The sequence below is a fragment of the Nostoc flagelliforme FACHB-838 genome (assembly GCF_014698065.1).
Classification (GTDB): Bacteria; Cyanobacteriota; Cyanobacteriia; order Cyanobacteriales; family Nostocaceae; genus Nostoc; species Nostoc flagelliforme_B.
Genome location: NZ_JACJSI010000005.1, coordinates 1 through 57,671, shown reverse-complemented (window position 1 = coordinate 57,671; position 57,671 = coordinate 1). Strand labels below are relative to the sequence as shown.

The window sequence follows — 57,671 nt, the reverse complement described above, 5'->3', positions numbered from 1 at the left end:
CGGCGCTCAAATTCTTACAGCTTTAAGTCCTCTGGCACGCATTAACTATCTCGATCCCAATCTGTTTTCTCATAACGATGAGGAAAATTCTGCTTAAAGTTCAATACCCCATGCCCAATTTACATTTTGTCAACCAAAGCGCGATCGTTTAACAGCAAGCACTATTATCAACTTATAGAAAGTGATGCGATTTATCACCTCTCTATAGCCATGATTTCTGCCAAGATAAATTTAGAACCTAAATAGAATTTTAATTGCTGATTATGGGTGAAGCAAAGCGTCGTAAAACCACACTAGGGGAAACATACGGTCAAGAGACTCGCATCTTGTCTTGGCTTCCCATCACAAAAACTCAAGCCGAACAATTTGTCACTTTGACTACTCGTGGTGCTTGGATAGGCATTGGTCTTATGGTTGTAGGATGGGCAATAATCCGTTTTATCGGCCCAGCTTTCGGTTGGTGGCAAGTAGTCTCATAATTTGTAATTCGTAATTCGTAATTCGTAATGACGCTTGATGACTCGCTAACGTAATTAAATTAGTTGGGGTTTAATCCCAACTAATTGTAGAGAACGTTATTACGAATTATAAATTTATTAATTGAGTGATTAATACAGGACTTACGCCCAGTCTACGAATTCTTGGCGCTCTGTCTTTAACGAGACGCTACCGATGGCATCTTCTCTGCGAAACCCCGCGCGTTGGCGGAAGCTTCTTGTAGAGATGGCGGTTCGATAAATTAAGCTTTTTAGCAATTTTTGCGTAAGTCTTGTAATAAAAAATAGTTACTAACTTTGAATAAATAATAAAAATATATTATATCTGTATTAAAGTTGGCAAAACCAAACTATGATATTAGTCTTTCCAAATTATCGTGCTTTGTTTGGTATAACTTTTTCAGTAAATCTCAAAATTGCTGGCAATATTGCCTAAATGGCAACATTGCTCTTTTGAGTTAAGTTATTCTCTGTATTAGGTTGTTAAATTATCAAGTCTACACTCTAGACTTGTATAGTAATTACGTAAAGTTTGTATAAAGTACTAAAATCAGGTTGATTATAGTACCAAATCTTAAATTTGCACTGTCATCTGCTCAATTTTATATATAGGAGGAACGAATTTGGTATAATTAATCATTTTTCTATACCAAAATCTGCTTAGAAAGAGAGCAGATTAAACATCTAGGCAAGAGAGAGTATAACGACGCAAAACTACGTTATAGCTTCTACTAACAGTGTATTTCACTGCAAGTAGCCAATAAAAAGCAAATATGTAGCTTTCCCGTAGTTGACTAGTGCTAGATTTAAGTTACTCTTAAAGCGATCGCTTCTTGTAAGAATCTACCCTGACAGAAATGTATAAAGATATAGTTAAATTTAGCAATTCTGTTCGAGATTTTTAATTTGCAAACTGAATAGTTTGATACGGCGCTCAAAATCCTGATCCACTACCCTAAACAAGGTAGTCAATTAAAGACTCAATATCATCTGTCTAGTAATTGTAGTGAATAGTTTACAATACCAGTGGATGAGAAAATCTAAAGAAAATATAAAAGAAACTCAAATTACTGTGGTGTCTGGAGGACAAAAGTGTTTCTGAGACTAGCACATCAACATCGACAATTCGTCCAAGACTTGGTAATGAACCTGCAAGCCTTGGCGATCGTATTAGAGCGGCGTGGGTATCCTGCGTCCTGTTACACCTGTGGCGACCAAATGAATAGTGCATCGTTTATGGTTAGCTTGGGTGATAACCATCTAATTCGGTTTTTAGTGTCCGATTATGGGATTACTTGGACGGAAATGCGGGATGACCGCGAATTAATGAAGCTAGAGGGTGCAGAGGCAATTAGCCAGCTGGACGAACTTGCTGATCTTGTCAAGCAATCTATGCAAACTGATACAGGCTCTAAAACTCTTGCCAAGAAGTATTAAGGCTTCAAAGGTTGAGGGCAAGTTAAAAATTGATTATCGATAACTGGTAATCGGTAATGGTAGCTTAGTTAGCGATCGCTCTTACCTGTTTCTCCATTACCATTAAGTGATTGGCTCCTGGCTGGCCTGTCGCATATTTTTTGTACCTGCCAAAACTTCACGAGCCGGATTTTCAGTCTTGATCTTGAAGGTGTTAAAACACACCAAATTCAGAGATTAGGCACTCCTTTTTTCCCAAAATCTGATCAAAATGCAATAACTTCTCTATAGAGACGCTGCGTGTAGCTTTCTTCCCGTAGGGCTAAGTTAAGTTGTGCTAACGCAGTTTTTGTTAATTGCGTCTAGAATTTTTGTAGTTGCGATCGCCATAACTAGATTTTGCAATTGATACGCCACAAGCTTGAGAAAGGCATCAGGTGAGGAACGATCTACACCTAAAGTCCATTACCAATCAAAATAAACGGTGCCCAATAGTACGGATGGCTAAAGTCATTAACTGCTGCTCTGGGTGTATTATGACTTAGGGACTTCCAATTTCCAGTAATTAATGAAACTTGAGCTTGCTGTAAAGCTTCAGTTTTAGTCAGCTTATTGGTGGAAAGAATAGTATAAAAAGCACTCATGAGTGCTTGTGTACCACCATCATCTACAGACCATAACGAGGCGATCGCGGCTTTAGCACCGGTTTGTTGCATCTGATAGCCAAAGCCCAAAATTTCCTCACCGTTACCTAACTTGCCTCCCAAGCCGGTTTCACAGGCACTTAACACTACCAAATCTACATGGGGCAGTGACCAAGTGGCAACATTTCTAAAGTTAACGCGATCGCCATTCCCAAATAAAATAAACGAGTCTTCTGGTTTACCAACCACAAAGGCTGCATGAGTCGCTAAATGGACAATCGTATAATCATCCATTTGGGGTAGAGTGACTCTGGGGCTAAATTCATCGTCTAAAAGCTTCGTAGTTTCAGGAACCGCAGCAGCTAAACTGTCCACCTCCCGCGTTGCAAAGGGTAAGCCAGCGAAAGCAACCTGTCGATTTCCAACTTTAATTTGATAATTACCTTTAGTAAAAGCACCGGCTAAAACCCGCAAAGTAGATTGTTGCGGGGTATTTAAGTTAGTCAGGCTAGCAGATGTAATGTGATTCACATTAAAGCGCTGCACTAGCCATTGTTTGCCATCATATAAAGCAGTTAAAGGAATGTAGCGTAACTGGTCATCTGGAGCGTAAATCAGGGTTTGTGTACCTGATAGTTTTAGGTCTTTCTCTATCGGTTTAATTAACCAGTCATACAATTGGTGTGCAGGTGCTTTGATATTTCGACTGGGATTGATTAAAGCTTGGCGGAAAGCGGCAATTGTTTGATAAAGGTTTTCGCGTTTGACAGCAACCGTGCGATGAATTGGTGGGGATTCAGGAGTTACCAATACCAATTCCAAGCTATCTTTTAAAATCAGTGGGTAAAGTAGCGCCGATTTTTGAGGTAATCGCGCCAAATTATCTCGAAGTTCGTTGAGACTTTCCAAATCCAAATTTTGCCGCCTAGCTGTTCGGTTAATTTGCTCTATCTGTGCTTTTACTGAAGAACTATTGATAAATTCGTTAAATTTATCCAAAAGTTGTTGTTGATTTAAGACTAATTGCTCAATGCGTTGTTTTTGTTCGAGCGATCGCTGTTGGGGAGAAATTTTCCGTAGTGTTGTGAGTTCTTTACCCAGCACAACAGCATTATCTACAGTTTGATCCAACTTTTGTTTAATTGGTTTTTCTGTTGCCGCTATATTAATACCTTTGACAGTACGTTGATTACCCGGCACATTCTGAAAATATTCCTCTAGTTCTTCAACTTTGAGTAAATCCATTGTCCTTTGTGCCTCAACAACACGTTCCTGTTTGAGCAATCGTTCACCCAAAATACGATATGTCTGGCTAACACTTATGTTGTAAGCATCTGGTTGTGGCGCACTTAGTCCTGATGGATTCAAGCGAGCTTTCTCACGATTAATCAAGCAATGTTTGTAGAAAAAAATTGCTAACTCTGGCTCGCTTTGGATATCGAATAAGTAACCTATGTTACTGTATGTTTTGCCAAGTTGAACCAGATCCCCAAGTTCTTTGTTAATTAATAAGGCTTGCTGATAGGATCGAAGTGCTTCAGAATACTTTTTTTGACTTTGGTAGATTCTGCCGATGTTGTTGAATGTTACCGCTTCCCAAGAGCGCTCTCCAAGTTCTCTGCTGATGGCTAATGCTTTCTGTAATTTCTGCAACGCTTCTTTCGATTGACCTTGGCGAGATTCTTTGATAGCTTCTTCGTTCAGCGTTGCAATTTCTGAAAGTTGATTATTCTTAGGTAAAGCTTGAGCTTTTTCTCCAGATTCGTACCTCAACCTTGTATTTGTGTTTACCTGGTTGTTGTCTGGATACACCATCCCAAAACCTAGTAAGCTAAATAGAGATAAAGTAATAACACTCACATACCGGAGATTAGGCTGCATAACAAAACACTCCCTATGCTAGGAAGGTAAATATTAAATCAAGAAGTCCGGCAACGCAATTAATTTTTATGCTATTCAATAATTTGGAAAATTTATAGGTACTGAGAAAATTGAAGATGTCAGAAGAAAGACCCAGCCAACCAAAATTGCCACCAACCAGCGCCCTTGACAATCCATCAACTGACGAATTTGGGAATTGGTTTGAATATCCTGTAAGAGTGCAACCCTACCACACTGACTATGCAGGTGTTGTCTGGCACGGTTCCTACATAGCTTGGATGGAAGAAGCGCGGATTGAATGCTTGCGATCTATAGGAATTGAATTTGCTGATTTAGTCGCTATCGGTTGCGATTTACCAGTTGTAGAATTGTCGGTGCGCTATCACCGTTCAATTCAATTGGGTATGGCAGTAATGGTAAAAACGCGCATGGCTGAGGTGACAGGTGTCCGCATCAATTGGGATTATGCCATTGTCTCAACTGATGGACAACAATTATACGTGACGGCTAAGGTGACATTAGTGGCTTTAGATCGCGACAGAGGCAAGATTATGCGTCAGTTGCCGCCGAGTTTTAAGGATGCCTTAGCCAAGATTTCAGCATTGAATAACAATTGACCAAGAAAAGCTGTTACTTCATATTTTATACTTCACCTTTCATTAGCAAAAGTGAAGTATAGATTTTTACTTACCAGTTTGGATCTGCGACAGATTTTGAGCAAACTGCGTTACGTAATGCCAAATATCTTGTGGAGTAATGCCAAAACTAATATTTAATAAAACAAGGATTGCCGCAAGAGTTAATGCAGTTCTTACGGTTGCTTTTAGCAACTTCCATAAGATTATGAAGACTATCCAAGCTATAATCAACGTAATAATCATATATATTAATTCCTTAATAATTTCCCTTGTCTAAGAGTAGATTGATTCAGAAAGGGTAAGCTTTTGTTTTGGTGAAAATCGCTGGTATAAAAAATGATAAAACCAATTTTTAATATTCAATGAAATGGTTTTTTGTGATAATTATCCTGGGGATATTTTACCTAAAAATGAGATAATTATTTATAGGCTATCTTGATTATTTGCAAAGTTTTTATAATTTTTTTTAAGTTTTCTTTGAATATCAATTTATAGACATACATAAAATTTATGGCTGATCCGGAAGGCACCGACTATCTTCAATTAGTTTACTTTTTATAGTTCGGTGAGTATGTCTTTGCCATCAAGCGAAATGATTTGCATATTAATTGGATAAGAGGCTGGGGATTAGAGATTGGGACTAAGCATCAATTTCTAATCCTCAGTCCAATGTGAACTGAAGGTTTTTATCGCAGAGAAATTATCCGCGAGTGAGTTTCTAACTTTTCAGTCGCTGTTAAAACTTCTTGTCTTGCCCATTTATCTGCTGCCAAAATGTCATCTAAAGAGGAATTAGCACAGTTATCATTTTGATGGCGATCGCACACCCATTCGATACACCGAGGAATATCTAAAAACCGAATTTTTTCATCTAAAAATAAAGCCACAGCTTGCTCATTGGCGGCGTTTAACACCGCTGGCATCGAACCACCAGCTTTACCCACAGCGTAAGCCAACTGCATACAAGGATACTTCTGGTGATCTGGTTCACGGAAGGTTAAATTTCCAGCTTTGACTAAATCTAGTCGTTCCCAGTTGGTGTAAATGCGATCAGGCCAAGATAGAGCATACAGCAAAGGTAAGCGCATATCTGGCCAACCGAGTTGGGCTAAAACTGAAGTATCTTGCAGTTCAATCAGTGAGTGAATAATGCTTTGGGGATGAATGACAATTTCGATATTGTCATAATCCAACCCAAACAGGAAGTGAGCCTCAATTACTTCCAGTCCTTTATTCATCAAAGTAGCAGAGTCTACAGTGATTTTACGCCCCATCGACCAATTTGGATGCTTGAGAGCATCAGCAACGGTTACATCTGCTAACTTTTCTACATCCCAGTCTCGGAAAGCCCCACCAGATGCAGTGAGCAAAATTTTTCGCAAGCCATTCTTGGGAACACCTTGGAGGCATTGAAAGATTGCGGAATGTTCGGAATCGGCAGGGAGTAATTTTACACCATGTTTTTCAACCAGGGGTAGAACCACAGGAGCCCCAGCAATCAGGGTTTCTTTGTTCGCTAAAGCAATATCTTTGCCAGCTTCAATCGCTGCGATCGTCGGTAGCAAACCAGCACAACCAACAATACCGGTGACAACGGTTTGAGAATCGCCGTAGCGGGCGACTTCTATCACTCCGGCCTCACCTGTCAGTAGAATCGGTTGGGGATCGAGGTCAATGAGAGCTTCTTTGAGCGCTGGTAATTTATCTTCTGAGCAAATTGCTGCTATTTGCGGGCGAAATTGCCGAATTTGAGCAGCCAACATCTCTACATTATTCCCAGCTGCCAATCCCACAATCCGAAACTGATCTGGGTACTGAGTGACAATATCTAAAGTCTGAGTACCAATAGAACCAGTGGAACCAACAAGAGTAATCGCTTTCACAATTGTTTAAGGATTTACAGACAACTCCCACTATAAATTGCTGGGGACTCATTAATAACAGGAATCCCTATAATCGATACCTGACGACGGCGAGGAGAGAGGCAAAGAAGGAAAATTTACCTGTGTCCTCCTCACTGCCCTAGTACAGCGCGGCAGAAATAAACAACCCATTCCAAATCAACAAAACGCTTATGCTGTATTCGTTTTGAATTTTGGCTTTTGACTTTTGACTTCCGCCTTGCGGTACTAGCCCCAATCCGTTGATTTCAACTCAATAGACTGCTAGCCATAAAGTACTAAAGTTGCTCAATTTTCATCTAACTAGACAAAAATTGTATTTATAAATACTATATTTTAAAAGATAAATTCCGAGAAATTGGCAAAAGGAACCAAACAGGGAATACTTTTAAGTAATTTGTAATCTGTCCAGTTTGTTAATTATGTTGTGGAGGATTTAATATGCAAAATGTTACTCATAAATTGCGGTGTTGCAGCAGCTATATGTAAAAGGATGTGTAAAAGAGTTTGTTGAAGCACTTAACCTTATGGTCAAAGTTCAGATAGTTATAAAAAAAGTTTTATGGAAAAATGATTTCCTGTTTCCAGCAGCAATATGGCTTGCCAGCCGAATATTCATCTGGACTGCCATGTTGCTGCTTGCGCCCAAGTTACCGTTACCAGCAGAAGAATTTTTGCCGCATTTTGGCTGGGGGGTTATTGATGCATGGGATAGTATGCATTACCGAGCGATCGCTACTTCTGGTTATGAATTTGTCAATGACGGCAAGCAACATAATCTGGCTTTCTTTCCCCTGTTTCCCTTAAGCATCTGGCTTTTGATGAAGTTGGGCTTACCGTTTGAATTAGCTGGGACGTTAATCAACAACTTGGCATTTTTTGCCGCGCTTTACTGCTTATACTTTTGGGTCAAGGAGCATTATGGCATCAATGCAGCACAGTGGGTCACTGCTGTGGTTTCTTTGTATCCATCGTCGATGTTTACAGGGGTGATTTACACAGAGGGGCTGTATTTGTTTTTGAGTACATCAGCTTTGCGGGCATTTGATCAAAATCACTATGGCTGGACTGCCCTTTGGGGCGCGATGGCGACAGCAACACGTCCTACAGGTATGGCACTAATTCCAGCATTTGCGATCGCCGCGTGGAAAGAACGCCGACCACCTGTTGCCTATATAGCTGGATTGACTACTACTATTGGCATACTTCTATTCAGCTTGTATTGTGCGATTTATTTTGGCGGGCCTTTAGCTTTTATCGAAGCACAACGGGGATGGCGACCAACTCTGGGATTTGATTGGCAGGGTTGGTTAAACATGATCATGCAAATTGTAGTTGGCACAAAAAATTGGCAATATGGTTGGGTTGAAAACCCATCTGGCGGTATTCAAGACCCCTGGTATCTCTTGTTGTTAGTGGTGATTGTTGCGAGTGGCTATCTTTTATGGCGTTTTAGTTCGGGAAAATTATTCTATGGATTTTATGCTTTAGTCTTATTTTTATTGCTCCTAGCGAGTGAAGACTGGATCAATAGCTTGCTCAACTTGTTTATGGTGTTGGGTGGTGGCTATGTGTTGTGGCGCTTACACAGGCAACTGACCCCAGTTACAGTTATTTATGGCTTTTGTGGTATTGGTTTGCTGCTAGCTTCTGGAGGCACCATCTCCTTGAGCCGTCTCGCTTACGGGATTGTGCCTTTGAATATAGCCATTGGTGTGCTGCTATCTCGTCATCCTCGTCAGGGATATTTAATATTGGGAATTTTTGTGACACTACTAGCCAAAATAGCTGTAGGATTTGCCCAAGAGCGTTGGGTTGGTTAGAGGGTTTGAATATATAAGTTGAATTTAAATTTCCTCATGAGTGTATTTAATCAAACGAAGATAGTGATCGCTTCATTATTTCTAGGTGTAGGTGCCATATCTTTTGGCTCTATTTTTATAAAATTGAGCGAAATTGAACTCAGCCCCAGTGCCACTGTATTTAATCGCTTTTGGCTTGCTAGTGTGGTCTTCTTGCTTTGGCATGGATACAAGGCAATACGGCAGCGATTTTCCGTAGAAAAACCTGTAGAACAGCAGCGCTATACCATTCAGGATCTTTTGCTATTGCTAGGTGCTGGTATTCTTTGGGCTGCCACTTTAGTCTTGTTGGCTTGGTCGCTAACTCAAACTACCGTTGCGATTTCTAGTGTGCTGCATAATCTCGCCCCCATATTTACTAGCTTAGGGGTGTGGCTGTTATTCCGTAAGGCTTTTGAGCGTCAATTCCTGATTGGGATGATCATCGCCCTTGGGGGAGCGATCGCTATTGAATTTGAGGAACTGCAAATCGCCATAGACGAAGTTCAGGGAGGCTTGGCTGCCATCGTTTCTGCGGTTTTTTTGAGTGCATACCTGCTGATCGTAGAAAAATTACGAACCAAGTTTTCTCCGGGCACAATCCAGTTGTGGATCTGTGCGATCGCGGCTTTAGTCATCTTCCCCATACTTTTGTTGACTCAAGATCAGCTTTTTCCCTCTACAGTCAGTGGGTGGCTTTGGGTCATTTCCCTAGCTCTGATTTGCCAAGTTTTCGGTCATGGGCTTTTGACCTATAGCCTTGCCAAGTTTTCCTCTGTGGTTGTCTCCTTGGTACATCTTTTAGAGCCAGTATTTAGCGGTATTTTCGCTCTTGTAATATTTTCAGAAAAATTAACTTTCTCAAATTGGGTAGGTTTTGCTGTAGTTTTAATAGGTTTATACTTAGCCATATCTAGCCAAGCTACTGTGAATTTGCCGTTTCAGGAATCAGTCAAAAATATAGTTAACACTTTCGTTAAAAGCATGACACTCAAACTGTCATTACTAAAGCAACAATTTTTTGAAACACCAGCTTTACTAGGATCTGTCTCATTATTTGTTGCCCTAATTCCCATATCTTTGGCACCATCTCTAGCAAAATTATGCGAACAAGAAATTAGTGCAAATGCTGTAGGATTTCATCGAAGTTGGATTGCCGCAGTCGTCTTTGCGCTGTGGAATGGACTTGAGGCTTTGCGCCGCCAACAACCCGATCGTCAACCTATAGAACAGAAGCCTTTTACAAAACAGGATGTGTGGCTGTTATTGGCAATGGGAAGTGCTGCAACGACCTCCCTGTTGTTGTGGGCTTGGTCGCTGAGTCAAACTAGCGTTGCTAACGTAGCTTTACTGTCTAATTTAAATCCCTTATTCGTTGCTGCGGCTGGGTATCTGTTATTAGGTCGGCGCTTCGATAACAGATTTGTTATGGGTATGGTCATAGCGCTTTTAGGAGCGATCGCCTTTGAACTTCATAATATACAATTTGCAACTGACCAAATACTTGGTGATGCGCTAGCATTTCTAACCGCAGTTTTTATTGCCACCTATTTGCTGCTGATAGAACAACTCCAAACCCGATTTACTACCGCAACTATAATGCTCTGGCGTTGTGGTGTGACTACAATGTTTCTGTTGCCTATTCTCCCATTCATCGAAGAGAGATTGTTTCCCTATTCCTGGATGGGGTGGTTTTTCATCATTTTTCAAGCTCTCTTCTGCCAAGTGTTGGGTCAGGGACTTTTGACTTATAGCCTCAGCAGACTCTCGTCAGGTGTCGTCGCTGTTACCCTTCTCCTCAATCCAGTCCTGGCTTCCATTTTCGCTTGGTTCATTTTTGCAGAACAGGTAGGTTTGTTTGACTGGGCGACTTTTGCCGTAGTTTTAGCGGGTATCTATCTAGCCCAATCTAGTCAATCCATTGTTCAAGTAACCAACGAAGGTTCTTAGCACCATGACCGCTACCCACAAGGGCAAGCATAATATTTCGACACTAATCAGATTTATGACAAAAGCTTCCGATAAGGCATTATTAAAATCAGTAAAATCTCCGTTCAATAGGCTATTAAATTCTTTTCCATCCCCAGTTATTAGATACTTGGCTATTGGCATTATATTTGCAGTACTGATTCGATTAGTTTGCGTGCCAAATAAATCGGTGGATTATAAATTTTTTTTAGCGCGTTGGTATGATTTCATAGCATCTCATGGCGGCTTTAGTGCCCTTAAGTATAGTTTTGCCGATTATACACCCTCATATCTTTACTGGATTTTAATTTCTGCCACCTTGCTGTCTGGATTACCGAAAATTTTGGCAATCAAGCTTTTGGCAATGACTGTTGATTTTCTTTGTGCCTTTTTTACTTACAAAATTGTTCGACTAAAATACCCACAAGGTAATCAACCTATCTTTGCTTTTTTGGCAATTATCTTGAGTCCAACTGTTATATATAATAGTGCCCTCTGGGGTCAATGTGACAGTATCTATACAACGGGATTGATTGCCTGTATTTACTTTTTATCTATTCAAAAACAAATTCCAGCCTTACTTAGTTTTGGCGTAGGACTTTCTTTTAAATTGCAAGCAATGTTTTTAGCACCATTATTATTAATTCTATTAGTTAAAAACAGAATTAATTGGTATTATTTACCCTTAATTCCGGCGGTATATATAGTTTCAGTTTTGCCGTCATGGTTGGTGGGAAGACCCATGCAAGAATTGCTATTAATCTACTTTAGCCAAGCTAATAAATATAAAGAATTAGCTAAAGGCGCACCTAATATTTATCAATGGATTCCTAACAATTTTTATAATATTGTTGTCCCTATAGGTTTAACGTTAACGATATCTGCAATATTTTTATTGGTATATATTGTTTATAAAAGTAGGTTAAAAATTACTCAAGACAGACTGATACACTTAGCTACCATCTCAGTTTTGTTTATGCCGTATATCCTTCCTAAAATGCACGAAAGATATTTTTATCCTGCTGATATACTTTCGATTATCTTTGCTTTTTACTTTCCCCGATATTTTTGGGTAGCGATAGTTGTACAAATGACATCATTTTTTGGCTATTTAGGAACTCCGATATTTATCCAGTTGTTTTCTATCCCTTTAGGTTTTACGCTCTGGTTTGTAGGCCGCAAGTGTGATGTGATTTATCCGAAATTAAAAGCTAACTTTTAGGAAATATGTACCATCTTTAACTTATGGTGAAATCAGCGTAAATCCTTTAGCTGATCCTAGAATTTTACCACCAGTTAAATTGATTTGCTGTAAAGCCCCATTGTCTAACAGCAAATAAGATTTATTAGATAACATTTGTTGTAAAATCGGCACAGTTGCAGCAGTTACCTTGCAATCGCTGTAAAAGTCTAAACTAGGACGATTGTAAGCAAAAGAAGTATAAATTTGTGTTCCTGGTGAAACATTTGCCCGAATTAATTCCGCTACTGGTTTAACAGGAAAAGCTTCATTCAATTCCCAAATCCATGATTGCGAACTCATCAACAGTGCTAAAACTAAGTACATTCCAGAAAATAACACTGGAATAAAGTTGCGATCGCGCTGTTTAATTAGCCATGCTGCAATGCTCATACTTATTGCCAAAAGAATACTCAGCACTATTAAAACAGGCTCTTTCTTGGCAAGAATAAAGTAAACACAACCTCCTAAACCAGCAATAGCAATAATAGCCAGAAATATTCTCAAACTTCGCAACTTAAAATGACCATACTGCCAAATTTCGCTAAGTTTAGCACCAATTGCCAAAGCTAAAAATGGATATACAGGCATAACATACCACGGAAGCTTAGTTCTCATTAAAGAGATAGTTCCTAGGTAAACAATTGTACCAATAATAATTAGACGACTCCAGGAAGTATGACGTTTTTTCCAGGCTAGATAAAAACCTCCTGGTAAAAATAATAGCCAAGGAAAACTATACTTAATTATCTCAATTAAATAGTACCAGGGAGGCCCGTTATGACCTTCAACAGATTCTGTAAGGCGATTAAAGGTTTGTGCTTGAAAATTAACTTGGAAAAAATTTTCGCCATAATGTTGCAATTGAGCAGTAAACCAAGCGATCGCGGGTGCAATTCCTAAAAATATTCCCACTAATAAATAGGGACTTTTTAACAGAGCAAACTGCCGATCTGCAATGAGGAATAAACAAGCGATCGCCCCTAGCGGCAAAACTATCATTCCTTTAGTTAGAGTGATTAACCCTAGACAAAATCCCACACCTAGAGCATACCGAGGATTCTGACGTGCTTTTAGCAAACAAAACAACAACAGCAAGAAAAAGGTAATAGTTGTACCATCTAGCATTGCTAACCTTCCGTGACGCAGCACAGGCAACATCGTCAGGTAAACTAAAGCGGCAAACAAAGCTGATAAACTTTCCTTAAAAAGCGAACATCCCACCAAGTAAAGCAAAGGCACTCCCAAGGCAGTTAACACTGCACCCGGTAAACGTGTTGTCCACTCATTCACGCCTCCGATAGAGTAAGTCCAAGCAACTAGTAAGTGCATCAGTGGTGGCTTATTATGATAAGGTTCACCTGCCAAAGTGGGGTAAAGCCAATGCATTGAACCAAGTGGGGCACGCCAAATTTCCCGGGCAACCTGTGCCACAGTACCTTCATCCCAATCTCGTAAAGGGGAGTTTCCCAAAAACATCAACCATAGAACTAGAGATATTACTAGTAGGCCAAATAACCATTCTTTTTCTCGGAATAGACGCATATCTAAAATTGGTATCATCATCTCAAACCTCCAGGATATGCTCACAAAAGCTTGCTTTCGATGGCATCATAGCAGCTTGTTAAACCAGTCTTCCGCGACAGGGAAGTGTTGAGCAGCTTTTGCTGAAACAATAAATACTTTGGTATTATTTCATAGTTTTTGGATGACAGATATAATTTATGAAACCAACTTCCTATATAACATTATTAAAATTAGTGAAATCTTCGTTCAATAGGCTATTAAATTCTTTTCCATCCCCAGTTATTAGATACTTGGTTATTGGCATTATATTTGCAGTACTGATTCGATTAGTTTGTGTTCCTAATCAATCATCTGATTATAAATCTTTCTTAGAGCCTTGGTATGATTTCATAGCATCTCATGGCGGCTTTAGCGCCCTTAAGTATAGTTTTGCCGATTATACACCCTCATATCTTTACTGGATTTTAATTTCTGCCACCTTGCTGTCTGGATTACCGAAAATTTTGGCAATCAAGCTTTTGGCAATGACTGTTGATTTTCTTTGTGCCTTTTTTACTTACAAAATTGTTCGACTAAAATACCCACAAGGTAATCAACCTATCTTTGCTTTTTTGGCAGTTATCTTAAGTCCAACTGTTATATATAATAGTGCCCTCTGGGGTCAATGTGACAGTATCTATACAACGGGATTGATTGCCTGTATTTACTTTTTATCTATTCAAAAACAAATTCCAGCCTTACTCAGTTTTGGCGTAGGACTTTCTTTTAAGTTACAAGCAATGTTTTTAGCACCATTATTATTAATTCTATTAGTTAAAAACAGAATTAATTGGTATTATTTACCCTTAATTCCGGTGGTATATATAATTTCAGTTTTGCCGCCTTGGTTCATAGGAAGAGAGATACAAGAATTGCTATTAATTTACTTTAGCCAAGCTAATAAATACAAGGAATTGACTAAAGGCGCACCTAATATTTATCAATGGATTCCTAACAATTTTTATAATATTGTTGTCCCTATAGGTTTAACGTTAACGATATCTGCAATATTTTTATTGGTATATATTGTTTATAAAAGTAGGTTAAAAATTACTCAAGACAGACTGATACACTTAGCTACCATCTCAGTTCTATTTATGCCGTATATTCTTCCAAAAATGCATCAAAGATATTTTTATCCTGCTGATATACTTTCAATTATCTTTGCTTTTTACTTTCCCCGATATCTTTGGGTAGCGATAGTTGTACAAATGGCATCACTTTTTAGCTATTTAGGAACTCCTATATTTATCCAGTTGTTTTCTATCCCTTTAGGTTTTACGCTTTGGTTTATTGTCTGCAAGTGTGATGTGATTTATCCAAAATTAAGGTCTGAACTTTCATCAAATACAAATAGTAATTTATAGTTCAACAATGAGGATATTAATAAAAAAATAACTGCAAAAATGAATAATATTAAAGCAATTATCGGCATTAGTATCTTAGTTTTATTTATTTCTAGCAGCTTACGACACGAATTATTTAATTCATCTGGGGATTTAGCATTTTTTGACCAAATAATTTACTTAATTAGTCAGGGAAAAGCGCCAGTTTCGTCTGTACTTGGTTTTCATGCTTTAGCCGATCACGCTGCTTGGATTTTATATCCTTTAGCTTTACTGTACAAAATTTACCCTAGCGTTTATTGGTTGTTTGCGGTACAGTCTGTTGCTTTAGCGTTAGGTGCTTTACCTACATATTTGCTGGCACTGCAAGCAGGTTTAAAAGAAAATTTAGCAGTGGCAATGGTGGCTGTATATTTAATGTATCCAGTGGTGTACAACAGCAATTTATGTGATTTTCACCCAGATACGATCGCAGTACCTGCACTTTTGACAGCAGTTTTCGCTGCTAGAACTAGAAAACTAGTTTGGTTTTGTCTCAGTATTCTTTTGGTATTGGGTTGTAAAGCCGTATTGTCACTGACTGTAGTCGCTATGGGGATTTGGTTACTCTTGTTTGAAAAGCGACGTTTATATGGTGCGATCGCAATTATTAGCGGAATTATATGGTTTTTAATTGCTAATAGCATTATCATCCCTTATTTTGGTAGCGAAGCAGCGCTACTTAACCGTCACCTTTATCGCTATAGCTATTTGGGAAGCTCATTTCCTGAAATGGTACAAATATTAATTCACCAACCAGAAATCATTTTTAACAATCTTTTTTCAATTTTAAACTTAGAATATTTATGTTTTTTATTATTACCTGTTGTTTGGAGTTTAAGACCACAGTTTATCATACCTCTGATAAGTATAATTCCTTGTGTAGTACTAAATTTACTTGCCGATCATCCTTCGCAAAAAAACTTAGTTTTGCATTACTCTTTACCAGCAATTCCATTTCTTATTGTAGTTGGAATTTCCAGCCTAGGAGCAGGTAAAGCATGGATAAAACAAAGACGAGCAATTGTTTTGTGGTCTCTAGTTTGGTTTTTTGCTTTAGGTAAATTTTGGTTCTTTAGTTCAAAATATCTCCACAATGTAGACACTTGGACAGCTACAAAAGAAGCACTTGCTCTAGTTAAAACTAAAAATAGCGTTTTAACTACAGATATAATTACTCCACATCTAACCCATAGACAGTTGATTAGTTTTAAATATAATCCTTCTCAAGACATTGCTGAATTAAATAAGTTTCATTATATCTTGCTCAATGTCCGTCATCCAGGTTGGGCTGCAAGTTCAGAATCTCTTTCTAACTTAGTAAACATTTTGAAAAATCAATCAAAATTTAACTTAAAATATCAGCAAGACAATGTATATCTTTTTGAAAAAGCTATTAGTTAATGTTAAGTCTGGCTAAAAAACTGAGTCAGCTTGGTTAATACCAGAAATCATTGATAATGACGCTCCATGTTACCACTGAAGGAAACAGCAACTTTGTAACCAATGCGAATGCCGAAAAGTCGAGCAAATGGGTGTTCATTACGTAAATACCGCGCCAATTCTATACCTATTTTATCAATTGCGTATTCACCTGTTTCTATCTCAATAATTACCATTCTACCAATGTTTTCTTCTCGTTCCACTTGTTGAAAAATGGTTTGTTTATATAGTTCTTTCGCACGTCGTGTAACTTCTTCGCAGTTTAAAAGTATGCTTTGCACGTTTTTGTTCCTTTGTTCCTACTGTGTACTAATTCTACTTAATTATCTGTTGTGGCTTAAAACTGAATTTTCTACATCTGTTATCTTTGGGTTAAGCAAGAAGACAAATAGCAATCACCTGATTTTCTTTCTCTGACAAATGAATCAATTTCAGACTATGGCTATTTCAAATGACTAAAATACACCCAAGACAGCTTGGAGTCAGGAGTCAGAATATAAAGTTCTCCTGAATTCTGGTTTTGGACTCCCCAATAACCGGGCATATTGCATTCAACTGAGAACCGCTATAATTCCGCAGCTAACACCCTACCTTCAACTGATTCAAACTCATCTTCTAGTAAATATAACTTAGCTTCATCATAGTTATTAGTAGAAAATACAACTTTATAACCCTGTGCTGGATCGTAAATCTGACAGTTATCTTCACTGTCGCAAAGCAATAAAAGAACATACGGAGGGGAATGACTTGGATCTATCCATACTTCCGTAAATTTCCAGTTATTCTTCATTGGATTTTGTGGGGGAATAACGCGGTATTCGTCGTCTGCATTAGACAGACATATTCAAACAAAAAAACGGTAGAACAATTAATACTCTACCGTTTGCTAATTTTTTATTTGAGACTTAAATCCCAAACCCTAAATCTTACTCAACACCTTGGGGTAACAATTCCCGACGCTGCTGAGAACTAACTTGCACAACGCCATTTTCATCCACATCAACAAGGGCTGTATCGCCATCCTTAATGCGACCAGACAGAATTTCTTCTGCTAGGCTATCTTCTAACAGGCGCATAATTGCCCGACGTAATGGCCTTGCGCCGTAGCTGGGACTGTAACCTTCAGTGATCAACCGATCCTTGAAGCGGTCTGTGACTTCTAAGGTGATACCTTTTTCGGTCAGACGACCAAATACTTCCTTGAGCATAATTTCGGCAATTTGGGTCACTTCAGGCTTGCTCAACTGACGGAAGACGATAATTTCATCGAGTCGGTTCAGGAACTCTGGACGGAAGTACTGTTTGAGTTCTTCGTTCACCAAAGAGCGAATCCGGTTGTAAGTTGACTCGCTGGCATCTTCGGAGAATTCAAAGCCGATACCGCTACCGCCTTTTTCAATTACCTTAGAACCAATATTGGAAGTTAATATCAGCAAGGTGTTCTTGAAGTCCACCGTGCGACCTTTGGCATCAGTTAACCGTCCGTCTTCCAAAATTTGCAGCAGCATATTGAATACATCGGGGTGTGCTTTTTCGATTTCGTCGAACAACACCACGGTGTAAGGACGCCGCCGCACGGCTTCGGTCAGCTGACCACCTTCGTTATAACCAACATAACCTGGAGGGGAACCAATCAGCTTGCTGACGGTGTGACGCTCCATGTATTCGGACATATCTAAGCGGATCATCGCTTCTTCGGAACCGAAGAAGTAAGCAGCTAAGGATTTCGCCAACTCGGTTTTACCTACACCAGTAGGCCCAGAGAAGACAAAGCTAGCTATGGGTCGATTAGGATTCTTCAAACCGACACGAGCGCGACGAATTGCTCGTGAAACTGCCTTCACAGCTTCGTCTTGACCAATTAAACGCTGGTGCAAGGTGTCTTCCATGTGCAGCAGCTTTTCAGATTCAGATTCGGTGAGTTTGTTCACCGGTACTCCAGTCCAAGAAGCGACAATGTGAGCAATGTCTTCTTCTGTAACTACAGGTTCTTCACCTTCTGTGCCAGTTGCATTGGTCTTGCTTTGAGCGATCGCCCGGATTTCGGCTTTGATTTCCATCTCGCGATCGCGCAATTCTCCAGCTTTGTCAAAGTCTTGAGAGCGCACTGCGTCATCTTTTTCTTTTAATATCTGACGCAGTTCTTTGTCTAACTCTTTGGCTGCGGGTGGCAGTTGGGAGTTAATCAAGCGCACTCTAGAACCAGCTTCATCAACTAAGTCGATGGCTTTATCTGGGAGGTAGCGATCGCTAATGTAACGGTCTGATAACTTCGCCGCCGCAACCAATGCTTCGTCGGAGATTTTCAGTTTGTGGTGTTGCTCGTAGCGTTCGCGCAAACCATATAAAATTTCAATTGTTTCATCAACTGTAGGTTCGCCAACCATTACTGGTTGGAAACGCCGCTCTAGAGCTGCATCTCGCTCGATGTGCTTCCGGTATTCATCTAGGGTTGTAGCACCGATACACTGCAACTCACCTCTGGCCAAAGCTGGCTTGAGGATATTTGCTGCGTCAATAGCACCTTCTGCTGCCCCCGCACCAATTAAGGTGTGTACCTCATCAATCACGAGAATGACATTACCCGCCGAGCGGATTTCATCCATGATTTTTTTCAAGCGTTCTTCAAATTCACCCCGGTATTTGGTTCCTGCTACGAGCAAACCAATATCCAGTGTGACAACGCGTTTATCTTCGAGGATGTCAGGGACATCTTTGGTGGCAATGCGTGAAGCTAAACCTTCAGCGATCGCAGTCTTACCAACTCCTGGTTCCCCAATCAGCACTGGGTTATTCTTAGTCCGGCGACCCAATATCTGGATCACCCGCTCAATTTCTTTAGCGCGTCCCACCACTGGATCGAGCTTATTGTCTATTGCCATCTGGGTCAGGTTGGAGCCAAATTCATCCAGAGTCGGGGTTTTTGTGCGCCCGGATGAACCACCTGGTGAAACTTCGGCAGTTTCTCCCAACATACGGATGACTTGGGTTCTTACCTTAGATAGATCCACACCGAGGTTTTCTAGCACCCTGGCTGCGACGCCTTCCCCTTCGCGGATTAGGCCCAACAGCAGATGCTCGGTGCCAATGTAGTTATGCCCCAGTTGGCGTGCTTCTTCCAAGGAGAGTTCTAAAACTCGCTTTGCCCGTGGCGTAAACGGAATTTCCACGGCAACAAAGCCTGATCCCCGTCCTATAATTTTTTCAACTTCAATTCGGGCATCTTTGAGATTGACGCCCATTGATTTCAGCACCTTCGCAGCCACCCCAGTGCCTTCGCCAATCAGACCCAAGAGGATCTGCTCGGTTCCAACAAAGTTGTGACCTAAACGGCGGGCCTCTTCTTGGGCCAGCATGATTACCTTAATGGCTTTTTCTGTGAAGCGCTCAAACATGGCTTTATCCCATCATCTGCGGTCGTGCCGGTATGCTGATTTTAGCACAGGCAAAGCTTTTGGATGCCTGTATAACAGATTATAGACATCCTGAAGCTATGACTTGGTAATTGTTAACTATTGACTACTTTTATCTAGCTAGTATACTGAGGAGCTTTATTTTACCAGGGTTTTTGGAATTTCTTACAAAGCAATTGACAAAAAAAGGCAGTAGAAATTACCAGAAACTTTAGTTGTGACTTCTTGCCCATTAATATAATAAGAATTGTATCGAGCAGAAAGTGCCGGGAAATATAAAGCTTACACAGCATAACTCCTACGCTTTTAAGCGTGGGTTTTGTAAGCTCGAATTGCTTTCCTCCTTAATGCTGGAATTTAGTATTTTTTTAATCAGAATTTTTAAATGATTTTATTTTTGTCTTTGTTGCAAAAAGCACATACATAAAACCAAATTATGATTTTTTTATATTGAAAAAGATATTAAAATCAATATTTTGGTGAATTTACGAAAAATTAGCGCCCAGTTTTCCAGTATGAGTACTGGGACTTCCAAATAATAAATTACTCAAAAAAATCAATATAAACCAAAACAGTAATGATTATCATTACTGTTTAATGGTGATTTTATTATTTGTAAGTCACTAAGTTCTGACGAACTCAAAAATAGCAGCAGGCAGATGCAAAAAGCTAAACAGCCCCACTGTTTCTATTAAACAAAATAGCTGCTGTTTTCAAAATCAGCTTTAAATCGTACAACAAACTCCAATTTTTTTGATACTGCAAATCTAGACGAATTACATCCTCAAAATTAATTACTGTAGAACGTCCATTTACTTGCCATTCACCAGTCATACCCGGCTTAACGTCCAAACGTTGCCACTGTGGTGCTTCATAGCGTTCTACTTCATCAGGTGTAGGGGGTCTAGTGCCTACTAAACTCATGTCTCCCTTGAGGATGTTCCAAAATTGGGGTAGTTCATCTAAACTTGTTCGCCGTAAAAAGCGCCCTACTTTGGTAATTCTAGGATCGTTTTTATTTTTGAAGAAAGCACCTTTGGCTTGGTTTTCTACTAGGAATTTCTTCGCTTCTGCATCCATACACATGGAGCGGAATTTCCAAATTTTAAACCGCTTTCCCATCCAGCCACAGCGAGTTTGACTAAAGAAAATAGTACCAGGATCGTCTATTTGAATTGCGATCGCAATGGGAATAAACAAAACTCCTGTAATTACTAAACCTACCACTGATCCTACAATGTCTATAAACCGTTTCATCCAAGATGCCACAGAAGGATGAGTTGCAGGTAAATGCTCTATCTGACGAGAACTTGTTTTGTGAATATGTATTAAGTTTTGCTGTTCTATTAGTGACTCGTTATCAAAGAATTGTAAGCTAAAAATCTGATCCAATCCCGTTAGTTTTAGGACTGACATTACCTCAGGTGTCACATTACGCAGTCTTAATGCAATTCCTTTTGACTCAGCGTATTTGAAATTACTAACTAATGCACCTAAACCACTACTATCCATAAAAGTAGTTTGGTGAAAGTCAATGATCATCTGTTTGAGATGTGAATTGGCTTGAATTAAGCTTTGGCAAGTTTGCTTAAAGCTTACAGCCTCCAATACGCTAAATCGGTCTGACATTTGCACTATGGCCGTGTCATTTAAAGAAGTAACTGAAAAATCTATTTCAGTGGATTGGCTAGTCATAAAGCTTTGAGTTTTTATTATCCTGTTGTGATGCAATCTACCGAACCGAACATTAATAGCTGTGTGTTCTGAGATAAATAATATTTATGTAATTCTCAAACTACAATTTGTAGGCTATTAGTGAATCACTGAAAGAAAAAAGATAAATAAATTACCTTTGCTGCAACTGTAGACTTTTGTAACTCACCAAATGCTGAAATATTCTGTTCGATTGCTAGTACACTATTCTGTTAAAAGGTGTCCTATTTCTTTACCAGGCTGATACATAAGCTTTATTCAGCAAATGCAGAACAGTTAATTAACTCAACCGAACAACTGCTTTCTCTGGAGGATACTGCACCAAAAGGTAATCAGTGAGCCTAGGAGTATTAAATATATTTTTATGAAAATAGGGAGGCGGCTCCAACACTGCTTTTTCCAGTTCATCTAAAGATACAAAACTTTTTATACCTAATGGCGCAACAGCTTGAGTAAATAACAATTGATGATCATCAACGTGCTCGCCATAGCGTTTTAGCCTTGGTAAAAGCATAAAACGCGCTCCTTGTGCTGCAAGCATCCGTGTAGAGCCTTGTCCAGCATGAGATATAACCAACCGAGAGGACTCTACTAACTTGACTAGCTCATCTAAGGTAACTGTTGGCACTAAAGTAACTTGAGGATATCTTTTTAATGCAGAAACATCGCTGTAACCATACTGCAAAAACACAGGTTCAGAAATGACACCACGGTCTATTAACATTTTCAACCACAATACTGCACGGTCAAATGGAAATGAAACTGTCCCTAGTGTCATTAAAATCATGATGCATATCCTTTAAAAATTGCTTTAGGGTATTTCTTGCATAACTCTGGCCATTGGACATAAAACTCATCACATATTGAGTAGATTAATTTGCCTGAAATACTCAATTCTTCGGCACGAGAAATACTCTCAATATAAATGAATTTGATTCCCAAAAGTTTAGCTATAAATGCAAAATTGACAGCAATGCTAGCTCCAGTCGATAGAATTACGTTGGGTTTCTCATTACGTAATATTTTAAAAGTTTGAGGAAGATTAAGTATGAGAGCCAACCAATCTCTTGGTGCTTGATAAGGCAACCAATGGACTCTCTCATTTTTTTCAAGTGCTTCTGTATCTCTTTTATAGTCACTGACCCATACTCTTTCATGCAGTGACCAGAAAGACTTCAAACTTTTCATGGTTGCAAAGTGACCACCTGATGTGCATACTAGCATTAATTTCATAGTGTCTGATTTTCCTCACAACAGCTAAAACACTTCATAAAATCATCTTCAATTCTAATAAAGCTTTAGTTCATTAACGTTCTTTAATTACTCTCTACTAAATAATATTGAATTAAAAATTTTTACCTTGCTTCTCTCTACTTCGTTACAAACAATGATTTTTTAACTTTGCTAAACAAGCGAGGATTTCAAACAGATTCAAGAACACTACATTATTTTTCTTTCCTCAAAAATATAAAAAAGGGTTTAAGAACTTTTCTCGCTATTTGTTTTCGTATTGATTAATCTGAATTTTTTGTAAATTACAAGCATTAACTAATACCTTACATAGATTTCATCTTTACTTTTTTACGAAAATTATCATTATATTTCGCTGTATTACCTGCATCAAAAATTACGATCTTTAACTTTTTTACTCAAGGTTTAAAATAACATAATACTAATTTCGTCTTTTGTAAAACCTATAAGTATTTATGGCAACCATCACAATTACAAATGAGTACACACATAATATAGGCTAATTTAAACATTTGGTCTGGGGTATGGCTTTATATGGCGGCGATTACAGCCAAAGTTGTTCTGTGTAAGTTTGCTCAAAATTTATCTTTGATATTTGGATATAAGTTTATTTACGGAACACTACACTACTTACTTAATTATCATTACTGCGGAAGTCATGTAAAGTTTTTTACAAAAACTTTACAAAATCTTCATTGTTTTTCAGATTAAGTATTCTCTAATACATAGAATATATTTGTAGTAAATATTTTCAATACACATCTGTTAAAAGTAAGATTTTTCCTAAAAAGTACTAGGACTTAGGTAAAATATCTCTCAAACTCTTATTTCTAGGTGCTTCTGTAGTTCGTTATTCTATAACTCGTACCTAAGTGCTAAATTTTGTAAAAAATAATTGGATATTTGTTAAAAGTGCCTAAATAAGCAGCGTAGCTTTAGCCCACTACAGGCATCGCTTGCGAATAGAGACTTTTAATACCGCAAAATCCCTGTTGATTATTGAGCCAATGCTGCTACTGGGGAAATCACAAGTAAAAAATATATCTTGGCTTATTTAAAAATCTCTACTGAATAATAAGTTTTACTTATAAAGGTTTGTAAATAAATTTTGTAGGCAAGGAACTTATCTTTACATAATCTTTATAAATGTATTTGTACATAGTACATTAATGCTAAACTTTGGATATAAAGTGCGATCGCTATCATCTCATCTTGATCTACTAAGGCAAGATTTCTAAATTCTTACCTTTTAAGTATCTTTTATCGCTTTGGGAAAAATGAACGATTTTACGTCATTACAGCCAACGGAAGATTAAGGTTTCATCCTGTTTTGATGAAAGCTGTTTACGGGCGATCGCCAGTGGTAGATATAAACAAATAGAAATATTTTTTAAGAGAAGGTTAAGTAAGATCAAGTATGTAAACCACCCGATGCTGCCTTTCAGAACAAGGTAGATTTACGGTGAATTAATTAAAAAGTAAGTGCCAAGAGGATTTATCTAGACGATCGCTGACAATGGAATACCACTGGTCTAAAGTTGCTTTAAATTTGGGGTGTTGTAAATCTGGGAGCCAAAGAATCAGGGCGTCCTCATCGTTATCTTGGTAGTAATGCCGCCGCCGCCCCGCTGTTTTAAAGCCAAATTTTTGATATAAAGATATAGCCCCCAAATTAGAAGCTCGCACTTCGAGAGTAGCTCGCTCCATTTTGCGATCGCAAGCTGTCTTGATAAGTGAATATAATAAAGCCTGTCCTAAACCTTGACGATGATATTCGGGATGAACCGCCAAAATTGTGATGTGGGCTTCATCTAAAATTGACCAAAAGCAACCCATTCCCAGCAGTCTTGAATTAGAGACAGAGGAAAATAAACCTAGCAAATCGCTGTTGGGGCTGTCTAACTCTCTTTGGTAGCCCTCCATTGTCCATAGTCCGCCAAAACAGGCTTGATCCAGTTCCAACAATGCACTTAGATGCTCTGAAGTCAGTAGTTGAATTTTTAAGTCTAATGAGATCACATTTATTGAATAACGTTACAAACCCTTTGTACACTGGGAATCGGGAGACAAACTCAAAGCCCGTAATTTGAACAAGGAAAATTTTTATAGTTATGGTATCGACTCACCCCACTGGGGTTCAACATTCTGGAAGTCAATATTTACCTCAAAGGCACGACACCAGCAACGCAAATTCATCGCCTAATCAAGAACTTTTACCATTGACTGCTAGAGTTCATCATCATGACCTCTTGGAAATTGGTGGGTGTGATGTCACAACCCTAGTTGAGCAGTTTGGTTCCCCTTTATATATTTTAGATGAAGAAACCCTGCGTTCGGCTTGTCAGCAATACCGAGATGCTTTCAAGCAATACTACAAGGGTGAATCTCAAGTATTGTACGCCTCAAAAGCTTGGAATTGTTTAGCAGTTTGTGCGATCGCCGCATCAGAGGGTTTAGGAATCGATGTCGCCTCAGGTGGTGAACTCTATACTGCGTTGCAAGCAGGCGTCAATCCTGAGAAAATCTATCTTCATAGCAACAATAAATCTCGTGAAGAACTGATTTTTGCCACAGAATTCGGTTGCACCATTGTCGTGGATAACTGGCACGAGTTACGCACTTTGGTAGAAATTGTCAAAACGGCAAATTCCACCACCGTACAGCCTCGATTCTTGTTGCGTTTGACTCCGGGTATTGAATGTCACACACATGAATATATCCGCACGGGGCAATTAGATAGCAAATTTGGCTTTGATCCGAATGAGTTAGAGGAATTATTTACTTTTGTTAGTAAAGAATCTGTCATTAACTGCGTAGGGTTACATGCTCATATCGGTTCCCAAATTTTTGAGCGCCAACCGCATCGAGATTTAGCGGCTCTGATGGTAAAGTGGTTACGTGATGCGGCGAAGTATGGTTTACATTTGACAGAGTTAAATGTCGGTGGCGGTTTAGGTGTTAAGTATATAGAATCAGACGATCCCCCTAGTATTGAAGAATGGGTGAAACCGATTTGTGAGGTAATTCAAGAAGCTTGTGTAGCTGAAAATTTACCTTTGCCAAAATTACTGTGTGAACCAGGGCGATCGCTAATTGCAACTTCTTGCGTCACTGCCTATACTATTGGTTCATCCAAAGTCATCCCAGAAATTCGTACCTACGTGGCAATTGATGGAGGAATGTCTGACAATCCCCGCCCGATTACTTACCAATCAGTTTATCGGGCAGTCGTTGCCAATAAAATGTCTTCTCCCTTGAACCAAACAGTGACAATTGCTGGTAAACATTGTGAATCAGGAGATATTGTGATTAAAAATGCACTACTCCCAAAAACTGAACCAGGGGATATTCTCGTAGTTATGGGAACTGGTGCGTACAATTACAGTATGGCATCTAACTACAACCGCTTGCCCCGACCGGCAGCAGTCGTAGTAGCAAATGGCGAAGCAAATTTAATTTTGCAACGTGAAACTTATCAAGACTTAATTAGACAAGATCGTCTACCAGAAAGACTGAAAATTTAGTCATTTGTCCTTGCTCATTGGTCATTAGCCAGGAAATAATTACAAATGACTAATGACTAATAACTAATGACTAAATGTAATTAGAGGCAAAAGTGTAATCCAGATGTCATGAGAGATTGGTGGAAGCAATGGCTGACAAACCTGGGATGGTCACAGTCCTTGCTACTTGGGACTCTGGATATCATGTTAGTGCTGGCGCTGACTTACATGATACTGGTTATTATTAGTGAGCGCCGGACACTGTGGATGGTGAGGGGATTCATTATCTTAATGCTAGCCTCAGCATTAAGTGGCAGATTAGGGCTACCTCTGCTCAGTTTTGTACTAGAAAAATTGGTGATTGGTTGTGCTGTGGCAATGGCAGTTGCTCTCCAGTCAGAGTTTCGGCGTTTTTTAGAGCAATTGGGGCGTGGCGAATTCCGCCAGCTGTTTCAACCAGATCGGCTGGCAATCCCTAAATCTGATAGTGTAATTGATGAAATTGTTGAGGCTGTTAAAGAATTGTCAAAAAACCGCATTGGAGCTTTACTAATTGTGGAAACCACAGGACCAATTGATGAGCGAGATTTTTCTGTGCCAGGTGTAAAGCTAAATGCGGAAGTTTCTAAAGAACTGATCCAGACAATTTTTCAGCCGAAAACTTTGTTACACGATGGGGCGACACTAATTCGTGGCTCACGGATCGTGTCATCAGGTATAATTTTACCACTTTCGGGACGCACAGCCTCGCGCCAGTTGGGAACACGCCACCGGGCGGCAATGGGAATTACTGAGCGGGTCGAAAATTGCATTTGTGTCGTTGTATCTGAAGAAACGGGTTCTATTTCCTTAGCGGAACGGGGAACCCTAAATAGACCACTGACGATTAGGAAGCTGAAAGAATCATTAGAGGCTCTTTTGTCTCCAACCGTAGATAGGGAAGCTGTTGCTCCTGGTCTGTTGAGCTTTGTTCGTCGGATAGGTGGCAAGACACTAGCACTGGTTTCACGTTTACTCGGATTACCATCGACCGCTTCTCGAGATAAAAAATGACAGGACAACATACTAAACTGCAAGATTTGCCCACAGACTTAAAACGAGAACTATTGCCGCAGCACGTTGCGGTAATTATGGATGGCAATGGTCGATGGGCTAAACGTCAGGGTCTACCCCGAATTATGGGTCATAAACGAGGAGTAGATGCTCTCAAGGATTTACTTCGCTGTTGTCAGGATTGGGGAATTCAGGCGCTGACAGCTTATGCTTTTTCAACGGAGAACTGGAAAAGACCGCAGGAAGAAGTAGATTTTTTGATGACTCTGTTTCAAAGAGTTTTGCGCCAAGAACTGCGGGAAATGGTCGAAGAGAATGTTCAAATTAAGTTTGTCGGCAATTTGCAAGACCTGCCGCGATCGCTCCAACAAGAAATATCCCGTTCAATGGAAGAAACCAAAAATAATCGTGGTATCCGGTTTTCGGTAGCAACTAATTATGGCGGACGGCAGGAAATTTTACAAGCTTGTCAAGCGATCGCAAAACAAGTTCAGCAAGGTCTGCTACACCCCGATGAAATTAATGAACAGGTGTTTGAGAGCCACTTGTACACAGCCGGAATTACTGACCCAGATTTGTTAATTCGCACCAGTGGAGAAATGCGCCTCTCAAATTTCCTTCTCTGGCAAATGGCTTATGGAGAAATCTACATTACCGATGCTCTCTGGCCCGATTTTGACCGGGCTGAGTTTCACCGTGCCTTATGTGCCTACCAACAACGCGAACGACGATTTGGAAAAGTATAAAATAGTAAGTACATTTATTAAGCCGCTAGGATGCGTTAGCGAAGCTACAAGATTGGCGATCACACTAAAATTTAATAAACTCAATGATGGCTATTGATATGGTATCAATTCCTATCACCCTGGAACAACTCATTAAGGCTGTGCAACAGTTGCAACCAGAAGAACGGGCAAAGGTTGCCAGAGGGTTGGTTTTAGTGGATTTACGTTCAGATTTGAGGGCTTTAATTCAAGAACTTTATGCTCAACCCCCGGTTGATGACATTACAGATGAAAATATTATGGCTGAAATTAAGGCTGTGCGCCAGCAATCTTACCAAACATGAGGTTTCGAGTGGTCAACTTATGGCATCTGATTGCTGGGTGTTGATTCTTTTTTAAACATGATTGCGGCTTAATTTCCGTACCCTTTTTACGATGAACTAGACTCAGCACTTCATTTATGGCCCAGAAAACACAGCTTGCTCTACATCATCCCGACTAAGAGAATACTTAAATGAGCGTTGGATATCTTGCCCATTTTCTCCAGATTGGACGTATCGTACTACGATTTGCTCAACATCAAGCCATAATTCAGCTTGCCAATTGGGGCGCTGCACATGCCAGCAATGCCTCTGTGTTTCATCTTGTTGACATCCTTGGTCTTTTAGCCACTGCTCAATTTGTGGCAGAGGATGATTATATAGAGGGGTATCGGAGGGAAGAAGAGGCATAGGAATGTTAGATTTTGGATTAGGGAATTTTGTAATTTTTAATTATCTAGGGGTAATTAGTTGCAACAATATAGATAATCTGCTGTTGTATAAATGCAGCTGGTTGCAGCAAATGGGAATGGATCGCAGCCTCGCCACGAGTTAAGCCAATGGCAACTGCTAATAACAGACAACCTACAAATGTTAACACCAGCATAAATAAAGCAAAAATTTCACCAGATGAGAGGGGGCGATCGCTCGCGTCGAGGTAAGCTGATTTTGACCAGTCATGAGAACGCGAGACGGGATGATTCAAATCAGGAGGTGGTTGAATCACGCCAAAGCGGGAATAGCCGATTTTTAAATCGTAGCGGAAGCGACGTTCTGGATGGCTAAGGGTGGCGTAAGCTTCATTAATTTGCTGAAATTTGGGAGTAGCGATCGCAGTCGGCAAATCTGTAGTATCAGGATGATAGCGTTTGCTCAGTTCCCGATAAGCGCGACGAATTTCAATTACCGATGCCCAGGGATGCAGTCCTAGCAGGGAGTAATAAGTTGGTTCACTGCTTTGTGGCATTGCCCCGTTTTGATTCACGGCTGTTTGAGTCACCTTGCAATCAAGTTTTTTTTAATATTGTAAACCTCTGCCCATTCCACAGAGGAAAAAATGGCTGATGAGGTTCTGGCATCATGGCCAAGCCTTTTATAGGTGAGGACTTGAATGGGTTGTATTTATATACTGTACAATAGTATTCAGAGGGGCGAACGTCGGCTTTATGCCGTGTGTCCGAGTAGAAATTCTACTTAGACCTAGCCCCTTTTAGCTTTTCAAGAGTTAATATATTGCGATCGCCATACCACTCTCCATAAGGTTTGTTACGATTATCGTCCAAGTCCATAATGAGTCTATATTTCTTGGCAAGGGGCAGAAAAAACTGGTCATCGTCGCGTTCATAGCATCGCTGTATAGCCCACAGGTAATAGTCGATGACTTGTAAACCAGCAACCTCAGATGGATAAGTAGGCTCAATGATAATCGAACTATTTGAACTAATTTTCCATTGGACTCAAAGTTTTTCTGAGCTTGGTTAATGGCTTGTTCTAGTGCTTCTTCGCGTGCTGCCTTACCGCGTCTGGCAATAGCAATATGGATAACATCTGCTTTATGCAACAGATTTTTGAACACCCGTGTTATGAGATCGTCATAAATTGCGTTCTGCTGAAGCTTTGTACTTAAGGTCTTAAAGTTTGCTTTTGCTGATTCTGCCATATCAGCTTTACTCCGAATTGCAATGAGAACTTTGATATCGAAGTTTAGGTTCAACAATAATGAGAATGTTCTCTGGCTGGTGTTTCGTACCCGCATGAAAAATGGCGATATCAAGTCTTCTGCGTTTTCCACCCCCCGTTTTGATTGAGAATTCGCAGTGCAGATCCTCTCGGTTATAGCCGTATTCCTCAACTAAACTACGAGCTACCCTTTGTCGAACATATTCCTCGGGCGTATCGTTTCGCAGAACATTAGGATGAACGTAGCAAGGTATTTTCCCCGATGGAACCAACAAGATTGCCTCGTTGGTCGTTTGTGAGTTATCGGTAGCTGTTTTGCAGTCAAAGTGCAATTTCCTCGAAGGCTTGGTGGGTCTACAATACCTGATTTTAAGCCAGACGTACTATTTCAACACCAAATACAACATTTTATATGCTGAGTTCAAGGTTACTTGCTGCCATTGATTTTGAGTGATATGTCGCCTAAATCACAACTATAGATTACTTAAGTACTTAATTATTGATGTGAGTCAGGATTAATACACTACTTTATCCCTAACGTATTAAATCAGCACGGGGTTTAAAGGTTTCAATTTGCCGTAACTTTTCGTAAAGCTCCCGTTCTTCTTGACTAATATTTTTCGGTGTAACTATTTGAATTTCTACTAATTGATCGCCACGTTTTCCGTCATCATTAGGATAACCTTTATTACCTAGTCTAAATTTTTGACCAGACCTAACTCCAGGAGGGGTGGTCATTTTCACAGGGCCATCAAGAGTAGGTGCTTCTACTTGTCCTCCTAAAACTGCCTCACTGGGAGTAACGGGAACCTGGCAGATGATATTTAAACCGTCTAGTTTAAATAATGGATGAGGCTCAACGGTAATTTTTAAGTATAGATCGCCACCACCAACGCCTTGGTTTCGCAAACGGATGGTTTGGCCTGTTACCATACCGGGGGGCATATTAACTTCTAGCGATCGCCCATCTTCCAAGCGAATGCGTTCATTACCACCTTGATAAGCTTTTTCTAGTGGTAGCGTTAATCTGGCTTCTATATCCCGACGGGTAGTCCGAGGTGGGGGATTAACTGTATAGGCAACTTTTGTTCTGGGGGAACGAAACGGATCGCTATTATTGCCATTATTAGAATTACTTGCCCCACTCTTATTTTTAACGCCGATAACTTGATTAATAAAGCTTTCAAAATCTGAGTATTGGCTGGGATCTACCTCCTGATTACCGTTGCGATCGCTAGCGCTACTCTGCCAAGTTTTAGCCTTTGGTGTTTGTTTGTTGCCCGCAAAGCCTTTTTGCTTCCAGTAGCGGCTAAACTGGTCGTACTGCGATCGCTTAGCTGGATCGGAAAGAACTTCATAAGCCTCGCCTATATCCTTAAATTTTTCCTCAGATTCTTTGTTACCCGGATTAAGATCGGGGTGATATTGCCTTGCTAACCGCCGATAAACCTTTTTAATTTCCTCAGCAGAGGCATCTTTAGATACTCCTAAAATTTCGTAATAATCGCGGAAATTAGGCAAATTTTGCATAGTTCAGTTATTTAAATTTTAAATTTTAGATTTTGGATTAATTAAGAATTAGGAGAGAAAAATTATTAAGTTAAAAGTTAAGAGTTGAAAGATTTAATTTTTAACTCCTAACTCCTAACTTCTCACTCCTAACTTTTATTAAAAGTACTACAACCAATCATTGTCTTCTTCATCATCCCAGTTATCTTGGTAGGTGGGACGGGATTTGCGTGGAGGACGGCTTTCATAAGGGGAAGAACGGCTGTCCCGGCCATAATCTCTGCCATAGTCTCTGCCATAGTCTTTACTGTATGAGTCACGTTCTCGATATACATCTCTGGGAGATTCGCGTTCCCGTTCCTTATCACCGCCTGTAAAGATGTCACGGATAGTACCAAATAAATCGTCGTCTTCATCGTCAGCATAAGACTGGCGGACTTCCCGATTTAGTTCATAAAGAGCATCTTGCAAGTCGGCGTAGGCTTGATCAATACCGCGATCGCTATTTTCTCTAAGACTCTCTTTTAGGTCTCGGCAAATATTATCAATTCTTTGGCGGCGGTTTCGGGCAAACTGCATACCAAATTCCAGTGCTACTTCTCTGAGTTGTCGTTCTGCTTGGATAATCAACGCCTCTGAACGAGTCCGCTTTTCTACTCTTTCTTTACGTTCGCGATCGACATCAGCGTATTTCTGGGCATCCTGAATCATCCGATTCACTTCCGACTCGTTCAAGGTAGAAGCGCCTTGAATGGTAATACTCTGCTCTCGCCCAGTGGTTCTATCTAAAGCTGTTACCTGTAAAATACCATTAGCATCGATATCAAATGACACCTGAACTTGGGGAATTCCTCGCGGTGCTGGCGGGATACCATACAGCTTGAAACGTCCTAAAGACTTGTTATTTGCCGCCATTTCCCGTTCGCCCTGGACTACGTGAATTTCCACAGTATTTTGGTTATTTTCAGACGTGGAAAAAATGTCAGAACGGCGTACTGGGATGGTGGTGTTGCGGGGAATGAGTTTCTTCATCACACCACCGATAGTTTCCAATCCTAAAGAGAGGGGTGTGACATCTAAAAGCAGCACATCTTTGAGTTCGCCGGCGAGAATTCCTGCTTGAATTGCTGCACCCACTCCCACGACTTCATCGGGGTTGACATTTTCATTGGGTTCTGTGCCAATTAAGTCCCGCACAAGCTGCTTCACCATTGGCATCCGTGTAGAACCGCCAACTAACACCACTTCTTCAATATCTCTAGGTGAGAGTCCGGCATCTTTGAGGGCGCGTTTCACTGGTGTCCGCAAGCGCCCCACCAAATCACCACACAAACCTTCAAACTGGGAACGCGTTAGACGAGTTTCTAGATGTTTGGGGCCATCTTCCGTGGCGGTGATAAAGGGTAAGTTAATATCGGTGACGCTGACAGCAGAAAGCTCAATTTTGGCTTTTTCCGCAGCTTCCATCAGACGTTGCAAAGCTTGGCGATCGCGTCTTAAGTCTACCTCTTCTGTTTCCAGAAATTGCTCTGCCAACCAATCTACTATTATTTTGTCAAAGTCGTTACCACCAAGTTGCGTATCTCCACTGGTAGCTTTGACTTCAAATATTCCATCGCCTACTTCTAAAATCGACACATCAAAGGTGCCACCACCCAAGTCAAAGACTAAGATAGTTTCCGTGTCACCCCGATCTAATCCATAAGCCAAAGATGCAGCAGTCGGTTCATTGAGAATCCGCAGCACTTCTAAACCGGCAATTCTGCCAGCATCGCGCGTTGCCTGCCGCTGAGAATCGTTAAAGTAAGCTGGTACTGTAATCACTGCCCCTGTGACTGGTTCACCCAAATAGCGACTAGCATCGTCTGCCAATTTTTTCAGCACCATTGCCGAAATTTCTTCTGGGGCGAATTCCTTATTGAGACGGGGACAGGCAACTTTGATATTACCTACTTCATCTTTGCGGATGGTGTAGGGCACACGCTTCGAATCTGCATTAAGTTCGCCATACTTCCGCCCAATGAAGCGTTTAACTGCGAAAAAGGTATTTTGGGGATTGAGGACGGTTTGTCGCCGTGCCATTTGCCCAACCACCCTTTCGCCTTCTTTGCTGAAGCCAACTACGGAGGGGGTTGTTCGCATTCCTTCTGCATTGGCAATCACCACCGGCTTGCCACCCTCCATAACGGCGACTACTGAGTTGGTTGTACCCAAGTCGATGCCGACTACCTTGCCCATGCGTTACTCTTCTCCTAAAGTGTCTTAGTATCTTTATTATGATTGGGCGGAACCACCTCTAGCTTCGTGCTACAGGATAAAAACACCTCAATGGTATAATACTCATCATTAAGGCAGTAAGCTGAGATGTGCAGCTAGAGGAGATAGTTGCAAGACTAGGATAGCATTGAGATGGTTGGTGTGCCCAAGCAGCCTCGATTCTTGTTATCCGCCTACTCTTGTTTAAGGTATCTGCAAATTAAGAAATGGATCTTAATAATACTTGCTCTGCTTTTTTAAGTGTCAGAAAACTCTAAATATTGCCAGTAATTTAAAGATTTGAATTTAACAGAGCGATTACAAACTTCTCTCAGTGAGATAGCGCGAGAACGAGATCCTTACATGGCAACGGCTGGACATTTTTTTGTCCAAGAATACATTCGCCAGCAATTTTCCCAATGGGGGAGTGTGGAAATCCACACCTTTAAAGTCAGAGGTAAAGCTTGTAATAACTTGATATTAAATTTACCATCCCAAACTAGAGGGCAAAAAAAGGATTTGCCACTTATTTTAATTGGCGCTCATTATGATGGCGTTCCGGGAACACCAGGGGCAGATGATAATGCTACAGGTGTGGCAGTGTTGCTGGAATTAGCTAGAAAATTTGCTGCTGAACCTGTCAGGTATCCCTTAAGGTTAGTTGCTTTCGATATGGAAGAATATGGCTTACTGGGTAGTGCTGATTATGCAGCTTTGTTGCATCAACAAAAGCAACAGATACGTTTAATGATCTCCTTAGAAATGCTGGGCTATAAGGATTCTACACCTGGTTCCCAAAGTTACCCCCCTCCTCTTGAACGCTTCTACCCAGATACAGGTGATTTTATTGCTTTAATTGGCAACTTGCGGACATTGCCTGACTTAATTGGGATGAGCCGTAATATTCGCAAAGCTGGCGTATCTAGTCAATGGCTACCCGTACCGAATCGAGGTTTAATAGTTCCCCAAACTAGACTTAGCGATCATGCACCATTCTGGGATCTTGGTTATCCCGCAATGATGGTGACAGATACGGCATTCTTGCGAAATCCACATTATCACAAAGCTAGTGATGCGATCGCTACTTTGGATTTAGATTTTCTTACTCGTGTATGTGAAGGTTTAGAACTTGCTATTCGGCATCTATAAAAATTTAATAGTTAAGAATAATTGGACAGAAAATATAATTTTGAAATAATTATTTAGCGAAAAGTAACGATATCATCAATTTGTTATCGAATTATTTTAAATGCTACACTTAAAACTTATAATGTCAAGTTTAATCATATATTTTCCCTGTGCGATCGCGCATTTGGAGTCAAAGTAATTAAATCGTCAATATTGCGTTTCATTGTCTCACAAATTGTATCTAATGGTAAATCGTTAGCGTCATAACCGAAGGGATTTTCTATCTCTAAGCCAATGGCTTCAATGCCAAACACAGTAAACCCAACCAAAGCAGAAATTAAACCTGTCCACCAACCGAGACTTTGTACTATTTGAAATGGTAGCAGAAAGCAATATAGTATCAGCAATTGCTTTAAATGAATAGCATAAGCAAGGGGCATAGGTGTTTTTAAAATACGTTCGCAAGCACCTAAATTATCTACAAGATTATTCAATAATTCTTGCATAGATGTTAGCTGGTAGCTATTAAGGCAATTCCGATGATACTGTTCTTGTAAATAATCTCCTATCCAAAAGGCAACCTCTATAGGAGGATTATTCATAATCTTCAGTTTTATATACTTAGTAGATGGCATTAAGTCTTCTAACTCGCTATTGACAGCTTCTCCCCGCAAATGTAATTTAGTTGTTACAGCAAAAGCCGCCAATAAGTTTAATGCCGTAATTTTCTTATCTTTATCTTCTGGTGAAATCTCATCAACTGATACCCAAATTTGCCGCGCTAAATTTCGGACATTATTTACTATAGAACCCCAGCATTTTCTTCCTTCCCAAAACCGCTCATAAGCAGTATTTGTCCGAAAGACAAGTAACAAGCCTAAAACAATGCTAGGAATAACACTCCCTAAAATAGGTTGGGATACAGGTACATCAAAATGGTTAAGTATAGAAATCAAAAATCCGAAAGCTCCACACCATATAATATGTTTGTAAACCGCTTTCGTCACTGAACCTTTAGGTTGTAGTTGTGTGCGTAACCATTTGAGTTTTTCGGCTGTCATGCAGTCACCCTAAGAAAATATTTACTTAACCAATACATTAAATATCGAATAGTTCAAAAAAATAACTATATAAATCGCAAAATTAGCAAATAGTATACTTGAAAAAGTAATTTTGGTAAAGAATATGATCTGCTGGCGGCAATAATTGTATTCTAGCTTCTGTTATATAATATCAACTCCGATTAAATACTTATTATTAGGACTAATGCAGATTAAGTAGACATTATATAAAAGATATAAAAGTCAAAAGCAATGCCTACTTCTGGCTACGCCTATCCAGGAATTGTAAAGAGATGTAAAACTTTCTCGGCGGCTGCATAAATCTTGCACCTCACCCCGATAAGTCTATAGAAGAAAAGGTATATACATATCCATAGTGGTTAAACACCATTATGTCGGTATCAAGTATCCCAGTAAATCCAAAAGTTCTAACCAGTAAAAATCCTGCCCTGTAAATTAAACGTTTAGACATAACTTATTTGGTTATGTCTTTTTTCTTGTCGTTAGTCTCAAAACATTGAATTTCAATCAAATAACCATCAGGATCGCGGAAAAAACAGTGGTAAATATTGTATTTTTCATTTAGTGTAGGTGGTTTTTCAAATTCAACGCCACGTTCTTTGAGATATTCAAACCATTCATCCACCTGCTGTGTCACCAGGGTAAAAATGACACTTGATTGCTTTTCAGTTGAAAGAGTTAATTTTTCGCTTGCTTGACACAATCCTAAGTATCCAGAACCACTAACAGTATAAATTCGACAACTCCCTTGGTCAAGCCATAGCTCCAAGCCTAGTTTTTGCTCGTAGAATTGCTTAGATAAATTGATATTATGGACATAAAAGAAAGTAACTTGCTGGTCGATTTGCGGATAAACAGGCATAAAATACATTTGAGTATATACCCTAACGACATCGGGCGATCGCAGATGTAAAAATTGATTGATGTTAGAAACCTGTTACTACTCCAGAATGCCTTAGTGCATCTGGAGTTTCTTTTTGGAAAAATGATGTCTACGACGGGCTGCGCCTACAAAATTTTCCAAATCATCCTGATATGCCAAAACATGGCTGAATAAGGATGCATACTGAATTATTTATATTTAAAACAGGGCATCACTTATTGATGTACCCTTCCTACCAAACAACTCTCGCAAAACAGCCTCAGTTTATCTGGGGCTATTTTGCGTTACTTGCAACAGAGAAGATGTGTAAACAAGAATCCTCAAACACTTTTATCTACATTTGAGTGTATACCCTGATGACGTAGAATTCTCTCAGGGTGAAAATTTGGTATAGGTAAATGCGTATCTTTCCTGACTCCAGATTTGCCACAAACATTTCTGGAGTTTTTTCATTACTGAAGTTTGAAATCAGCAATCTAGTTTAGATTCAAGTAAATACTTTATTTTTATTATGAACACGTAAGTATTATACCTTGCGGTAAAATAATTACTAATTTTAGTAAAATAGTGAGTATTATTAGTGATTTATATAACCTATTTGTTAACTTGTATATTCAATCTTTAGGGTGCGTTACACGAAGTTAACGCACCTGAATTAGCTTGCTATTTTTTGTTTTCCTTCGCTAGGTGATATACTCCCAAAGCAGCGCCTATTCCTAATACAGCAGGAGCAGCAACACCAACAGCAATAGCAGCTAGTCCTCCAGCAATTGCTCCCATTTTTCCTACATCTCTACCATTTTTCCTAGCTTCACGTTCGTGTTCAGATAAGTTTTCATCATCTTCTAGAATTTTACCGACTACCAAATCAGTCGCTACACCACTTACTAAACCTCCTACACCCGCAATACCACCAGCCACACGACCAGCAACAGCAGCGCGAGGAGCTTGTTTAATTCCTACTAAGCGATCGCACTCCTAATCTTGACTAAATCAAAGTATGCTCGCACTAAATATAAATGCTTACTTTGTTGTATATTTCACAAAAATATCTATTAACAACAATAAAAAACTTGAATTAAGAACAACTTTTTAATGAAGTTAAGCTTTTTGGGTAATTTACATCACTTTTTAGAGTTGCGGCAAAATTTGTTGTTTCATCTGAAAAACTTATTTATTCCACTCTGATTTAGTAAGCCAGAAAAATAGCGACTCACTACAGTGCAAAATCAGTCTAGCGACAGATTAAATGATCAGGTAAAAATGTTCAGAAAGTTCACATTCTCTAAAGGTAGATGACGCAATTGATTATTAATTTCATCAGCGGCAGCTAATCCAGAAAGCATTGCACCTTCCACCAGATTGCCGCCACACCAATCACCACAGCAAACTAAAGGTGAGGAAGTTCCCGCAGCTAAAAAAGCTTTGTGCCAAGGACGACTAGGAAAGGCATAACGCCAACGATGTACTTGCATCCATTCGGGAGTATTCAGCCAAGGAAGAGACAGGGATTCGGCTGCTCGTTGCAACATATACTGTCCGGCAGGTTGTAAATCCTGTGATTCTAGATGACGTTGGGCAAAATCAGCACTACTTTGCACTACAAAATGTGGTTGTTGAGGGTTAGGACGCTTGCTACTGTCCAAACCAATCCATGCTAAATCCACATCATCGACAAAAGTTAGAGCTTTCCACTCAGGGAAGGGTTGGGATGTAGAAGGATATCCAGCGATCGCACTAATTGAGGGATAAAATTCTACAGAACGCAAGTTATCAAGAAAGGCTGCATCCAATATACTTTCACCCAAAGGTTCCAACAGCATCACAGCTTGAGGTGCGGGAATGGCAACGACTAGAGCTTTTGCAGATAATTCTTCATTGTTAGATTCGAGAGTCAAATGCCAACTATTTTCGGGATTCGAAGTAATAGAAATGACACGCTGATTCAGTAATATTTCCAAACCAGGAGCGAGGGATTTAGCGATCGCACTCATTCCTTCCGATGCAACATAACGAGGACTGCGGTTTTTGGGTTTAGATAAAGGAGCGCCTGCTGCGAGTTCGTAAACCTCCTCTGTCCAAACTTCGAGGATATGGCGAGATTGTAATATTTCCACAAAACGTTCAAATAACTCACCCTTTGGCTTTAGGTAACAAGCCCCATGATCCGCGCAAGTTCCATGCAAGCGGCGTGTTGCGAGTCTTCCTCCCAAACCACGCGACTTTTCCACCACTACTACCGAATATCCAGCTTGACTTAACTGCTGGGCACAGACTAAACCGGCGATTCCGGCACCAATTACTGCAATATCAGTCATGAGTCAATAGTCCCTAGTTATTGGTTATTAGTTATTGGTCATTAGTTATTCGTTATTATCAAAGGACAAAATTACTACTAATGACTGCTGAAAGCTAATAGTAGAATAAGGTACAGAAAGCTGCATAGAAGGGAGGATGGGAAATTGGATGAAATGAGGGCGGCGCTAGAGTTAGCGACCGAAGATGAATTGCAAGACTTAACGGCAATTCTATTTAGTCGTAAGTTCAATCCTTTAGACTATGTACATACACCTGAACCCATCGAAGTGCAAAGCCAAGACCGGAAAGCTTGGTTAGATGCACTAGAGGGTCGCTTTCGTTTTTTGGCGGCAGATGGGATGACGGTTTTACGGGGACGCACAGGGCAGGTAACTTACCGACAAGCGTTAGTTCAAGTATGTAAGTATCTAAAAATTCCCTATTCTAATCAACTAGCAACCATTGATTTAGAAGCAGAAGTATTTTTACATCTGCTAGGACAGGTGTGGAAAAAATTGCCTGAACAGGAAAAGCAAAAATTGACTGTAAGGGTGCAGCGGCAGTTGCTCAAATCAGAACTAAAAGAACCGCTACCACTTTTATTGCAGCGTGATCCTTTGGGGTTACTTTTCAAAGGTGGTAGTGCGATCGCGGTTACTTCTCTTCTCCAGCCACTTGTACTGAAGCAAATCGCCCGTCAATTTGCCATCCACTTTGCTACTTATGAAGTAGCCAAACAAGCTGCAATTACAGGCACAGAAGCCGCTGCAACGCAATTTCAAAGCTATGTAACAATGCAAATGGCGCAACGAGGTATGACTGTGAATGCAGCTCGTTATGGGGCAACCCGCACCATGTTTGCCGTGATTGGGCCAATCATGTGGACTTGGTTTTTTGCGGATTTAGGGTGGAGAGCGATCGCTACTAACTATGGTCGAATCATCCCTACGATCTTCGCCTTAGCTCAAATTCGCCTCACTCGTGAGGAATGTTGGGAGCCAGCTTGAACAAGGTTTTTGATTACTTCAAGTCTCGTTGGCAATCTTCTTGGAACTACTCTCTATGGGCATTGTTAATCTTCCCATTGAGTCCTTTAGTGGGGGCTGTGACTGTAGGTTTTGTCTCATTAATAACTTGGCTGAAACAATCCCGCAAAATTAACCGCCGCCCCCTCAACTGGGGATTTGCCCTTTTAAGTGTATTACTGATCGTGAGTGCTGGGTTTGCCCAAGACAAAACAGCTGCTTTTCTCGGCTTATTTAATTTATTACCATTCTTTTTACTTTTCGCTGCCCATAGCGCTCTGATTCAAACATTTGCCCAATTGCGGCAAATGGCTTGGGTTTTGGTGATCGGTTCCATGCCAGTGGTAATTATCGGCTTGGGACAGTTATTTTTAGGTTGGAGTTTGAAATTAGAAATTTTGTGGGTTGTCTTGGATTGGACGATCGCACCAGGAGGAAATCCGCCAGGTCGTATTGCTGCATTTTTCTTGCACGCTAACACCCTCGCAGCTTATCTAGTAATAGTTTTTATCCTTAGCCTAGGGTTGTGGGTCGAACAATGGCAATTAGGTATTAACAAGAATTCAGTCCCTAGTTCCTACTCCCCACTCCCCTTCCTCTTCCTAACCGTAGCGGTGATTGCCAATTTCATTACCTTAATTTTTACCAATTCGCGTAATGGGTGGGCGATCGCTATTTTTGCCTGTTTAGCTTATGCACTCTACCAAGGTTGGCGCATTCTTGTGGGTGGCGTTGCTGCGATCGTTTCTAGTGTGCTTTTGGCAGCTTTTGCTCCTTCACAAATCGCTCAAATTTTTCGTTGGGTAGTTCCTGCCTTCTTTTGGGCAAGGTTAAATGACGATATGTATCCAGATAGACCAGTCGCTTTAATGCGAAAAACTCAGTGGGAGTTTGCCTGGTCTTTAGCTAAACAACATCCTTGGACTGGCTGGGGATTACGCAGCTTTGGTGAACTCTACAAAGTGCAGATGCAGATTCCGTTGGGTCATCCCCATAACTTGTTTTTGATGTTATCTGCTGAAACTGGTTTTCCCAGTGCTTTGATATTTTGTGGCTTACTAGCTTGGATTTTGATTACAGGTGTTCAATTATTGCAAAAGTCAAAATCTATAAATACAGGAGACAGATTGATATTTTTCAGTTATCTTCTGGCCTTTGTTGGGTGGATTTTATTGAATACAGTAGACGTAACCCTCTTCGATTTTCGTTTGAATGCGGTTTCATGGTTAATTTTGGCTGCCATTTGTGGAGTAGTAGATCGTTATAACCGACAAGGCAGGCTTACATCTCATCAAAATTAGCTATTAGTTTTTTCAGTATATGCACTGGGGACATTAAGACTTTTAAGTTAATAAGATTACTATATTCACGTCTGTGAGTGTGACTAATACCTAATTAGTCACTGTTGCTGATTGTTGGGAAGGTGTAGGGACAACCTTTTGGGGTTTTCCTGCATGACGGGCATCTCTTGTAGATGCCCTTTTGTATATTTATTATTTTCTTCAGTTAAGCACAATTTAAAAATTATTTAATTTGCTCGAATATTTGGAAAATATTATCTTTTGTAGAGGAATGTAAAACATGGTTACTGAAATGAAATTAGGTCTTTGTAACCCACCAGAGCCTATTTATTTGTATGTGAAAAGCGGAGAATTGAACGGTGAATCTTACTTGTGGTATAACTACGATATAAATAATGATCAAATTATTCCTGTCCATAAAACTGGTCTAACTGGGTATATATCTGAACTTAAATTAACGACAAAGGAATTTAGAGAAAGGGACAACAATAAGTTAGATATCGTTATTAAAGCAGATGAAAATTATGTTATTAGGACTGGAAGAGAAACGAACTTTGCGAAAAGTTTCCTTTTAGCTGCATCATGTGTCCAGGACTTTTCCAAGCCACTGATTATCGCTGCAACTGCTGGAAAAGAGAATGTAGTTTTTTGTAACCTTTATGATGCCGCAACTAAAACCAGGATTCGCTCTGAATGGAACAAAGATGCTGATTGGCTAGCAATCATTGATAGCGTTCAAACTAAGTTGCAAACATCTGAAAATTCCTATATTGTCTCTGGTGAACCAATACTATTCTAGAAAAATTGGGGAAGTTGGTTAAGTAATTTTTTCCCAGCTTTATTCGCTACAACCTAACAAAATTGTATTGCTCCCTAACAGAGTGATGATTTTTTTTAGCTATGGCTCTAGGAGGATGTTTGAAAAGTCCTCTTCTCGGTAACAAAACGTTTAGATCCCCCTAAATCCCCTTAAAAAGGGGGATTTAGAAGGGCTTTTGCCCCCCTTAAAAAGGGGGGTTGGGGGGATCAATGAGTGCCTAAAATCACAGCCAACTACTTTTCAAACGACCTCTAAGCCTTGGTTACATTTTTCTTAAATGACTTGTTGTAGTTCATCTACTGAATTGAGAGGTTTACCATTAGACTGAACGTGCAATGCAGGGCGTGAATTGCTTCGGGATCGCCACGATTTTGTAAAATATAATCTCGCAATTGCTTGCGTGTCATTTCTCTAAAGTTAGCCTTATTCATAATCAACCTCACAGGTAATCGGTGTAAGCTCTCGGTAAAATGGGTGTGTCGGTAACGAAACAAAAGACGCCTCCATAACCAACCTTATGCTCACAACAGCTAACTTTCTTCAGTACACCCAATGGTCAGGTATAGCTACCTTGGTATTTGCTGCCATAACATTTTTGGCTTTTATTCTCAAATGGGGCATCCGCTTTCGGCTGGTGGGTACGACTGGCTTTATGCTGGTGGTGACGGCTGGTTTATTTGCACTCTCGATAGTCCCCTTGAGTCGGACTGTGATTCCAGGGGCAGCCCGGTACACTTTAGTTTATGACAATGGGTCAACACAAGCGGTGATTGCTACATCACCCCAAATTACACCTACACAATTAGAAGCAACTTTGCGTCAAGCAGTTAGTAATCTGTTTTCTTCTGGTCGTTCAGGTACACGCCAAGAGGACAAATTGACAGTTCGCGCTCGTACTATTATCCACCCGGAACCAGGGATTTCTGTACCAGTTTACTTAGGTGAAGCCAAGCGATCGCTCATTTCTCGTGAAAATTCTGCGATCGCAATCGAAGTTTACACAGAAAAATTCGCTCAATTGCCAAAACCTACCGCTTAAGAAGCAGGGGTGCAGGTAAGCAGAGGGAGATGAGGGGGATAAGGGAGAATTGAATTATTGAAAAACTTTCTTTCTTGCCTCTCCCTTGTCTGTTCTCAATGCCCAATGCTCAAAAAATAAAATCATTTACCTGTTATCAGGATGACAAAATTTATTTTGTATTTACTGATACATTAATAGTTATTTTTAGATTAAGATATTCACACTTTAGTGGTTTTACTGTGGTAAAAAGTTAATCAGTGTGAAGGTAATGGGTACTGACAGTTGTAATTTGTTAGTTGTTATCCTAATTACCACTGTTGACATTTTTATAAGTCTTTGCAGCAAATAAATCAGTTGTAGGGGCATATATTTGCATACCACTATATATCTAATCTATAGCTAAGGATTCCATGAAATAGCATGACAACTTAACACATTATCAATTCTCGATTGCTTTTCTTGAGAATCTGAGAGTGGTAATGTTAATGAATTATACCGTTATTCAAAACTTTGATAGTTCGGAATTTCAGGCTAATGGACATCATAAATTCGAGCAACGTCGTCAAACTGCTCAACCAGGCGGCGATGAGCTTTGTATTTTTAATTAAATCGGTTAAAACCTAGTTGAGTCAGATGGAAGCTTGTTGCCATCCTGAAAAAAGCGTGGCAACAAGTATCTCTGGCTGCAAGTCTATTAGATTAAGAAATATCAAGGTTTTAGCAAACTACATTCTATGTCTAATCAACTTTCAACTCAACCTTCTTTGTCTACTCAAACCTCTAGTTCATTCTTTACGCTCACAGTTGCCCCAGCAAAAGTAATCCGTGGTTCTGGGGTGTTGCAAGCAGTTGCAGCGGAGATCGCCTGTTTGGGAAGTCGTCCCTTAATTGTGGCAGGTGAGTCGACTCTCGCCATCAGTAGAAAGAATTTGCAACCAGTTTTAGAAACGCAACAGTTAAACATTGCCCAAGCTTCATACGGTGCAGATTGCTGTGAAGCTAGCCTGAAATCTTTACAGAAGAAGGCAAAAGAACATAAAGCTGATGTAATTATCGGTGTTGGTGGCGGCAAAGCCTTAGATACAGCGAAATTAGTCGCGCAGCAGTTACAGTTGCCAGTGGTGACAATTCCGACATCAGGGGCTACCTGTGCAGCTTGGAGTGCCTTATCGAATGTTTATTCTGAAGATGGGGCATTTCTCTACGACGTGGCGCTGTCTCGTTGTCCCGATTTATTGATACTCGATTATGACTTGATTAAAACTGCACCACAACGGACTTTAGTAGCTGGAATTGGTGATGCGATCGCTAAGTGGTATGAAGCCTCGGTTAGCAGTGGGCATTTGCAAGACACTTTAATTATTGCCGCAGTACAACAAGCGCGAGTTTTGCGCGATATCTTGTTGCAAAAATCAGCCGCAGCCCTGAAAGAACCAGGTAGTGAAGTTTGGCGAGAAGTCGTAGATGCCACTGTGTTAATGGCCGGGGTAGTTGGGGGACTTGGAGGGGCACAGTGTCGCACAGTTGCGGCCCATGCTGTGCATAATGGTTTAACTCATATTTCCGGACATGGCAGTATTCATGGCGAAAAAGTTGCTTTTGGGATTTTGGTGCAACTGCGTCTAGAAGAAATGCTACAAGGCAATCAACTAGCCGCATCAGCACGGCAACAGTTGTTAAAGTTCTACACAGAAATTGGACTACCTCAAAAATTAAGTGATTTGGGACTGGGCAATATTACATTAGGCGAGTTGCAAACAGGCGCTGAAATGGCCCTAGTTCCTAATTCTGACATCCATCGACTTCCGTTTAAAGTCGCGCCAGAACAGTTGATGGCGGCAATGGTTTCTACCACTGCACCTATAGAGAGTAAAGATATGAATCGAGTTTCGCCCAAGGGAATCAGTGACGAGGTTGAAGCATGAGTTTAAATTGGATTGTCCCAGCAGAACGTATACAAAAACTGCCGCCCTATGTATTTGCCCGTTTAGATGAACTGAAAGCTAAAGCACGGGAACAAGGGTTAGATTTAATTGATTTGGGTATGGGAAACCCTGATGGTGCAACACCAGCACCAGTTGTAGAAGCTGCGATCGGCGCTTTAAAAGATCCCGCCAATCACGGTTATCCGCCGTTTGAGGGAACCGCTAGTTTCCGCCGGGCGATCACTAACTGGTACGATCGCCGTTATGGTGTGGTTCTCGATCCTGATAGCGAAGCTTTGCCATTGCTGGGTTCTAAAGAAGGATTAACCCATTTAGCACTTGCCTACGTTAACCCTGGCGATTTAGTTCTAGTTCCTTCTCCCGCTTATCCTGCACATTTTCGGGGGCCTGCGATCGCTGGCGGGAAAATTCACAGCTTGATCCTCAAACCAGAGAATGACTGGTTAATTGATTTAGCTGCAATTCCTGACGAGGTTGCAAGACAAGCTAAAATCCTCTATTTCAACTATCCCAGCAATCCCACCGCCGCCACCGCACCCCGCGAATTTTTTGAAGAAATTGTCGCCTTCGCCCGTAAATATGAAATTTTACTGGTGCATGATTTGTGTTATGCCGAGTTAGCTTTTGATGGTTATCAACCCACTAGCTTGCTAGAAATTCCTGGTGCGAAAGATATTGGTGTGGAATTTCATACTTTATCTAAAACCTACAATATGGCTGGTTGGCGCGTTGGGTTTGTCGTGGGTAATCGCCATGTAATTCAAGGTTTGCGAACACTGAAAACTAACTTGGATTACGGTATTTTTGCCGCATTGCAAACAGCAGCCGAAACCGCCTTACAACTGCCAGATGTGTATTTGCATGAGGTACAACAACGTTACCGTACCCGCCGCGATTTCCTAATTCAAGGATTAGGAGAGTTGGGTTGGGATATTCCCAAAACTAAGGCAACAATGTATCTTTGGGTGAAGTGTCCTGTGGGTATGGGTTCCACAGATTTTGCCTTGAATGTATTACAGCAAACTGGCGTTGTTCTTACCCCAGGTAATGCCTTTGGAGTTGCAGGTGAGGGTTATGTAAGGATCAGTTTGATTGCCGACTGCGATCGCTTGGGTGAAGTTTTACATCGCTTCAAGCAAGTCGGTATTCGCTATCAACCTGAAGCTGTAGTCTCTACTTCACAATAAAGATAGTATAATCTTATCAACTTTTTTTAACTATAGGGTGCCCAAGTGCCTAGCAGAGGCGTGAAATTACGAAAATCGCTAACGCATTGCTGGCGAGAGGCTTTAGCAGAAGGAATTGGCACCTTTATTTTAGTGTTTGCCGGGACTGGTGCAGTCATGGTGAACTCGATTAGTGGTGGCAGTGTAACGCATATTGGTATCAGTTTTGTATTTGGTGCAGTCATTACTGCGTTAATTTACGGTATTGGCCATCTGAGCGGCGCACACTTCAATCCTGCGGTGACTTTGGCATTTTGGACGAGTGGTTTTTTTCCAAAATGGCGAGTATTGCCGTATATTTTGGCACAGTTATTGGGTGCGTTCGTAGCTTCAGCTTTACTACTAATTAGTTTGGGGCGAGTTGCGAATTTAGGGGCGACTCTACCACTGAAGGGGAATTGGTTGCAATCTTTGGTGTTAGAGTTCGTTCTCACCTTTATTTTGATGTTTGTAATTTTGGGTTCTGGATTAGATCGCCGCGCCCATATTGGCTTTGCTGGGTTAGCGATCGGGTTGACGGTAGGGATGGAAGCAGCATTTATGGGGCCAATTACAGGTGCAAGTATGAATCCGGCGCGTTCTTTAGGCCCGGCTTTGGTGGGAGGAATTTGGCAGCATCATTGGGTTTATTGGGTTGCGCCCATTTTAGGAGCGCAATTAGCAGTAATAGTATATCGGCAACTTTCCAACGGATTTCGTGATTTCAAAGAATAAAAGAGCAATATTTACGGCTAGTTCTAAAAGGGTTGTAAGTTAGTTTTCAGAGCGCTACAACTACAAATCAGGTTAGCGATCGCTTGAAGTAATTTAGCTGGCTCTACTGGTTTGGTGATATGCTGCTCAAAGCCGGCGGCAATTGCCTGTTGATAATCAAGCTCTGATGCATAAGCTGTTAGAGCGATCGCTGGAATTTTCCCTCCAAGTTCTGGTGACATAGCTCTGATTTGACGCATCAACATATAGCCATCTACTTCCGGCATTCCAATGTCGCTTAATAGCAGATTTGGCTGGAACTGAGGCATAATTCCTAGTGCTTCCATAGCAGATGCGGCCTGAGTTACTACCGCGCCAGATTGCTCCAAAATAAAAGCGATTAACTCTCGTGTATCACGCTCATCATCCACAAGCAGAACTTTTACCCCATTTAGATCGGGCGAATCATTAGTTTGTTTATCGATTTCATGACTATTTAGATGAATCTTGATCAGAGGTAGCATGATTGTAAAGGTTGCTCCCTGTTCTTCACCCAAACTTTCTGCCTTAACTGTGCCGCCATGTAGCTCAACAATGTGACGAACAATAGCTAATCCTAATCCCAGTCCCCCAAATTTCCTGGTAGTTGCACCATCAGCTTGTCGGAAGTAATCAAAGACGAATGGTAAAAACTCTGGGCTAATTCCCTTACCTGTATCACGGACGCGAATTTGAGCCTGAGAACCAATAGACTCTAAACTGATTTCTACCTGTCCACCTTGGGGTGTAAACTTAATAGCATTTGAAAGTAGATTCCAAATGACTTGCTGCAAGCGACCAGAATCACCTGTCACCAGAAATTTGGGATCGCAAATTTCGTTTGCTTCCAGTGCAACTTGGATTTGAGATTTGAGATTGTCATCCAAATTGCTGTAATAATTTTCTAATCCAAAATCGTTCGACTGAGCGTAGCCGTTCGCGTAGCGTTCCGCAGGAAAGTCTAAAATTGTAAATCGCAAATTGATCGATTTGGCTTCAGCGGCTAGACGTACAGTTTCTATTGCTGCTGCGATCGCAACTGCCAAATTAACAGAAGTAATATTTAGGCTAAGTTTACCTTGCAAAATCCGAGAGACATCCAGCAAATCTTCAATTAATTGGGTTTGAAGCTTGGCATTGCGCTCAATGGTTTGGAGAGCGCGAGTGGTAGTTACTTCATCATATTTTTTGGTTTGCAATAACTTCGACCATCCCAAAATGGGGTTTAGCGGCGTGCGAAGTTCGTGGGAAAGAACCGCTAAAAATTCATCTTTGATCCGATTAGCTTGGATCAATTCTTCTTTCCGTCGTTGTAATGAAGCAATTAACTGGGCACGTTCCAGGGCAACCGCCACCTGATCGGAGGTTGCTTGTAATAAAGCAATTTCCCCAGAAGTGAAGCGGGTACGAGTGCGACTGGCAAAGGAGAGGACACCAAGCAGCTTTCCCTGAGCAATTAATGGTTGACCTGCATAGGCTGTAATTTCCAAAGTCCGAAGAATGTGAGCATTTGGATCGATAGAGTGCAGCACATCGTTGACGACAATTTGACGGCGTTCTTGTGCCACCGCTCCGCACATCCCTTGATTAAATTCCAGGTATTCAATTGCTTTAAATACTTCATCAGTAATCCCACTCCAACCTACTAATCGAAGTTTTTGCTTATTTTCGTGCGTATCGATTAGATAGTGGAAGTAAAAGTGCAAATCCATCTGCGCCGAGAGTTTGCTAAACAAGGTGTTCATTAAATCCAAGGGGCGCTCGGTTGAAAGCAAATCACTGGTTGTTTCCGAGAGCAGTTTGAGTCGTTCACTGCGCTCTTGTAAGGCTTGTTCTGCAAGTTGACGTTCACGAAGAGCGCGTTCGCGTTCGGTAATGTCAATTGCAACTCCTCCTACTAGGCGTTGCCCAGAAGCATCAGCAATGGGAAACTTATAGACCAAAAATTCGCCGAGGGTGCCATCTATGCGTGGAACAGATTCGATCGTTTCTACAACTTGGTTCGTCTCGGCAACCATTCTAATGTTATCGAAGAGGGGTTGAGCGATTTGGGGCGGGTATAGCTCAAAGATATTTTTATTAATTACCTTATTTGTTGCTAAATCAAATGTGCCCAGATAAGTTGGGCTGAGGTAAATTACACGCCCGTCTGCATTCGTAATCCATGCGGCGGCGGGAATATTGTCCATAAAAGCTTGAAATTGCTCTTGACTATGATTCAGCGCCTTTTTAGCTTGTTTGAGATCGCTAATATCCAGAATGAATGCAACTGATTTCTGGCGAGATTCTCCTAAAAGGGAGTAGCCAACTACCACTGGGACGCTAGAACCATCTTTGCGAATCAATTCTTTTTCATAAGGAGTACAAGTAGTCTTTGCTGTTGCCTCGGCAATAGCCAGTTCATCTAAATATTGATACTCAGAGGGGGTGATATCAGTCCACCGTAATCTACCTGTTTGAACATCCTCCTGGGTATAGCCGACAATTCGCAAAAACTCGTCATTGGCTTCAGTGATACTACCATTCACATCACCAAAGAGAATGCCAACTACATTCGCTTTGACAAAACTTCTAAGCCGTTCATTAGCTTGTTTTAATGCCGCTTCTACTTGTTTGCGTTCGCGTAGCGCCGCTTGCTGCTCGCTCAAATCAACAACGAAGCCAATGACTGTTTCTTCAGCATCTCCCACAAGCACAGAACCGAGCAGAACGGGAATGCGATCGCCATCTTTACGAATGTATTCTTTCTCAAAGGGCTTACATACTCCAGTTGTTTTTAGTTCTTCTACTGAACGCTCACTCAAAAAAAGATACTCAGGCGGGGTAATCTCACGCCAGTTCATTTGATTAGCGGATAAATCTTCTCGCGTATAGCCGGCCATCTTCAGAAAAGCATCATTGGCTTCTATAATCGAGCCGTCATTTATATCAGTTACCATGACCCCAATGATGTTAGATTCTGCCAGTCGGCTAAACCGCATTTCGCTATTTTGCAACAATTTTAGGCTTGTTTCTGCTTTGCCTCTAGCAGTTCGCAGCTCTGAAGAGAGTGCAGTAATTAACAGGGATACTAACGAGAACGTGGTTAATCTGATCAACACGTTCAAGTTGAGGTAATCAAAGGAGTAGATTGGCTCGATTAAAAAATATAGCGCAATTGTAAAAGACAGGGCGATCGCTAGCACTCCAAGTCTCATGCCGCCATACCAGGCGCTGACTGCCACAGCAGCATAAAATAATGTAAATACGCTCGGCTCAAAGACTGGGAGCAATAGTTTTGTCAGCAGCAACGCCGCTAAAACTGCCAAAATCATCACACCACAAGCTATGAACCGAGAACGCATCATCAAAATTTTTTCCGGTAGTTTCACGATCATCTTAAGAGTCCTCCCGTTGCTCCGCTTTGGGGAGATACTCGTTCACTAGTCTTTTACCTGGTTCGCCCATGTTCTGTAACATTTTTTCAATTAGCTTTAGTGCCATCTGTGAAGGCACTGTAGATCCGTTCTCCCAACGATTGATTGTTCGCAGAGAAACTCCCAACTTGGCTGCAAACTTTTCCTGAGAGAGATGGAGTTGCTGCCGAAGTTCACGGATTAAATCTGAAATTTTTAGTGTCTTTTCTAGTTCCATAGTAGGAAGAATAAGACAGGTGTCTCACCATCTGTCTCCAGCTTGAGGAAGAATTTGCACAGTCATCAGTTGTTATTAATTCCATCTTTTGGCGAAGTTTACTAATAGCTGTTCGCCGGAGAAGGGATATATAAAATAAATATTAAATTTTACTTGATATTTTGATGACAAAAGCTTAGTAGCACACGGATGTGCTGCCCTACTATAATAAATTTTGTTTAATATTTTTTTGGAGTGATAAATATTTCTAAATCATCGCTAATGTTAGTAAGTAAATCTAAAATGGATTGAAAAGCATATTTTTAATTTTACTTCTATGGTAAGATACCAACTTCAAAACTATAAAGCTATGATGCATTTTTAATAAAGTTTTTACCTTGACTTCACTGTTTTGATTAATGAACATTCCAAAAACCTCTTAAACACCCAACTGGAGAATATGCCAAGTGGAGGCTATATATTTAGCTGGTTTGATTGGTTCTGTCTTTGGTATCCTCCAGGCTGGCTAATTTTATTTAATCGGCATTGGCAGCACTATCACACCGATCAAGATGGTTGGAATTATCTAGAATATGGATTATTTTTAATTCCTGGCGGATTTTATCTGGCACTGCTAAGTCGGTGGTTACGTCTGGGTTTTCGTCCACCTCGAAGAGAAATTGGTGAATTTGATCCCCAATATCAAGAAGCTTTTCGCTCAGAAGTTCTCGGCCCCATTGTTAAATACTATTTTCGTGCAGAATTGCAACAAGTTGAAAATTTGCCGTCAACAGGGCCATTAATTGTAGCAATGAATCACGCAGGAATGTGTTTTCCTTGGGACTTTTTGACCTTGGGTTATTTATTAAGTGAAGCCAGAGGATGGGTACTACAAGCTGTAGCAAATCCAGTATTATTTGAGCATCCTTGGATGATTTGGTGGCTACCACCTAAATGGTCGCAGGTTTTAGGTGGTGTACGAGCCGAATTAGATAATTTTGAGGCAGCAATTGCACAAGGTAAAATAGTCTTATATGCACCCGAAGGTATCCGTGGGCCTCTGAAAGGTTGGAGAAGACGCTATCAACTAGAAAAGTTTGATATCAGTTTTCTTCAGTTGAGCGATCGCTATCATATTCCCATTCTCCCAGTTGTTTGCATCGGTAGTGAATTTCTCCATCCTTGGGCTGTTAATCTCAAAAAATTGCAACGACTAGTCAAGTTACCATTCTTGCCTCTATCACCTTTGATGCTGGTCTTAATTCTGTTTCCCTCAATGGGAATTTGGGCAATGAGAACTCGTCTGCGTTACTCTATTAGCCCTTTGCAACCAGCAGGATTAGATACTCACTCAAGCAAAAGGCGTGCAGTAATTTATCAGCAGGCGCAACAATTAAGAGAAAAACTGCAACTTCAAATTAATCATTTACTTGGGAAACTTGTAAGAAGCTGAACTCAATAGACCTCTTACAAGAGTGCTTTTTGCAAGAGGGGGAAAAAAGTAAAGGTTAAAGGGGAAGGGAACAATACAGAACCTTTTACCAACTTATGCAAGAAGTTTAATAAACAGTAAAATTGAATCTGATAGCAAGAAAGTGGAGAAAGTAAAAAGTTCTTTTACCTTCTCCACTTTGAACTGCTATGAAAATCTCACGAATTATGGAGTTTGAAGAAAATGCCACCTTTGAGCGATCGCGTGTCAGTTCCATAATTACTGACTGTGAGCGATCGCAAATTGTTAAAAAATGGTTTACCTAAAACTTCCACTAACTTGAGAATTGGTATTTGACGCTCTAATAAATTCTGGCTCTTTGCCCAGTCAAGATATACATAACCTTGGTTTGGTAGGGGAATTGCAGCGATACTATCTTGGAAATTGGGATTATCAATTATGGAATTATCCTTAGCTGTGAGAATTTCATCCATAGTTTCTAAGTCAGAAGTAAAAACTTCGTAATTTCCTAAAGTTGTATGCAATCCCCGTACTTTTGTTTCAATGCTGAACGATCCTCCTTTAACATCACTTTTTTTCGTAGTCGTACTTAACTCTGTCCAAGCGGAGATTTTTTGCTGATCTATAGTCAGCGGACTGATGCTGAGTCCGTTGGATGAGGCGATCGCATCCAAATGAGCAACGCCTTGTTCTACATCCTGAGATTTTTCCACCACGAAAATCCAATGGGGAGTTGTTTGCTCTTTGTCAGGTAACAGTGCTATGGCATATTCTCCTAGTACCCAACTAAAAATATCTTTTGGTAAGTTTATACCCCAACGTTTTTGCACATCCGCCACGGGTTTTGCTAACCGAGAAATCACATCTTCCTCAGAACCATATATGGTTGCTGTTGCTTGTCTCCAGAGTTTAGCTAAATCACTGTCACCCAAATGACTTAAATTTGAGCCAGAAATTGCCAAACCTGCTGATGCTGGAACATACTGCAATGCTCCCACAGGTTTAGATAACGCTGGAGATGGGGGGGCAGTTTCTGATGTAGTCAGAAAGGTGGTTTCTGCCAGTAATCCTTTGGGGTTTAAAGATAAGGATATGATTTGGCTGTTATAGAGTTGTTCTGCTAACTCTAACCCTTGCCATTTCGCCACGATGGGAAGATTCAAGAAAGCTATAGCCAAACCCCCTTTAGGCAGTTCTTTGATCGCTTTTTGGTAGTCGGCGGAACTAGTCAAATTCAGATCGGGCGCTTGGACATTATTGATCGCATCTCGTAGTACTTTCAGATCGTTGGCAAATAAAACAAAGCCTTCACCAACAACAGCACCAGCAAGTAAGTCTTGCTCTGGTTGAGAATTGTCAGAAATCAGTTTTACACCTTTATATTGTTCAACAGCTAAGTTTGCTCCAGCTAACGCCCGCTTGGAAAATAGCAACTCGACAAACTCGCGGCTTTTTTCGGGTTGATTGGTTGCTAATGCCAACAGATACCCTGGCTGCTGTCCGTTTTCTTGCTCGCGATCAATATCTAAAGTGGTGATAGCTAGTGTAATTTCGTCCCCTAACCAGGGTTGAATGTCTTGTTTGTAATCTATGCCACTCTTAGCGAATAAACTGGTTTTGAGTTTAGATAGTTCCTCTTCACGCTCCAACGCCTGCAAACGGTCAGGATTTGTCAGCAATGAAACCATTACAGGCGAAAGTTTCGACACGAATATGGTTGCACCAGGCCCAGAGGTAGAACCAATAAGATTAACCGGACTTTTGGCGAAAAACCAATAAAAGCCTGCGATCGCAATTACTAGCAGTGCGATCGCCCCAGCTATGATAAAACCGATAAATGAACGTTGCCTATTCACATTAAACCTATTAAAAAAGACGGTTTACAGCCATTTAAGCAGAAAGCCTAGCAGAATTAATCAACCCCCTTGAGAATGGATGCTGATGTCAAGGCAGAAATTTTCTGTCACCATAAACAGTATTAGGACTGTTTACGAAAACCTCATGATAGGGAACTCATGAATCAAATTAGTGTAGAAGAACTGGCGCAACGTCTTTCTTCTAGTGATCCAAGTATTCAGCTAGTAGATGTGCGTGAACCACAAGAATTGGAGATCGCTAGCATTGAGGGCTTTGTCAACCTACCTTTAAGTCAATTTGCCGAATGGGGAGATCAAGTACCTACCCTCTTCAATCCCCAAGCTGAAACACTTGTGCTATGCCACCACGGCATCCGTTCTGCCCAGATGTGCCAGTGGTTGATGGCTCAAGGATTTACAAATGTGCAAAATATTGCGGGTGGTATTGCTGCTTATTCCCTACTGGTAGACCCTTCAATTCCCCAATATTAGCTTTTTCAGAAACGTCACTCAGATGGAACTTACCCTTCCATCTGGCATTTGCTATGCTAAAAGCAGAAGTTCATCACTTTAGAGGCTTGCTGGAAAGGTCTAGATTTGGGCATAAAGTACATCTGCACAAAAATTTTTGACCGGCCCAAACTATAGTTCAGCATTAGCCCTTGCAAAAAAATACGTATCTAATAATACTGTTGTAATTGCAAAATTATGCAAGAATACGGTTATAAAAGAGCATAGTGAGGGTAGATTATAACTAGCAGTTTTTGCAGAAAACTTTAGCTACTATTTCAACCTTACTCTTAAAAAATGCTGTATGTATATGAGCTTTAAGAATACTTATCATAATATAGTTATATAATTTGCTATCTTAATCAATTATTAATATTTTCTGTTTTCGATTAAACACACAAATTTTTTTAGAGTTTGATTAAAATTTGCCTTCAGCAAAACATACAATAATGGAAGTTCAGTTAACAAATCGACAACAGCATATACTTTGGGCAACGGTACGCCACTACATTGCGACAGCAGAGCCTGTTGGTTCAAAGGCTTTAGTCGAAGAGTACGACCTAGGTGTAAGCTCGGCGACAATTCGCAATGTGATGGGCGTTTTAGAAAAGTCTGGATTACTCTACCAACCACACGCTTCTGCTGGACGCGTACCTTCAGATTCAGGCTATCGCATTTATGTTGACCAACTAATTACACCTTCTCTGCGAGACGCGACGCGAACAGAAACTTTAGGGCGAGAAGTAGAGGTAGCATTGCAAAAGCATCTCCAGTGGGAAGATCGCAGTTTAGAGACCCTACTGCAAGGAGCCGCACAAATTTTAGCAACCTTAAGTGGTTGCATTAGCTTGATCACCATGCCGCAAACGACTACAGCGCTATTGCGACATCTGCAATTAGTGCAAATTGAAGCCGGGCGGATCATGCTGATTGTCGTAACTGATGGTTACGAGACACATTCTAAATTGATGGATTTATCGCCAACACCAGAAGAAACACAACGCGATTCAGAGGTAATCGATCGCGAGTTACAGATTGTTTCTAACTTTTTGAATAGCCACTTGCGGGGGCGAAGTCTGTTGGAATTAGCCTACCTCAACTGGAGCGAACTAGATCAGGAATTCCAACGTTACGGGGAATTCTTAAAAAACTCAGTTGCGGAATTGACTCGTCGAACTATTGCGCCGACTGCAACCCAAATTATGGTTCGCGGTGTGTCAGAAGTTTTGCGCCAACCAGAATTTTCCCAGTTACAGCAAGTACAAACTATTATCCACCTCTTGGAAGAAGAACAAGACCAACTGTGGCGATTAATATTTGAGGAGCCAGAACCGGAGGATGGTGCTAAACCAAAGGTAACGGTTCGCATTGGCGCAGAAAACCCATTAGAACCGATACGCACCTGCACCTTAATTTCTTCCAACTATCGTCGGGGTTCAATACCCGTAGGAAGTGTGGGAGTTTTGGGGCCAACGCGCCTAGATTATGAAAGTGCGATCGCAGTAGTAGCATCTGCTGCTGATTATCTTTCGGAAGCTTTCAGTTACTTCAATCCTTAAATCGCATGAGATGGTATTCAGGAAAAAGCCGCTACGAGTCTAGGCGAATCATGAATATAATAGCAAGCAAATAGCCCAATTTGTAGCGGCAAAATCAATAATTAAAACTACTTAAATCTTTTATGGTTAGAAAAATCGCCTTTGGCTTGCTGTGGCTGGGATTGGTTGTCTATGCTTTTTACCTTGCGCCTCCTGAGCAACCCGGTACATTTGAGTTAATTAAAAACCTTTCTCTTGGGCAGTGGGAGGGCATTAACCCATTAGTGATAGCACTATTCAACATCATGGGCATCTGGCCTCTGATTTACAGCGCAGTAGTATTTATTGATGGTAGAGGACAAAAAATACCTGCTTGGCTGTTTGTGATCCCTTCTTTCGCAGTTGGTGCTTTTGCTTTATTACCCTACTTAGCCCTTAGAGAACCAAATAATCAGTTTGTTGGTAAAAAGAATATCTTGCTTAAGCTGCTAGATTCTCGTGTGACTGGTTTTATATTGACGGTAGGCACAGTTATTTTAGTTGCCTACGGTTTAAGAGGAGGAGATTGGGGTAGTTTTGTCCAAGAGTGGCAAACTAACCGCTTTATCCATGTGATGAGTTTAGATTTTTGTCTACTTTCCTTACTCTTTCCCGCATTGCTGGGAGATGATATGGCGCGTCGCGGTTGGAAAAATTCGCAGTTTTTCTGGTTAATAGCGTTGATACCGCTATTCGGCCCATTGATTTATTTATCTGTGCGTCCACCTTTACAAGAAGTGGGTGTAGAGTCAATATCCAACCAGGCAGTGGCGAATTGAACTGGGAACTGGGGATTAGGGGCTTCACCCGGCTACCTTAAGGGTTCTGGAAATGTCTAATCCAAAATCTAAAATTTAAAATCGTATCATCCAAAGTCCCCTTTTTCAGTAAATTGGGGATTTTCTGTGGGTGCGTAAATCCCAAGAGAAAATTTTTTTCTGAAAGTACTTTACAAAACGCAATAAATTATTTAAGATGTGTAACAGGTAGTCAAACCTACCTAATTCATCCACAAATAATTGCACTTATAAAACAATGACAGCAACCATTCAACGTCGCGAAAGCGCCAACGTATGGGAGCGGTTTTGCAATTGGATCACCAGCACCAACAACCGTATTTACATCGGTTGGTTCGGCGTAGTCATGATTCCTACCCTGCTAGCCGCTACCGCCTGCTTCGTAATCGCCTTCATCGCTGCTCCTCCAGTAGACATCGATGGTATCCGTGAACCAGTTGCAGGTTCCTTGATCTACGGAAACAACATCATCTCCGGTGCAGTTGTTCCTTCCTCCAACGCTATCGGTTTGCACTTCTACCCAATTTGGGAAGCAGCTTCCTTAGATGAGTGGTTGTACAA

51 protein-coding genes and 1 pseudogene (1 of these 52 running past the window's edge) are annotated in these 57,671 nt (G+C 40.6%); 27 read left to right on the top strand and 25 right to left on the bottom strand.

All coding sequences use genetic code 11. The features are described 5' to 3' along the window. The 3 genes from H6G97_RS04010 to H6G97_RS04000 form a co-directional block, all read left to right on the top strand. Positions 1-97, top strand: partial view of a helicase C-terminal domain-containing protein gene (locus H6G97_RS04010; protein WP_190939419.1) — the 3' end only. The gene continues 1,460 nt to the left of window position 1, outside the view; 97 of the gene's 1,557 nt are visible here — the last part of the coding sequence; the start codon falls outside the window, past its left edge; its stop codon occupies positions 95-97. 166 nt (positions 98-263) lie between these two features. After that, positions 264-479 carry a DUF2839 domain-containing protein gene (locus tag H6G97_RS04005; RefSeq protein WP_190939418.1) on the top strand — a complete coding sequence of 72 codons (216 nt, stop codon included), beginning with the start codon at positions 264-266 and terminating at the stop codon, positions 477-479. Between the two features lie 1,110 nt (positions 480-1,589). After that, positions 1,590-1,934 carry a DUF1815 family protein gene (locus H6G97_RS04000; RefSeq protein WP_190939417.1) on the top strand — a complete coding sequence of 115 codons (345 nt, stop codon included), beginning with the start codon at positions 1,590-1,592 and terminating at the stop codon, positions 1,932-1,934. 434 nt (positions 1,935-2,368) lie between these two features. On the opposite strand, the gene H6G97_RS03995 is transcribed toward H6G97_RS04000, so the two are convergent. Then, positions 2,369-4,438, bottom strand: a complete 2,070-nt coding sequence (locus H6G97_RS03995) for a CHAT domain-containing protein (RefSeq protein ID WP_190939416.1) — start codon at positions 4,436-4,438, stop codon at positions 2,369-2,371. 116 nt (positions 4,439-4,554) lie between these two features. On the opposite strand from H6G97_RS03995, the gene H6G97_RS03990 reads away from it, so the two are divergent. Continuing rightward, positions 4,555-5,055, top strand: coding sequence for an acyl-CoA thioesterase (locus H6G97_RS03990; RefSeq protein ID WP_190939415.1), 501 nt, complete (start codon positions 4,555-4,557; stop codon positions 5,053-5,055). A gap of 66 nt (positions 5,056-5,121) precedes the next feature. Here the strand turns inward: H6G97_RS03990 and H6G97_RS03985 are convergent, their stop codons facing one another. Together H6G97_RS03985 and dxr are read right to left on the bottom strand one after the other, a co-directional pair. Then, on the bottom strand, positions 5,122-5,319 hold the full coding sequence (locus tag H6G97_RS03985; RefSeq protein WP_190939414.1) for a hypothetical protein: 198 nt from the start codon (positions 5,317-5,319) through the stop codon (positions 5,122-5,124). 443 nt (positions 5,320-5,762) lie between these two features. Further along, a complete protein-coding gene (gene dxr, locus H6G97_RS03980) occupies positions 5,763-6,959 on the bottom strand; it encodes a 1-deoxy-D-xylulose-5-phosphate reductoisomerase (RefSeq protein ID WP_190939413.1) in 1,197 nt (398 codons plus the stop codon). 545 nt (positions 6,960-7,504) lie between these two features. On the opposite strand from dxr, the gene H6G97_RS03975 reads away from it, so the two are divergent. Genes H6G97_RS03975 through H6G97_RS03960 form a run of 3 tightly spaced genes read left to right on the top strand, consistent with a single transcriptional unit; the run spans position 7,505 to position 12,008 of the window. After that, positions 7,505-8,800: a mannosyltransferase family protein gene (locus H6G97_RS03975; protein ID WP_190939412.1), complete on the top strand. Its 1,296-nt coding sequence runs from the start codon at positions 7,505-7,507 to the stop codon at positions 8,798-8,800. Between the two features lie 36 nt (positions 8,801-8,836). After that, positions 8,837-10,768: a DMT family transporter gene (locus H6G97_RS51180; RefSeq protein WP_199349237.1), complete on the top strand. Its 1,932-nt coding sequence runs from the start codon at positions 8,837-8,839 to the stop codon at positions 10,766-10,768. Between the two features lie 55 nt (positions 10,769-10,823). After that, complete coding sequence (locus H6G97_RS03960) at positions 10,824-12,008, top strand: hypothetical protein (RefSeq protein ID WP_190939411.1); 1,185 nt, start codon at positions 10,824-10,826, stop codon at positions 12,006-12,008. A 21-nt stretch (positions 12,009-12,029) separates the two neighbouring features. On the opposite strand, the gene H6G97_RS03955 is transcribed toward H6G97_RS03960, so the two are convergent. Next, positions 12,030-13,571 carry an ArnT family glycosyltransferase gene (locus tag H6G97_RS03955; protein ID WP_190939513.1) on the bottom strand — a complete coding sequence of 514 codons (1,542 nt, stop codon included), beginning with the start codon at positions 13,569-13,571 and terminating at the stop codon, positions 12,030-12,032. Positions 13,572-13,750: 179 nt separating this feature from the next. On the opposite strand from H6G97_RS03955, the gene H6G97_RS03950 reads away from it, so the two are divergent. Together H6G97_RS03950 and H6G97_RS03945 are read left to right on the top strand one after the other, a co-directional pair. Further along, complete coding sequence (locus tag H6G97_RS03950) at positions 13,751-14,959, top strand: hypothetical protein (protein WP_190939410.1); 1,209 nt, start codon at positions 13,751-13,753, stop codon at positions 14,957-14,959. A gap of 39 nt (positions 14,960-14,998) precedes the next feature. After that, positions 14,999-16,381 (top strand): DUF2079 domain-containing protein, encoded by a 1,383-nt coding sequence (locus H6G97_RS03945; protein WP_190939409.1) that lies wholly within the window; start codon positions 14,999-15,001, stop codon positions 16,379-16,381. A gap of 47 nt (positions 16,382-16,428) precedes the next feature. On the opposite strand, the gene H6G97_RS03940 is transcribed toward H6G97_RS03945, so the two are convergent. From H6G97_RS03940 to rimI, 7 genes are all read right to left on the bottom strand, one after another. Beyond that, positions 16,429-16,701 carry a hypothetical protein gene (locus tag H6G97_RS03940; protein ID WP_190939408.1) on the bottom strand — a complete coding sequence of 91 codons (273 nt, stop codon included), beginning with the start codon at positions 16,699-16,701 and terminating at the stop codon, positions 16,429-16,431. 284 nt (positions 16,702-16,985) lie between these two features. After that, a complete protein-coding gene (locus H6G97_RS03935; protein WP_190939407.1) occupies positions 16,986-17,210 on the bottom strand; it encodes a hypothetical protein in 225 nt (74 codons plus the stop codon). Positions 17,211-17,346: 136 nt separating this feature from the next. Then, entirely contained in the window at positions 17,347-19,815 is a 2,469-nt protein-coding gene (locus tag H6G97_RS03930; protein ID WP_190939406.1) for an ATP-dependent Clp protease ATP-binding subunit, read from the bottom strand. A gap of 687 nt (positions 19,816-20,502) precedes the next feature. After that, positions 20,503-21,528 (bottom strand): anti-sigma factor antagonist, encoded by a 1,026-nt coding sequence (locus H6G97_RS03925; protein ID WP_190939405.1) that lies wholly within the window; start codon positions 21,526-21,528, stop codon positions 20,503-20,505. Positions 21,529-21,826: 298 nt separating this feature from the next. Beyond that, positions 21,827-22,333, bottom strand: a complete 507-nt coding sequence (locus tag H6G97_RS03920; protein ID WP_190939404.1) for a glycosyltransferase — start codon at positions 22,331-22,333, stop codon at positions 21,827-21,829. Next, positions 22,330-22,779, bottom strand: a complete 450-nt coding sequence (gene pssD / locus H6G97_RS03915) for a PssD/Cps14F family polysaccharide biosynthesis glycosyltransferase (RefSeq protein ID WP_190939403.1) — start codon at positions 22,777-22,779, stop codon at positions 22,330-22,332. Before pssD ends, H6G97_RS03920 begins: the two co-directional genes overlap by 4 nt. A 1,485-nt stretch (positions 22,780-24,264) precedes the next feature. Beyond that, positions 24,265-24,816, bottom strand: coding sequence for a ribosomal protein S18-alanine N-acetyltransferase (rimI, locus tag H6G97_RS03910; protein ID WP_190939402.1), 552 nt, complete (start codon positions 24,814-24,816; stop codon positions 24,265-24,267). A gap of 92 nt (positions 24,817-24,908) precedes the next feature. Between rimI and lysA the strand changes: the two genes are divergently transcribed. From lysA to H6G97_RS03890, 4 genes are all read left to right on the top strand, one after another. Next, positions 24,909-26,321: a diaminopimelate decarboxylase gene (gene lysA, locus H6G97_RS03905; RefSeq protein ID WP_190939401.1), complete on the top strand. Its 1,413-nt coding sequence runs from the start codon at positions 24,909-24,911 to the stop codon at positions 26,319-26,321. Positions 26,322-26,429: 108 nt separating this feature from the next. Continuing rightward, positions 26,430-27,353: a diadenylate cyclase CdaA gene (cdaA, locus tag H6G97_RS03900; protein ID WP_190939400.1), complete on the top strand. Its 924-nt coding sequence runs from the start codon at positions 26,430-26,432 to the stop codon at positions 27,351-27,353. Further along, the gene (locus H6G97_RS03895) at positions 27,350-28,099 is read left to right on the top strand and encodes an isoprenyl transferase (RefSeq protein WP_190939399.1); all 750 of its coding nucleotides are present in this window, start codon (positions 27,350-27,352) and stop codon (positions 28,097-28,099) included. The genes cdaA and H6G97_RS03895 overlap by 4 nt, the downstream gene beginning before the upstream one ends. Positions 28,100-28,182: 83 nt before the next feature. Beyond that, positions 28,183-28,422, top strand: a complete 240-nt coding sequence (locus tag H6G97_RS03890) for a hypothetical protein (RefSeq protein ID WP_190939398.1) — start codon at positions 28,183-28,185, stop codon at positions 28,420-28,422. Between the two features lie 114 nt (positions 28,423-28,536). On the opposite strand, the gene H6G97_RS03885 is transcribed toward H6G97_RS03890, so the two are convergent. From H6G97_RS03885 to dnaK, 6 genes are all read right to left on the bottom strand, one after another. Continuing rightward, complete coding sequence (locus tag H6G97_RS03885; protein WP_190939397.1) at positions 28,537-28,809, bottom strand: DUF3143 domain-containing protein; 273 nt, start codon at positions 28,807-28,809, stop codon at positions 28,537-28,539. A 46-nt stretch (positions 28,810-28,855) separates the two neighbouring features. Then, positions 28,856-29,365 (bottom strand): J domain-containing protein, encoded by a 510-nt coding sequence (locus H6G97_RS03880; protein ID WP_190939512.1) that lies wholly within the window; start codon positions 29,363-29,365, stop codon positions 28,856-28,858. 258 nt (positions 29,366-29,623) lie between these two features. Then, complete coding sequence (locus H6G97_RS03875; protein ID WP_422394156.1) at positions 29,624-30,058, bottom strand: hypothetical protein; 435 nt, start codon at positions 30,056-30,058, stop codon at positions 29,624-29,626. 7 nt (positions 30,059-30,065) lie between these two features. Next, on the bottom strand, positions 30,066-30,350 hold the full coding sequence (locus tag H6G97_RS55860) for a type I restriction enzyme HsdR N-terminal domain-containing protein (protein WP_422394157.1): 285 nt from the start codon (positions 30,348-30,350) through the stop codon (positions 30,066-30,068). A gap of 262 nt (positions 30,351-30,612) precedes the next feature. Then, positions 30,613-31,608: a DnaJ C-terminal domain-containing protein gene (locus H6G97_RS03865; protein ID WP_190939395.1), complete on the bottom strand. Its 996-nt coding sequence runs from the start codon at positions 31,606-31,608 to the stop codon at positions 30,613-30,615. A gap of 147 nt (positions 31,609-31,755) precedes the next feature. After that, positions 31,756-33,825 (bottom strand): molecular chaperone DnaK, encoded by a 2,070-nt coding sequence (gene dnaK, locus H6G97_RS03860; RefSeq protein ID WP_190939394.1) that lies wholly within the window; start codon positions 33,823-33,825, stop codon positions 31,756-31,758. A 318-nt stretch (positions 33,826-34,143) separates the two neighbouring features. Between dnaK and H6G97_RS03855 the strand changes: the two genes are divergently transcribed. Continuing rightward, positions 34,144-34,992, top strand: coding sequence for a M28 family peptidase (locus H6G97_RS03855; protein WP_190939393.1), 849 nt, complete (start codon positions 34,144-34,146; stop codon positions 34,990-34,992). Positions 34,993-35,126: 134 nt separating this feature from the next. Here the strand turns inward: H6G97_RS03855 and H6G97_RS03850 are convergent, their stop codons facing one another. From H6G97_RS03850 to H6G97_RS03835, 4 genes are all read right to left on the bottom strand, one after another. Next, positions 35,127-36,032 carry a bestrophin family protein gene (locus H6G97_RS03850; protein ID WP_190939392.1) on the bottom strand — a complete coding sequence of 302 codons (906 nt, stop codon included), beginning with the start codon at positions 36,030-36,032 and terminating at the stop codon, positions 35,127-35,129. 475 nt (positions 36,033-36,507) lie between these two features. Beyond that, positions 36,508-36,915, bottom strand: a complete 408-nt coding sequence (locus tag H6G97_RS03845) for a VOC family protein (protein WP_190939391.1) — start codon at positions 36,913-36,915, stop codon at positions 36,508-36,510. Positions 36,916-37,599: 684 nt separating this feature from the next. Then, the gene (locus H6G97_RS03840) at positions 37,600-37,857 is read right to left on the bottom strand and encodes a hypothetical protein (RefSeq protein ID WP_190939390.1); all 258 of its coding nucleotides are present in this window, start codon (positions 37,855-37,857) and stop codon (positions 37,600-37,602) included. A 332-nt stretch (positions 37,858-38,189) separates the two neighbouring features. Beyond that, on the bottom strand, positions 38,190-39,254 hold the full coding sequence (locus tag H6G97_RS03835) for an NAD(P)/FAD-dependent oxidoreductase (RefSeq protein WP_190939389.1): 1,065 nt from the start codon (positions 39,252-39,254) through the stop codon (positions 38,190-38,192). A 144-nt stretch (positions 39,255-39,398) separates the two neighbouring features. Here H6G97_RS03835 and H6G97_RS03830 point away from each other — a divergent pair, with 144 nt between their 5' ends. The 3 genes from H6G97_RS03830 (at position 39,399) to H6G97_RS03820 (ending at position 42,359) form a co-directional block, all read left to right on the top strand. Next, the gene (locus H6G97_RS03830; RefSeq protein ID WP_190939388.1) at positions 39,399-40,241 is read left to right on the top strand and encodes a YaaW family protein; all 843 of its coding nucleotides are present in this window, start codon (positions 39,399-39,401) and stop codon (positions 40,239-40,241) included. Further along, complete coding sequence (locus H6G97_RS03825; protein WP_190939387.1) at positions 40,223-41,560, top strand: O-antigen ligase family protein; 1,338 nt, start codon at positions 40,223-40,225, stop codon at positions 41,558-41,560. The genes H6G97_RS03830 and H6G97_RS03825 overlap by 19 nt, the downstream gene beginning before the upstream one ends. Before the next feature lie 280 nt (positions 41,561-41,840). Next, positions 41,841-42,359: a hypothetical protein gene (locus H6G97_RS03820; RefSeq protein WP_338421571.1), complete on the top strand. Its 519-nt coding sequence runs from the start codon at positions 41,841-41,843 to the stop codon at positions 42,357-42,359. Between the two features lie 317 nt (positions 42,360-42,676). Here H6G97_RS03820 and H6G97_RS54680 read toward each other — a convergent pair whose 3' ends face one another. After that, positions 42,677-42,811, bottom strand: a complete 135-nt coding sequence (locus H6G97_RS54680; protein WP_277883254.1) for a DUF6887 family protein — start codon at positions 42,809-42,811, stop codon at positions 42,677-42,679. 86 nt (positions 42,812-42,897) lie between these two features. On the opposite strand from H6G97_RS54680, the gene H6G97_RS03815 reads away from it, so the two are divergent. The 5 genes from H6G97_RS03815 to H6G97_RS03800 all read left to right on the top strand — a co-directional run bounded on the left by H6G97_RS03815 (position 42,898) and on the right by H6G97_RS03800 (position 47,287). Continuing rightward, complete coding sequence (locus tag H6G97_RS03815) at positions 42,898-43,419, top strand: Ycf51 family protein (RefSeq protein WP_190939386.1); 522 nt, start codon at positions 42,898-42,900, stop codon at positions 43,417-43,419. A 467-nt stretch (positions 43,420-43,886) separates the two neighbouring features. Then, positions 43,887-44,009: a hypothetical protein gene (locus H6G97_RS54675; RefSeq protein WP_277883253.1), complete on the top strand. Its 123-nt coding sequence runs from the start codon at positions 43,887-43,889 to the stop codon at positions 44,007-44,009. Positions 44,010-44,135: 126 nt separating this feature from the next. Continuing rightward, entirely contained in the window at positions 44,136-45,326 is a 1,191-nt protein-coding gene (locus tag H6G97_RS03810) for an iron-containing alcohol dehydrogenase family protein (RefSeq protein WP_190939385.1), read from the top strand. After that, entirely contained in the window at positions 45,323-46,534 is a 1,212-nt protein-coding gene (locus H6G97_RS03805) for an aspartate aminotransferase (RefSeq protein WP_190939384.1), read from the top strand. Before H6G97_RS03810 ends, H6G97_RS03805 begins: the two co-directional genes overlap by 4 nt. Positions 46,535-46,594: 60 nt before the next feature. Then, the gene (locus H6G97_RS03800) at positions 46,595-47,287 is read left to right on the top strand and encodes an MIP/aquaporin family protein (protein ID WP_338421569.1); all 693 of its coding nucleotides are present in this window, start codon (positions 46,595-46,597) and stop codon (positions 47,285-47,287) included. 23 nt (positions 47,288-47,310) lie between these two features. On the opposite strand, the gene H6G97_RS03795 is transcribed toward H6G97_RS03800, so the two are convergent. Next, on the bottom strand, positions 47,311-50,682 hold the full coding sequence (locus tag H6G97_RS03795; RefSeq protein WP_190939382.1) for a PAS domain S-box protein: 3,372 nt from the start codon (positions 50,680-50,682) through the stop codon (positions 47,311-47,313). 1 nt (position 50,683) lies between these two features. Further along, positions 50,684-50,938, bottom strand: coding sequence for a helix-turn-helix domain-containing protein (locus H6G97_RS03790; protein WP_190939381.1), 255 nt, complete (start codon positions 50,936-50,938; stop codon positions 50,684-50,686). 439 nt (positions 50,939-51,377) lie between these two features. On the opposite strand from H6G97_RS03790, the gene H6G97_RS03785 reads away from it, so the two are divergent. Then, the gene (locus H6G97_RS03785; protein WP_422394155.1) at positions 51,378-52,370 is read left to right on the top strand and encodes a 1-acyl-sn-glycerol-3-phosphate acyltransferase; all 993 of its coding nucleotides are present in this window, start codon (positions 51,378-51,380) and stop codon (positions 52,368-52,370) included. 197 nt (positions 52,371-52,567) lie between these two features. Here the strand turns inward: H6G97_RS03785 and H6G97_RS03780 are convergent, their stop codons facing one another. Continuing rightward, a complete protein-coding gene (locus H6G97_RS03780; protein ID WP_190939379.1) occupies positions 52,568-54,226 on the bottom strand; it encodes a DUF3352 domain-containing protein in 1,659 nt (552 codons plus the stop codon). A 159-nt stretch (positions 54,227-54,385) separates the two neighbouring features. Between H6G97_RS03780 and H6G97_RS03775 the strand changes: the two genes are divergently transcribed. From H6G97_RS03775 to H6G97_RS03760, 4 genes and pseudogenes are all read left to right on the top strand, one after another. Then, positions 54,386-54,718, top strand: a complete 333-nt coding sequence (locus H6G97_RS03775; RefSeq protein ID WP_190939378.1) for a rhodanese-like domain-containing protein — start codon at positions 54,386-54,388, stop codon at positions 54,716-54,718. Positions 54,719-55,185: 467 nt separating this feature from the next. Next, positions 55,186-56,295, top strand: coding sequence for a heat-inducible transcriptional repressor HrcA (hrcA, locus tag H6G97_RS03770; RefSeq protein ID WP_190939377.1), 1,110 nt, complete (start codon positions 55,186-55,188; stop codon positions 56,293-56,295). 122 nt (positions 56,296-56,417) lie between these two features. Next, on the top strand, positions 56,418-57,092 hold the full coding sequence (locus tag H6G97_RS03765; RefSeq protein ID WP_190939376.1) for a DUF2834 domain-containing protein: 675 nt from the start codon (positions 56,418-56,420) through the stop codon (positions 57,090-57,092). 256 nt (positions 57,093-57,348) lie between these two features. After that, positions 57,349-57,671: pseudogene (locus tag H6G97_RS03760) on the top strand (photosystem II q(b) protein); the annotation flags it as partial.

What these genes read in the sequence shown, in the direction of transcription:
- H6G97_RS04005 (WP_190939418.1), top strand. Translation starts at nt 264, where the DNA reads ATGGGTGAAGCAAAGCGTCGTAAAACCACACTAGGGGAAACATACGGT.
- H6G97_RS03995 (WP_190939416.1), bottom strand. Translation starts at nt 4,438, where the DNA reads ATGCAGCCTAATCTCCGGTATGTGAGTGTTATTACTTTATCTCTATTT.
- H6G97_RS03990 (WP_190939415.1), top strand. Translation starts at nt 4,555, where the DNA reads ATGTCAGAAGAAAGACCCAGCCAACCAAAATTGCCACCAACCAGCGCC.
- H6G97_RS03985 (WP_190939414.1), bottom strand. Translation starts at nt 5,319, where the DNA reads ATGATTATTACGTTGATTATAGCTTGGATAGTCTTCATAATCTTATGG.
- H6G97_RS03975 (WP_190939412.1), top strand. Translation starts at nt 7,505, where the DNA reads ATGGTCAAAGTTCAGATAGTTATAAAAAAAGTTTTATGGAAAAATGAT.
- H6G97_RS51180 (WP_199349237.1), top strand. Translation starts at nt 8,837, where the DNA reads ATGAGTGTATTTAATCAAACGAAGATAGTGATCGCTTCATTATTTCTA.
- H6G97_RS03960 (WP_190939411.1), top strand. Translation starts at nt 10,824, where the DNA reads ATGACAAAAGCTTCCGATAAGGCATTATTAAAATCAGTAAAATCTCCG.
- H6G97_RS03955 (WP_190939513.1), bottom strand. Translation starts at nt 13,571, where the DNA reads ATGCGTCTATTCCGAGAAAAAGAATGGTTATTTGGCCTACTAGTAATA.
- H6G97_RS03950 (WP_190939410.1), top strand. Translation starts at nt 13,751, where the DNA reads ATGAAACCAACTTCCTATATAACATTATTAAAATTAGTGAAATCTTCG.
- H6G97_RS03945 (WP_190939409.1), top strand. Translation starts at nt 14,999, where the DNA reads ATGAATAATATTAAAGCAATTATCGGCATTAGTATCTTAGTTTTATTT.
- H6G97_RS03935 (WP_190939407.1), bottom strand. Translation starts at nt 17,210, where the DNA reads ATGAAGAATAACTGGAAATTTACGGAAGTATGGATAGATCCAAGTCAT.
- H6G97_RS03930 (WP_190939406.1), bottom strand. Translation starts at nt 19,815, where the DNA reads ATGTTTGAGCGCTTCACAGAAAAAGCCATTAAGGTAATCATGCTGGCC.
- H6G97_RS03925 (WP_190939405.1), bottom strand. Translation starts at nt 21,528, where the DNA reads ATGACTAGCCAATCCACTGAAATAGATTTTTCAGTTACTTCTTTAAAT.
- H6G97_RS03920 (WP_190939404.1), bottom strand. Translation starts at nt 22,333, where the DNA reads ATGATTTTAATGACACTAGGGACAGTTTCATTTCCATTTGACCGTGCA.
- pssD (WP_190939403.1), bottom strand. Translation starts at nt 22,779, where the DNA reads ATGAAATTAATGCTAGTATGCACATCAGGTGGTCACTTTGCAACCATG.
- lysA (WP_190939401.1), top strand. Translation starts at nt 24,909, where the DNA reads ATGGTATCGACTCACCCCACTGGGGTTCAACATTCTGGAAGTCAATAT.
- cdaA (WP_190939400.1), top strand. Translation starts at nt 26,430, where the DNA reads ATGAGAGATTGGTGGAAGCAATGGCTGACAAACCTGGGATGGTCACAG.
- H6G97_RS03895 (WP_190939399.1), top strand. Translation starts at nt 27,350, where the DNA reads ATGACAGGACAACATACTAAACTGCAAGATTTGCCCACAGACTTAAAA.
- H6G97_RS03890 (WP_190939398.1), top strand. Translation starts at nt 28,183, where the DNA reads ATGATGGCTATTGATATGGTATCAATTCCTATCACCCTGGAACAACTC.
- H6G97_RS03885 (WP_190939397.1), bottom strand. Translation starts at nt 28,809, where the DNA reads ATGCCTCTTCTTCCCTCCGATACCCCTCTATATAATCATCCTCTGCCA.
- H6G97_RS03880 (WP_190939512.1), bottom strand. Translation starts at nt 29,365, where the DNA reads ATGCCACAAAGCAGTGAACCAACTTATTACTCCCTGCTAGGACTGCAT.
- H6G97_RS03875 (WP_422394156.1), bottom strand. Translation starts at nt 30,058, where the DNA reads ATGGCAGAATCAGCAAAAGCAAACTTTAAGACCTTAAGTACAAAGCTT.
- H6G97_RS03865 (WP_190939395.1), bottom strand. Translation starts at nt 31,608, where the DNA reads ATGCAAAATTTGCCTAATTTCCGCGATTATTACGAAATTTTAGGAGTA.
- dnaK (WP_190939394.1), bottom strand. Translation starts at nt 33,825, where the DNA reads ATGGGCAAGGTAGTCGGCATCGACTTGGGTACAACCAACTCAGTAGTC.
- H6G97_RS03850 (WP_190939392.1), bottom strand. Translation starts at nt 36,032, where the DNA reads ATGACAGCCGAAAAACTCAAATGGTTACGCACACAACTACAACCTAAA.
- H6G97_RS03845 (WP_190939391.1), bottom strand. Translation starts at nt 36,915, where the DNA reads ATGCCTGTTTATCCGCAAATCGACCAGCAAGTTACTTTCTTTTATGTC.
- H6G97_RS03835 (WP_190939389.1), bottom strand. Translation starts at nt 39,254, where the DNA reads ATGACTGATATTGCAGTAATTGGTGCCGGAATCGCCGGTTTAGTCTGT.
- H6G97_RS03825 (WP_190939387.1), top strand. Translation starts at nt 40,223, where the DNA reads ATGTTGGGAGCCAGCTTGAACAAGGTTTTTGATTACTTCAAGTCTCGT.
- H6G97_RS03820 (WP_338421571.1), top strand. Translation starts at nt 41,841, where the DNA reads ATGGTTACTGAAATGAAATTAGGTCTTTGTAACCCACCAGAGCCTATT.
- H6G97_RS54680 (WP_277883254.1), bottom strand. Translation starts at nt 42,811, where the DNA reads ATGAATAAGGCTAACTTTAGAGAAATGACACGCAAGCAATTGCGAGAT.
- H6G97_RS03815 (WP_190939386.1), top strand. Translation starts at nt 42,898, where the DNA reads ATGCTCACAACAGCTAACTTTCTTCAGTACACCCAATGGTCAGGTATA.
- H6G97_RS54675 (WP_277883253.1), top strand. Translation starts at nt 43,887, where the DNA reads ATGAATTATACCGTTATTCAAAACTTTGATAGTTCGGAATTTCAGGCT.
- H6G97_RS03810 (WP_190939385.1), top strand. Translation starts at nt 44,136, where the DNA reads ATGTCTAATCAACTTTCAACTCAACCTTCTTTGTCTACTCAAACCTCT.
- H6G97_RS03805 (WP_190939384.1), top strand. Translation starts at nt 45,323, where the DNA reads ATGAGTTTAAATTGGATTGTCCCAGCAGAACGTATACAAAAACTGCCG.
- H6G97_RS03795 (WP_190939382.1), bottom strand. Translation starts at nt 50,682, where the DNA reads ATGATCGTGAAACTACCGGAAAAAATTTTGATGATGCGTTCTCGGTTC.
- H6G97_RS03790 (WP_190939381.1), bottom strand. Translation starts at nt 50,938, where the DNA reads ATGGAACTAGAAAAGACACTAAAAATTTCAGATTTAATCCGTGAACTT.
- H6G97_RS03785 (WP_422394155.1), top strand. Translation starts at nt 51,378, where the DNA reads ATGCCAAGTGGAGGCTATATATTTAGCTGGTTTGATTGGTTCTGTCTT.
- H6G97_RS03775 (WP_190939378.1), top strand. Translation starts at nt 54,386, where the DNA reads ATGAATCAAATTAGTGTAGAAGAACTGGCGCAACGTCTTTCTTCTAGT.
- hrcA (WP_190939377.1), top strand. Translation starts at nt 55,186, where the DNA reads ATGGAAGTTCAGTTAACAAATCGACAACAGCATATACTTTGGGCAACG.
- H6G97_RS03765 (WP_190939376.1), top strand. Translation starts at nt 56,418, where the DNA reads ATGGTTAGAAAAATCGCCTTTGGCTTGCTGTGGCTGGGATTGGTTGTC.